34 protein-coding genes, 1 rRNA gene and 1 pseudogene are annotated in these 48,837 nt (G+C 71.9%); 6 read left to right on the top strand and 30 right to left on the bottom strand.

Translation table 11 applies throughout. The features are described 5' to 3' along the window. Positions 1-1,227: 1,227 nt before the first annotated feature. The 4 genes and pseudogenes from LPA41_RS38880 to LPA41_RS38865 form a co-directional block, all read right to left on the bottom strand. A pseudogene (locus LPA41_RS38880) lies at positions 1,228-1,473 on the bottom strand (hypothetical protein); the annotation flags it as partial. Then, positions 1,470-2,501 carry a DNA polymerase III subunit delta gene (gene holA / locus LPA41_RS38875; protein WP_255691598.1) on the bottom strand — a complete coding sequence of 344 codons (1,032 nt, stop codon included), beginning with the start codon at positions 2,499-2,501 and terminating at the stop codon, positions 1,470-1,472. The gene holA and the pseudogene LPA41_RS38880, both read right to left, overlap by 4 nt. 284 nt (positions 2,502-2,785) lie before the next feature. Further along, positions 2,786-5,155, bottom strand: a complete 2,370-nt coding sequence (locus tag LPA41_RS38870) for a ComEC/Rec2 family competence protein (RefSeq protein ID WP_229076503.1) — start codon at positions 5,153-5,155, stop codon at positions 2,786-2,788. Then, on the bottom strand, positions 5,152-6,165 hold the full coding sequence (locus tag LPA41_RS38865) for a ComEA family DNA-binding protein (protein WP_229076502.1): 1,014 nt from the start codon (positions 6,163-6,165) through the stop codon (positions 5,152-5,154). Before LPA41_RS38865 ends, LPA41_RS38870 begins: the two co-directional genes overlap by 4 nt. Before the next feature lie 561 nt (positions 6,166-6,726). Here LPA41_RS38865 and LPA41_RS38860 point away from each other — a divergent pair. Together LPA41_RS38860 and LPA41_RS38855 are read left to right on the top strand one after the other, a co-directional pair. Then, positions 6,727-7,569 carry a methyltransferase gene (locus LPA41_RS38860; protein ID WP_229076501.1) on the top strand — a complete coding sequence of 281 codons (843 nt, stop codon included), beginning with the start codon at positions 6,727-6,729 and terminating at the stop codon, positions 7,567-7,569. 125 nt (positions 7,570-7,694) lie between these two features. Next, on the top strand, positions 7,695-8,654 hold the full coding sequence (locus tag LPA41_RS38855; protein WP_229076500.1) for a hypothetical protein: 960 nt from the start codon (positions 7,695-7,697) through the stop codon (positions 8,652-8,654). Here the strand turns inward: LPA41_RS38855 and LPA41_RS38850 are convergent. From LPA41_RS38850 to pepN, 7 genes are all read right to left on the bottom strand, one after another. After that, on the bottom strand, positions 8,638-9,483 hold the full coding sequence (locus LPA41_RS38850) for a DegV family protein (protein ID WP_229076499.1): 846 nt from the start codon (positions 9,481-9,483) through the stop codon (positions 8,638-8,640). The genes LPA41_RS38855 and LPA41_RS38850 overlap by 17 nt on opposite strands. A gap of 29 nt (positions 9,484-9,512) precedes the next feature. Next, the gene (locus LPA41_RS38845; RefSeq protein WP_229076498.1) at positions 9,513-9,923 is read right to left on the bottom strand and encodes a hypothetical protein; all 411 of its coding nucleotides are present in this window, start codon (positions 9,921-9,923) and stop codon (positions 9,513-9,515) included. Between the two features lie 66 nt (positions 9,924-9,989). Next, positions 9,990-10,625: a histidine phosphatase family protein gene (locus LPA41_RS38840; RefSeq protein WP_229076497.1), complete on the bottom strand. Its 636-nt coding sequence runs from the start codon at positions 10,623-10,625 to the stop codon at positions 9,990-9,992. Next, positions 10,622-11,026 (bottom strand): ribosome silencing factor, encoded by a 405-nt coding sequence (gene rsfS / locus LPA41_RS38835; RefSeq protein ID WP_229076496.1) that lies wholly within the window; start codon positions 11,024-11,026, stop codon positions 10,622-10,624. The genes LPA41_RS38840 and rsfS overlap by 4 nt, the downstream gene beginning before the upstream one ends. Positions 11,027-11,064: 38 nt before the next feature. Then, a complete protein-coding gene (gene nadD / locus LPA41_RS38830; protein ID WP_229076495.1) occupies positions 11,065-11,670 on the bottom strand; it encodes a nicotinate-nucleotide adenylyltransferase in 606 nt (201 codons plus the stop codon). A 30-nt stretch (positions 11,671-11,700) separates the two neighbouring features. Beyond that, entirely contained in the window at positions 11,701-13,203 is a 1,503-nt protein-coding gene (locus LPA41_RS38825) for an ATP-binding protein (RefSeq protein WP_229076494.1), read from the bottom strand. Between the two features lie 59 nt (positions 13,204-13,262). Further along, entirely contained in the window at positions 13,263-15,758 is a 2,496-nt protein-coding gene (pepN, locus tag LPA41_RS38820) for an aminopeptidase N (protein ID WP_229076493.1), read from the bottom strand. A gap of 236 nt (positions 15,759-15,994) precedes the next feature. On the opposite strand from pepN, the gene trpS reads away from it, so the two are divergent. Next, positions 15,995-16,963, top strand: a complete 969-nt coding sequence (gene trpS / locus LPA41_RS38815) for a tryptophan--tRNA ligase (protein WP_229076492.1) — start codon at positions 15,995-15,997, stop codon at positions 16,961-16,963. On the opposite strand, the gene LPA41_RS38810 is transcribed toward trpS, so the two are convergent. The 11 genes from LPA41_RS38810 to LPA41_RS38760 all read right to left on the bottom strand — a co-directional run bounded on the left by LPA41_RS38810 (position 16,952) and on the right by LPA41_RS38760 (position 30,770). Beyond that, complete coding sequence (locus LPA41_RS38810) at positions 16,952-17,392, bottom strand: GNAT family N-acetyltransferase (RefSeq protein ID WP_229076491.1); 441 nt, start codon at positions 17,390-17,392, stop codon at positions 16,952-16,954. The two genes, trpS and LPA41_RS38810, sit on opposite strands and share 12 nt — an antisense overlap. 57 nt (positions 17,393-17,449) lie before the next feature. Beyond that, positions 17,450-18,967, bottom strand: coding sequence for a GTPase ObgE (obgE, locus tag LPA41_RS38805; RefSeq protein WP_229076490.1), 1,518 nt, complete (start codon positions 18,965-18,967; stop codon positions 17,450-17,452). 75 nt (positions 18,968-19,042) lie between these two features. Continuing rightward, positions 19,043-19,300: a 50S ribosomal protein L27 gene (rpmA, locus tag LPA41_RS38800; protein ID WP_229076489.1), complete on the bottom strand. Its 258-nt coding sequence runs from the start codon at positions 19,298-19,300 to the stop codon at positions 19,043-19,045. 8 nt (positions 19,301-19,308) lie between these two features. Beyond that, complete coding sequence (gene rplU / locus LPA41_RS38795; RefSeq protein WP_229076488.1) at positions 19,309-19,623, bottom strand: 50S ribosomal protein L21; 315 nt, start codon at positions 19,621-19,623, stop codon at positions 19,309-19,311. 170 nt (positions 19,624-19,793) lie between these two features. Next, positions 19,794-20,354 carry a hypothetical protein gene (locus LPA41_RS38790; RefSeq protein ID WP_229076487.1) on the bottom strand — a complete coding sequence of 187 codons (561 nt, stop codon included), beginning with the start codon at positions 20,352-20,354 and terminating at the stop codon, positions 19,794-19,796. 142 nt (positions 20,355-20,496) lie between these two features. Then, a complete protein-coding gene (locus LPA41_RS38785; RefSeq protein WP_229076486.1) occupies positions 20,497-24,213 on the bottom strand; it encodes an Rne/Rng family ribonuclease in 3,717 nt (1,238 codons plus the stop codon). Between the two features lie 135 nt (positions 24,214-24,348). Then, positions 24,349-25,083, bottom strand: coding sequence for a TIGR03936 family radical SAM-associated protein (locus LPA41_RS38780; protein WP_308036667.1), 735 nt, complete (start codon positions 25,081-25,083; stop codon positions 24,349-24,351). Positions 25,084-25,135: 52 nt separating this feature from the next. Beyond that, complete coding sequence (locus tag LPA41_RS38775; protein ID WP_229076485.1) at positions 25,136-27,079, bottom strand: TIGR03960 family B12-binding radical SAM protein; 1,944 nt, start codon at positions 27,077-27,079, stop codon at positions 25,136-25,138. 21 nt (positions 27,080-27,100) lie between these two features. Beyond that, entirely contained in the window at positions 27,101-27,445 is a 345-nt protein-coding gene (locus LPA41_RS38770; protein WP_229076484.1) for an STAS domain-containing protein, read from the bottom strand. Then, positions 27,442-29,943, bottom strand: coding sequence for a SpoIIE family protein phosphatase (locus LPA41_RS38765; RefSeq protein ID WP_229076483.1), 2,502 nt, complete (start codon positions 29,941-29,943; stop codon positions 27,442-27,444). Before LPA41_RS38765 ends, LPA41_RS38770 begins: the two co-directional genes overlap by 4 nt. A 29-nt stretch (positions 29,944-29,972) precedes the next feature. Continuing rightward, positions 29,973-30,770 carry an alpha/beta fold hydrolase gene (locus tag LPA41_RS38760; RefSeq protein ID WP_229076482.1) on the bottom strand — a complete coding sequence of 266 codons (798 nt, stop codon included), beginning with the start codon at positions 30,768-30,770 and terminating at the stop codon, positions 29,973-29,975. Between the two features lie 257 nt (positions 30,771-31,027). Here LPA41_RS38760 and LPA41_RS38755 point away from each other — a divergent pair, with 257 nt between their 5' ends. Beyond that, entirely contained in the window at positions 31,028-32,905 is a 1,878-nt protein-coding gene (locus LPA41_RS38755; protein ID WP_229076481.1) for a hypothetical protein, read from the top strand. 164 nt (positions 32,906-33,069) lie between these two features. Here the strand turns inward: LPA41_RS38755 and LPA41_RS38750 are convergent, their stop codons facing one another. From LPA41_RS38750 to ndk, 4 genes are all read right to left on the bottom strand, one after another. Beyond that, complete coding sequence (locus tag LPA41_RS38750) at positions 33,070-33,753, bottom strand: 1-acyl-sn-glycerol-3-phosphate acyltransferase (RefSeq protein WP_229076504.1); 684 nt, start codon at positions 33,751-33,753, stop codon at positions 33,070-33,072. A gap of 165 nt (positions 33,754-33,918) precedes the next feature. Next, the gene (ileS, locus tag LPA41_RS38745; RefSeq protein WP_229076480.1) at positions 33,919-37,062 is read right to left on the bottom strand and encodes an isoleucine--tRNA ligase; all 3,144 of its coding nucleotides are present in this window, start codon (positions 37,060-37,062) and stop codon (positions 33,919-33,921) included. Positions 37,063-37,336: 274 nt separating this feature from the next. After that, a complete protein-coding gene (locus LPA41_RS38740; protein WP_229076479.1) occupies positions 37,337-38,950 on the bottom strand; it encodes a methyl-accepting chemotaxis protein in 1,614 nt (537 codons plus the stop codon). 159 nt (positions 38,951-39,109) lie between these two features. Beyond that, complete coding sequence (gene ndk / locus LPA41_RS38735; RefSeq protein ID WP_229076478.1) at positions 39,110-39,526, bottom strand: nucleoside-diphosphate kinase; 417 nt, start codon at positions 39,524-39,526, stop codon at positions 39,110-39,112. A 146-nt stretch (positions 39,527-39,672) separates the two neighbouring features. On the opposite strand from ndk, the gene LPA41_RS42820 reads away from it, so the two are divergent. Then, on the top strand, positions 39,673-42,915 hold the full coding sequence (locus tag LPA41_RS42820; protein WP_229076477.1) for a VOC family protein: 3,243 nt from the start codon (positions 39,673-39,675) through the stop codon (positions 42,913-42,915). Between the two features lie 48 nt (positions 42,916-42,963). Here the strand turns inward: LPA41_RS42820 and LPA41_RS38725 are convergent, their stop codons facing one another. Genes LPA41_RS38725 through LPA41_RS38715 form a run of 3 tightly spaced genes read right to left on the bottom strand, consistent with a single transcriptional unit; the run spans position 42,964 to position 47,308 of the window. Further along, positions 42,964-43,359, bottom strand: coding sequence for a DUF4233 domain-containing protein (locus LPA41_RS38725; RefSeq protein ID WP_229076476.1), 396 nt, complete (start codon positions 43,357-43,359; stop codon positions 42,964-42,966). Continuing rightward, positions 43,356-44,681 carry a folylpolyglutamate synthase/dihydrofolate synthase family protein gene (locus LPA41_RS38720; protein WP_229076475.1) on the bottom strand — a complete coding sequence of 442 codons (1,326 nt, stop codon included), beginning with the start codon at positions 44,679-44,681 and terminating at the stop codon, positions 43,356-43,358. Before LPA41_RS38720 ends, LPA41_RS38725 begins: the two co-directional genes overlap by 4 nt. Further along, positions 44,678-47,308 carry a valine--tRNA ligase gene (locus LPA41_RS38715; protein ID WP_229076474.1) on the bottom strand — a complete coding sequence of 877 codons (2,631 nt, stop codon included), beginning with the start codon at positions 47,306-47,308 and terminating at the stop codon, positions 44,678-44,680. Before LPA41_RS38715 ends, LPA41_RS38720 begins: the two co-directional genes overlap by 4 nt. Positions 47,309-47,369: 61 nt before the next feature. Between LPA41_RS38715 and LPA41_RS38710 the strand changes: the two genes are divergently transcribed. Next, positions 47,370-48,026 (top strand): hypothetical protein, encoded by a 657-nt coding sequence (locus tag LPA41_RS38710; protein WP_229076473.1) that lies wholly within the window; start codon positions 47,370-47,372, stop codon positions 48,024-48,026. A 694-nt stretch (positions 48,027-48,720) separates the two neighbouring features. Here LPA41_RS38710 and rrf read toward each other — a convergent pair. After that, positions 48,721-48,837, bottom strand: a 5S ribosomal RNA gene (rrf, locus tag LPA41_RS38705).

Raw genomic sequence — 48,837 nt, 5'->3', positions numbered from 1 at the left:
TTGGGGGGGGGGGGGGGGGGGGGCGGGGCTGGGGCTGGGCTGGGGGGGGGGGCTGGGGGGGGCAGGCGGGCGGGCATCGGGCACCGAACTGGCGTGGGAAGTGAGGAGCCCGGACGGCCTTGCGCAGACGTCCGGGCTCACCTCACATCGTGAGTGTTACTCGTAGCGACGTACCGCTGATTGCCTGGCCATCTGCTGACGCACATCGAGCTCGTCCACCCATTGACGCCGCACCGGCGCGTTCGTGGCGGGGATGCCGGGCCGACCGGCGTCGTCGACCGGGTAGCCGTAGCTCGGCTGCACCGGACCATAACCGTGCTGACCCGCCGCATGGCCGCGGCTTCCATGGCTCTCGTTGCCGCCGGCGTAACCGAAACCACCGTGCCCGGCACCGGACAATCCGAAGACCGCGCCGCCCTGCCCCGAGCCGGCGTCGGTGAATTCGCCCGCATCGCTGAAGCCGGACCGTGCCGGAGTGTTGGATCCGCCCTGGCCCGAGTGCGTGAACACCGAGTTCGACACGTAACCGCTCTGGTCGATGCCCGCCGTCGCGAACCCGGCGCCGGCGTTGCCGAACTCGGGCTGCGCCGCGCCGAAGGCCTGACCCGCCGCCGGGAACTCGGACTCCTCCGGCGCGGCGAGCCGGAACTGGGCGCCGGCCCGCTCGAACCCGGACTGCTCGTATCCCGCCTGCTGGTACCCCGACTGCTGGTACCCCGACTGCTGGTACCCCGACTGCTCGTACCCCGGCCGCTGGTAACCCTGTTGCTCAAATCCCGGCTGCTCGTATCCGGTTCGTCCGTCTCCCGGCTGCTCGTACCCGAATCGCTCGTGTCCCGGCTGCTCGTATCCGGATGGCTCGTGTCCCGATTGCTCGTAACTCCGCAGCTCGTAGCCTTGCTGCTCGTAAGCTTGCCGCTCGTAGCCCTGATGCTCGTAGCCCGACCGCTCATAGCCCTGCTGCTCATAGCCCCGCTGCTCGGAGCCCCGCTGCTCGGAGCCCCGCTGCTCATAGCTCCGCTGCTCGGAGCCGGGGAACCCGAACACCGCGCCATCCCGGGCCGAACCGGCGGGGGCGAAACCGAAGCCGGGGCCGGTCATCCGGTGCTCGACCGCCGGGGCGTCGGTGACCGCTTGAATGACGGCGGTCTGCCCTTCCGAGCCGGACATCGCGGCCGGGCGCAGGACCGGGGCGCGGGCCGTGGTCGGCTCGGTGGTGACCGGCTGCTGGGTGAGCGCGCCGGCGATGAGGTCGTTGAACTTGACCATGAAGGCGACGGTGATCGGCAGGACGAGCACGCCCCACCAGCTGACCAGCTCGGCCAGGGCGAGCAGGATGCCGAGGACCACGGCGCCCTCGAGGAAGACGAAGCAGAGCAGGCCGCTCGGGGCGAGGTGCCGCAGGCGTAACGCTCGCGAATACAGCGGCTGGTTCGCAATCTCGGCGCGACGCGATCTCACCGTCCGGGTCATCGGGCACCACCGTTCCGCCGGGCCGCCGCCACCGCGAAGACCGCCTGCTCGAGCGCGTAGCCACGGTCCTCGGCGCCGCCCTTGACCGCCGCGTTGCAGTCGGCCGCGGCGCGCATCGCGTCGATCAGACCGTCCGGTGTCCAGCCGCGGCTGCGCTCCTGCGCCCGCTGGATCTTCCAGGCCGGCATGCCGAGGGTGCTGGCCAGCTGGTAGGGATTGCCGCGGCCGGCCGAAGCCACCCGCGCCACCGTCCGCACGCCGTCGGCCAGGGCGTCCGCGATCGGCACCGGGTCGACACCGACGTGCAGCGCCCAGCGGAGCGCCTCGAGCGCGCCGGGCAGGTCACCGACCATCGCGGCGTCGGCCACCGTGAACCCGCTGACCTCGGCGCGGCCCTTGTAGTAACGCGCCACCACCGCCTCAGTGATCTTGCCGTCGGTGTCGGCGAGCAGCTGCGAGCAGGCGGCCGCGATCTCCCGCAGGTCGTTGCCGACCGAGGCGAGCAGCGCGGACGCGGCCGCCTCGTCGCAGCGGACACCGTTGCGCCGGAACTCGTCACGGACGAAGGCGATCCGCTCGCGATCGCCTTTCAGTTTGGCGGCCGGGATGACCTCGGCGCCCGCGGCACGAAGGCCGTCGGCGAAGGCCTTGCCCTTGGCCCCGCCCACATGCGCGACGATCAGCGTCACGTCCGGGTCGGGGTTCTTCGCGTAGGCCAGCAGCGCGGCAGTCAGATCCTTGCGCGCATCCTGACCGCTTCTGATCACGAGCACGCGCCGCCCGCCGAAGAGCGACGGGCTCAGCATCTCGGCCACCTCGCCCGCGACGAGCGAACCCGCCTCGTATTCCCGGACGTCGGCGCCGGGGTCGGCAGCACGGGCGGCCTCGACCGCGCCGGCGATGGCGCGGGCGGCGAGCAGCTCCTCATCACCGTGGACGAGCAGCAAAGGGGCGGGTGGCGCGGCATTCACGCTCAATATCGTCGCACGCTGCACCGACAATTCCGCGCGGCTCACTCCTTCGCGCATGGACGCCGATCACCGAACGCGAAACCCGACATATCGGTGGACGAAGATGCCCCGCCGCTCGTAGAGTCGGCTGCCCAGGCCGAATCGGCCCCTACCGCTACGGTGGCGTTTCGTCCGTTATTGAGCATTGTCACCCGCAATGTCCACCAAGTCGGGTCCCCGATCCGGGCGTGTCGCCCCAAAAGGGACACACAACCGGCATCCCTGTGAGAGACGCGGGTGGTTCTCCGCGAGCCACCACGCGCCCCCTCACGCGGGCGGTTCGCCGCGAGCCACCACGTCCCTCAAGCGGGCGGTTCGCCGCGAGCCGCGACAGCCAGCCCGTCCGCTGCGGCCACGGCGGCGATGTCACCCGACTCATCGGTACGCAGGATGCGCGCACCGCCTCGAGCCAGCCGGTTCAGCAGCGCGCCGTTCGGATGCCCGTAATCGTTGTCCCGGCCGGCCGACACCAGGGCCACCGCCGGGTCCACGGCGTCCAGCAGTTCCGGCGACTGGAGTGCGCTGCCGTGATGCGCCACCTTCAGCACGTCCGCCCGCAGCCCGGCCGCACCGATCCGGCTCACCAGGTCATCCTGCTGCTCGGTCTCCGCGTCACCGAGCAGCAGCACGCTGCGCCCGCCGACCACGGCCCGCAGGATGAGCGAGTTGTTGTTCGGATCGGAGTTGGTCCCGCGCAGCGGCTCACCCGGCCCCACCACCTCCAGCCGCAGGTCGCCCACGGTCCACACCCAGCCGGGCCGGACGGTACGCACCGCGACCCCGCCGGCTCCGGCCGCGCTCTCCACCGTCGCGCGCCCGGCCACCGGTTCCGGCCAGTCCGGCCCGATCACCGACGCCACCCGCCGGCCGCGGAACACCCCGTCCACCCCGCCGATGTGGTCGGCGTGGAAGTGGCTGACGGCGAACAGCACCACCTCCCGCACACCGAGCCGCCGCAGGCAGCGGTCCACCGCGTCCGGTTCCGGCCCGGCGTCGACCACCACCGCCCGCCCCGCGCCGGCCGGCAGCACGACCGCGTCGCCCTGACCGACGGCGCACGCCACGACCAGCCATTGCGGTGGCGGCCAGCCCGAGGCGAGCAGGCGTACGGGCAGAGCGCCCAGCATCGCCCCCAGCGCGACGATTGTGGCGAGCCGCCGGACCACCGCCCGTCGCGCCGCGAACAGGAACGCCACCGTGAGTGCCGCCAGCAGCAGGCCGCCGGCCGTACCGTCCGGCCAGGGCACCGCACCCGCCGGCACCCGTGCGCCGCTGTGCGCCACCACGACCAGCCACGCGGTGGGCCAGTGCCCGATCCAGGCGAGGAACTCCGCGCCGGCCGGCCAGAACGGCGAGATCACGGCCGCCGCGACACCCAGCAGTGTCGCGGGGGCGATCGCCGGCACGGCTAGCAGGTTGGCCGGCACCGCGATCAGGCTGACCGTCCCGGACAGGGCCGCGACCACCGGGCCGCAGGCCACCTGGGCGGCCGCCGGCACGGCGAGGGCCTCCGCGGCGCCGGCCGGCCAGCCCCGCCGTCGCAGGCCGTCCCGCCAGGACGGGGCGAGCAGGAGCAGCCCCGACGTGGCGAGCACGGAGAGGGCGAACCCGGCGTCGCCGGCGAGTTCCGGGTCGGCGACGAGAAGGACGGCGGCCGCAGCGGCGAGCGCCGGCACCGCGGCTCGATGCCGGCCGCCGGCCAGGGCGAGCAACCCGACGGCGCCCATCGCCCCGGCCCGGACGACGCTCGGCGAGGGCCGGGCGAGGATGACGAAGCCGGCGAGCGCGACGGCGCACACCGCTGCCGAGAGCACCGGACCGGCCCGGGCCCGGCGCACCAGGAAGAGCACGACACCGAGCAGGATCGCGACGTTCGTACCCGAAACCGCCGTCAAATGGGTCATTCCGGTCGCCCGGAAGTCCTCCTCCAGGGCCGGATCGAGCCGGCTCGTGTCGCCGACCACCAGGCCTGGGAGGAGGCCGCCGGAGTCATCCGGCAGCGGTTCGCACGCCCGCTGCAGCCCGGCCCGCAGCACACCGGCGCCGCGCTGCGCCCACGACGGCCGCCCGACCAGCCGCGGCGGCTTGCGCGCCGAGATCACCGCCGCACGCAGATCACCGGGCCGCGGCTCCAGCAGCCGGCCGGTAGTGATCACCCGCTGCCCGGGCAACAGGCCACGCCATCCGGGGTCGGCGCCGAGGACCAGCGCGCGGGCGGCCAGGCGGATCGGTGCGGCTTCGTCAGCCCGCACGGTACGCAACTCGACCGCGACCAGATAGGTGGGCGGCCCCGACCCCCGGGGCAGCAGCCGCGGATCGTCCCGGACCACGAGCTCCACCTCGGCGGACACGCCGTCCCGGACGAGCGCCGCCAGTTCCGGGGCCTCCCGCACGGACAGCCGCGCCGCCGTGGAGACGGCCCCGCACCCCACGCCGAGCACGACCGTCACCGCGATCCACCGCACCCGTCGCATCCACGGCCGAACGGACACCGGGCGGCGCGGCGGTGCGGCCGCGGGGCGCAGCAGGAGCAGAAGACCGCCGGTGATCAGGCCGGCGGCGCCGATCAGGAGGCCGGTACGCGCGGACAGGTACAGCCCCGCGAGGGAGGCGAACCAGATGCCGAGGGTGAAGCCGGCCAGACGCAGGTCGGGCAGCCGGTCCCCGCTCATCCGACCGTCACCAGGTCTTTGAGCTGCTCGTACCGGGCGTCGCCGATGCCGTCGACCTTGCGCAGATCCCCGACCGCCCGGAACCCGCCCTGCTGGTCCCGCGCGTCCAGGATCCGCTGGGCCAGCACCGGGCCGACGCCGGGCAGCTCGTCCAGGTCGCGCAGCTCCGCCGTGTTCAGGTTGAGCAGCGCTCCCGGCGCGGCGGCCGGCGGCGAGGCGCCGGGCACCGTCACTGTGCCGGGCGGCGGCGGGACACCGACCATGATGAGTTCGCCGTCGGCGACCCGCCGGGCCAGGTTGAGCGCCGCCACGTCCACGCCGGGCTGGGCGCCACCGGCCGCGGCGAGCGCGTCGGCCACCCGGGCGCCGAGCGGAAGGCGGACGAGGCCGGGTTTGCGCACTTTGCCACCGACCGCGACGACCACCTCCGAGACGGTTCCGCTCGGCGCGTCGCTCGGGCTGATCGTGCCGACCGCCGGCACGTCGACCGTGGTCTCGATCGGTTCCACCCGGGGCCGGGCCCGCCAGGCCAGGAACGCGGCGACCAGGACGACAAGCACGGCCACCGCAGCCAGCGCCCGCACACCGGGCCGGCCGGGGTCGAAGGCCTGCGCCCAGGACCGCTTCTCCCCGCCGAACGCGCCGGCCCCACCGAGCGACGGCTCATCCCCACCGAACGCACCGACACCACCGAGCGACGGCTCGTCCCCGCGGACAGCGCCGACCCCACCGCCGTCCCCGGCCGCCCCGGCCGCCCCGGCGGCTCCGGCCGCTCCGGCCGACTCACCGCCGCCGTCCGCGCTGTCCGAAGGCGACGCGGCAGCCCCATCGGAAGGCCGCGCAGCGGAGGACCCGGAAGGCCGCGCAGCGGAGCGCCCAGCAGGCCGCGTGAGGGAACGCGGAGACGGACCGCTGGAAGGCTGCGGCACGTCGCGCATGTCCTGCCAGACATAGGTGTCTATGTCGCGTTCGACCACCGCCCCGGCGCCGGCCGCGTAAGCACCGGACAAATACGGCACATCAGTCGATGGACCCGGCGGGGCGGCGGTCCGGGCGAACGCCTCGTCCCACGGATAGCCCCGAGCGTCCTCCCACGCCGAACCCGCCACAGAACCAGGGGGTGCAACGGCCACAGAACCAGGCGGCGCAACCACCTCGGCACCGGGCCGGGCGACCGGCTCAGGGTCGGGCAAAGGGCCTGGGCCGGATCCGCCCGCCCAGGCCGTCCCCCGCGGAAAGCTTCGTGAGCCGTCGCCTGGCCCGTCGCCCGCCTCCGGCTCGCCACCGGCGGACGACGCCCCGAAAGGGGGAACGGACCGTGGAAGGTCTTCCTCCGCCCAACTCGGGATGATGTCCGACCAGCTCAGCGGCCCGGTTTCGGCTGCTGGCCGTGGTGCCGGACCCGGTCGCAGCACGGCCCGGAGCCGCGCCGTGACGACGTCACCGCTATCCTTCGCCTCTCGCACAGCCGGAAACTTAGGAACTTCACGAGCCGCCCGCCCGCACCCCTGTGGACAACCTGGCGTTGTGGACAACTCCCGGGGGCCGACGGAACCTGCTAAGGACTGCCTGTGACACCGGATCCGGATATCGTTCGTGAGCTGCGCGCCGCCGGTTGCGTGTTCGCCGAGGAGGAGGCGGCCGTGCTGACCGATGCCGCCGCCGGTCCGCCGGACCTTGACGCGCTTGTCGCCCGCCGGGTCGCCGGTGAGCCGCTGGAGCAGGTGGTGGGGCATGCCGACTTCTGCGGGGTACGGGTCCGGCTGCGTCCCGGCGTCTTCGTCCCCCGGGTCCGCAGCGAACTCCTGGTGCGCACCGCCGCCGCCGAGGCCCGGGACGGCAGCCTGGTGGTGGACCTCTGCTGCGGCTCGGGAGCGCTCGGCCTCGCGGTCCGGCACCGCGTCCCCGGCATCACCCTGCACGCCGCCGACCTGGACCCGGCCGCCGTCGCCTGCGCCAAGGAGAACCTGACCGCCGAAAGCCGGAAAGCCGGCGACGGAGATGAAGGCAACGGAGATGAGGACGTGACCGGCCGAGGCCGCGCAGGCGACGTCCACCAGGGCGACCTCTACGACGCCTTGCCGGCCCACCTCCGCGGCCACATCGACGTCCTCCTGGCGAACGTGCCCTACGTGGCCACCGCGCACCTCCCGTTCCTGCCGCCCGAGGCCCGCGACCACGAGCCCCGCGCCGCCCTGGACGGCGGCGACGACGGCCTGCATGTCTTCCGCGCGGTGGCGGCCGGGGCGCCGGAGTGGCTGGCACCGGCCGGGCTGCTGCTGACGGAGATCACCGAGGCGCAGGCGGCGACCGCGCTGGCGATCGCCGGTGGGAACGGATTGACGGCCACGGTCGTCACCGACGATGATCTCGACGCCTGCGCGATCATCGCCCGGCCGGCGCCGGGGCGATAGGCATTCGGGAGACGGATGTGGGCGTGCTACGAAGGATCGTCCGCGCTCGGCTGGCACGCCGGGTGATCCGTTGCCTGCGCCGCGTCGGTGTCCGAGATGCGCATTATCTACCACGTGTCTTCGGGGTGCGGTTCACCGTGCCCGGCGACGACCGGCCGACGATGCTGCAACTCCGGCCGTTGCTGGCCCGGCGGATCCGGCGGCGGCAGCTGCGAGAGTTCGTGGCGGGCCTGGTGCGTACCCCCGGCCTGCCGACCACCTGGGCGCAGGCCGCACCGCTGCTGCGCCCGGTCCTGCGGGGCGCCGCGCCGGGCGCGCCGCTGCGCCGGACGGCGATGCCGTTCCTCTCCGAGTTCGTCGTGGTCGATCAGCCGGACACGATGACGTACGTGACACCGGCCCAGCTGTCCGTCTGGGGGGTGTCCGCGGACCGGGTGTTCGCGACCGCCCGTGGCAACCTCTCCGGCGCGGTCCTCGCCGGGGTGGCGTCCGGCCCGGTGGTGGTGCGGTTCGTCGACGACGGTGACGCGTACTGGACGTCGCACTTGCTGCTGCCCGGCTGGCTGGACCGGCTGGCCGAACAGGTCGGCGGCGTGCCGGTGGCGTTCGCGCCGGAACGCGGCACGCTGCTGGTCACCGCGGACGGCAGCGAGCACCTGCCCGGGCTCTTCATGCAGGCGGAGGAGATCTACGCGAGGTCGGCGCGGGCGCTGAGCCCGATGGCGTACGTCAGCGACGACCAGGGCTGCACGATCCCCTATCCGGCGCCGGCCGGCCATCCGCTGCACCACCTGGTGGGCCGGGCGGAACGGCTGCTCGCGGTCCGGGAGTACAGCCGGCAGGCCGCCGAGTCGCCGGAGCCGCTGGCGCCGCTGGTGTTGCGGGCCGACGGGCGGGCCGGTTGGCGTACCCGTGCCGTCTGGGCGGTCGACGCGCGCGCCCTGCTCCCGGAGGCGGACGAGGTGCAGCTCGGCGAGCGGGTGGTGCCGTGGGATGCGGTGGCGCCACACCTGAAGGCCGCCGAGGACCTGGACCCGGTCCGCTGGCGCGGGAAGGGCTGGCCGCCGCTCACCGGCGGTGGATGACGACTCCGGCGAGCCCGGGACCGGTGTGCGCGGCGACCACCGCGCCGACCTCGGTGAGGTAGCAGTCCCGCAGGCGGTCACCGAGCCGCATGCTTATCGCGTCGACGAGCGCGGCGGCCCGGTCGGGTGTGCCGAGGTGGTGCACCGCGATGTCGGCCTCCCCGTCGCCGGCGGCCTCGACGGCCAGGTCGACGAGGCGGCTCAGGGCCCGGCCGGCGGTGCGGACCTTGTCGCGGACCACGATGGCACCGTCCGCGACGTGCAGGATCGGCTTGACCGACAGCGCGGTGCCGAGCAGGGCGGAGGCGGTGCCGATCCGGCCGCCGCGGCGCAGGAACTCCAGCGTGTCGACGTAGAAGAACGTGCTGACCCGGGCGGCGTTGTCGGCGGCGGCAGCCCGTACCGTCTCCAGGTCGTGGTCCTTGGCCGCCGCCGCGGCCGCCGCCAGGGCGGGGAAGCCCAGCCCCATCGCGGCTGTCCCGCTGTCCACCACCCGCACCCGGGGGCCGACCTCGGCGGCGGCCAGCATCGCCGCCTCGTAGGTGCCGGACAGTTTCGCGGAGAGGTGCACCGAGACCACGCCGTCGGCGCCGTCGTCGAGCAGCCGGCGGTACTCCGTGACGAACTGCGAGGGCGCCGGCCGGGACGTGCTGACCGCGGCCCGGCGGGTGCCCAGGGCGCGGGCCACCTCGGCGGGCGAAATCTCCTGGCCTTCCAGACCGTCCCAGCCGTTGATGACGACGGTGAGCGGCACGATTGTCAGTTCATACGTGCCGCTCAGCTCGGCCGGCAGGTACGCGGTGGAGTCGGTGACGACCGCGATGGTCATGCAGGCAAGGTACTTGATGAAGCCTCGGGTCAGCTGCCGGCCACGGAGGAGACCCGGAACGGCTCGCCCTGCTGGCAGGTCGACATGACGTCACCGGCCGGCGTGCCGACCACGGTGACCTGGTCACCGGCCTTGATCGACTGCTTGGTGGCGGCGTCATCGAAGATCAGCAGGTGGCCGTCGAGAAGCATGCAGCCGGGCTCGACGCCCGCGGTGATCGTGCCGGTCAGGGTGGTGGTGCCCTTGCCGGCGGACGGCTTGCCGGCACCGGGCTCCGAGGGAGCCGGCGCCGAGGTGGTGGCCGACTCGGGAACGGCGGCAGCCGAGGACGGGGCCGGCGCGGGGGCGCCGGGTTCGGTGCTGGTGCCGGTGTTGTTCGCGCAGCCGGCGGAAAGCGCCAGGAACAGCGCGGCGGGGACGACGCTTCGACGAATCAACATGATTGTCAGACGCTACCGGACCCGCCCGGGTTCCCCCCGGACCGACACCGGACCCGCCGGAGGTCCTCAGACCGCGGGCGGGACCGGCCGGTTGCCGAAGACGCCGACGTTGTAGGCCGACATCTGCCACGCCCGGTCGCCGTCCTGGGTCAGCTCCACCCAGTGACAGTTCTGCAGCGCCCGCAGGGTGCGGACCTGCTCGATCGGCCAGCCGAGCAGGTGACCGAGGCCCTGCCGGGCGGCCGCGCCGTGTGTCGCCGCCACGACGATGCCGCCGGGCGCCGACCGGGCCGCGTCCTGCAGACCGTCGGCGACCCGCTTGCCCAGGTCGTCGAGGGTCTCCACGTCGCCGCCGACGACGTCCTGACCGGCTTTCCACCGGGCGAACTCGTCCGGCCGCTGCTCCGCCACCTCGGCGGTGGTGAGGCCCTGCCAGGCGCCGAAGAACCGCTCCCGGAGCCGCTCGTCGTGACTGACGGTCTGCCCGGTGAGCGCGGCCAGGGCGCCCGCGGTGTCCGCGGCGCGGCGCAGGTCGCTGGCCACGATCGCGTCCGGCCGCAGCGCGGCGAGCAGCTGAGCCGCCTCCGCCGCCTGCCGGCGGCCGAGATCGTTGAGCGGCACGTCGGTCTGGCCCTGGACGCGACCGGCGGCGTTCCAGTCGGTGTTGCCGTGCCGCCAGACGATCAGACGGGTGGTGGTCACGGTGCTTCGGGAGCGGCCGCTCCGGCGTCGACCATGTCACGGTCGACGAACGGAATGGTCGGGCAGTCCTTCCAGAGCCGGTCCAGGGCGTAGAACTCGCGCTCCTCGGTGTGCTGCACGTGCACCACGATGTCGACGTAGTCCAGCAGCACCCAGCGGCCCTGGCGCTCGCCCTCGCGACGCACCGGCTTCGCCTTCTCCGGCAGGTTGACGAGCGCTTCCTCGATGGCGTCCACGACCGCGACCACCTGGCGCTCGTTCGACGCCGAGGCGATGACGAACGCGTCGGTGATGTAGAGCTGGTCGCCGACGTCGATGACGGAGATGTCCTGCGCCTTCTTGTCCGCGGCGGCCTGAGCGGCTGCCATCGCGAGTTCAAGAGCGCGTTCGGTGACGGGCAAAAGAGTCCCCTCAGTAGAGTTCCAGGACTTCAAGCGTCTCACACGGGACTGACATTCCCCGAGTCCCGATAGAGGCTCCGCTTGTTGATGTATTGCACGACACCGTCCGGCACCAAGTACCAGACCGGCAGGTCGGCGGCCACCCGCCTGCGGCAGTCGCTCGACGAGATCGCCAGGGCCGGCACCTCGACCAGGGTCACGCTGTCCTCCGGCAGGCCGGCACCGGAGAGCTCGAAGCCGGGCCGGGTCACCCCGATGAAGTGCGCCAGCTCCAGCATGGTCGTGGCGTCCTTCCACGACATGATCCGGGAGAGCGCGTCGGCGCCGGTGATGAAGTAGAGCTCGGCGGACTGCCCGTACACCGCACGCATGTCGCGCAGCGTGTCGACGGTGTAGGTCGGCCCGTCCCGGTCCATGTCGGCGCGGCTGACGTGGAAGCGCGGGTTGGAGGCGGTGGCGATGACCGTCATCAGATAGCGGTCCTCGGCCGGTGAGACGCGGCCCTTCTCGTACGGCTGGCCGGTCGGCACGAACATCACCTCGTCGAGGTCGAAGCGGGCCTGCACCTCGCTCGCCGCAACCAGGTGACCGTGATGGATGGGGTCGAACGTCCCACCCATGATCCCCACACGCCGTCCGGACATCACCGAAGAATATCTTGGCAGCGGGCGGGTTCAGCCGTCGAGGCGCTTCCGGACCGCGGTCAGCAGGTCCGTCGCGGTGAACGGCTTCTCCAGCAGGGCGACACCCTCCTCCAGGGTGCCCTGCGACGCGAGCACCGGCTGGGCATAACCGGACATGAAAAGCACCCGGGTGTCGGGCCACCGCGCCGTCAGCCGCTCGGCCAGCTCGTTGCCGAGCATCCCGGGCATCACCACGTCGCTCACCAGCAGGTCGATCTCGCCGTCGTGCCGGGCGGCCAGGTCCAGCGCCTGCGTGCCGCCCGCGGCGCAGAGGACCCGGTACCCGGCGCCGCTGAGGATCCGCCCGGCCACGTCGCGCAGCGCGTCCTCGTCCTCCACGACCAGCAGGGTCTCGCCGTGCCCGTCGATCACCGGCAGCTCACCGGCCGCCTCCTCGGGAACCACCCCGGCGCCGGCCGGCAGCAGCACGGTGACAGTGGTGCCCAGCCCGACCTCGCTGCTGATGGCGACCTCGCCGCCGGCCTGGGTGACGATGCCGTAGACCGTGGCGAGGCCCAGGCCGGACCCTTCGGCGCTGCCCTTGGTGGTGTAGAAGGGCTCGAAGGCCCGGTCCAGCACGTCGGCGGCCATCCCCCGGCCGGAGTCGGTGAACCGGAGCCGGATCCGGTCGTCCAGCCGACCGGTGTCGATCACCAGGTTGCCGCCGGCCGGCATCGCGTCGCGCGCGTTCAGGGCCAGGTGGACGAGCAGTTGCTCGATCTGGGCCGGATCGCAGTGCACCGCCGGCAGGCCCGGCTCCGGCCGCAGGATCAGGTGGACCTGCTCGCCGAGGGTGCGGCACAGCAGTTCCCGGCTCCCGGTGAGCAGGGCGTTCAGGTCGACCGGCTGCGGGCGGACCACCTCGCGACGGGCGAAGGCGAGCAGCTGATGGGTGAGGTCGGTGCCGCGTCGTCCGGCGCGGACCACCTGCTTGGCGTCCGCGGCGATCATCGAGACGTCCGGGTCGGCCGACTCGGCCTCCTCGATCACGAAACTCGCGTAGTTCAGGATCACGCCGAGCATGTTGTTGAAGTCGTGCGCGATGCCGCCGGCCAGCTGGCCCAGGCTCTCCAGCCGCCGGCTGCGGTGCGTCTGGGCCTCGGCCCGCAACCGGGCCTGCTCCTCCTCGGCGCGCACCCGCTCGGTGATGTCCCGGACCACGGCCACCGCGAACCGGCCCTGCGGCGTCACGACCACCGTGGTGGACGACTCCACCGGGAACTCGCTGCCGTCCCGGCGGCGGGCGGTGGTCACGATGGTGCCGATCCGGCCGGGCCCGGACTCCGCGATCAGCCGTTCCCGCTCACCGTAGAGCTCACGGGACCGGTCGGTGAACAGCACCGTCACGGACTGGCCCTCGAGTTCCGCGCGCGGCCAGCCGTACATCTGCCCGGCCCGGTCGTTGGCCAGCACGATCCGCGCACCGTCCAGGACCAGAATGGCGTCCGGTGCGGCCTGCAGCAGACCGCTCGCCAGCTGTTCGGACCACTCCACGCGTCACCCCCGTGACCACAGGTTACGAGGTCACAGGGGTGATGGACGGGAGAATCCGGTCAACCGCGCGCGGCCAGCGCGCGGCGCATGTCGTCGTCCGCGTCCTGCACCACTCGGCGCAGGATCGGGTTCAGGCCGGTGCGGGCGAGCAACGCGGCGGCGAGCTGCCGGGTCCGGGCGGAGACGGCCACGTCGGGGTACGCCGCCATCGCCGCCTTCTCCGCGCTCATGCCACTGCGCACCCGCATCATCTCCGGCATGTCGGCGAAGTAGCGTTCCGCGTACCCGGTCAGCAGGTCGAGCTGCTCGGGCTGCCAGAAACCGGCCGCGGTGAGCTCGGCGAGCCGGTTGGAGAGCGAGCCGTCAGCGACCACCGCGGTCCAGGCGGCCTCCTTGGCGGCCGGGTCGGGCAGCGCGGCCCGGCAGCGGGCGGCCCACTGCTGGCCGCTGGCGCTGTTGTCGGCCTCGAGTTCCGCGTCGATCGTGCCGGTGCTGGACGCGCCGAGCACGGCGAGCCGGTACTGGACGAGCCAGCGCAGGTCGGCATCGACGGTGAGCCCGGCGGGGACGTTCTCGCCGGCCAGCCAGCCGCGCAGGCGGGCCACGTCGACGGTCGAGCCGATCAGGCCGCGCACCGCCGCGAGCTGGCCGGAGCTGCCGGGCGGCGACGCCGCGAGCAGCCGGTCGGCGGCCTGGGCGAGCAGCTCCAGCGCGGCCGGGCGGGTCTGCGGGGTGGCGTACCGGTCGACCAGGCCCCGGGCGGCCCGCAGGACGTCCTCGACGATGACCACCTCGGTCTCCGTCGGCAGCGCGGCGAGCACCAGGGTGACCAGTTCGGCGACCGGGCGCTCACCGTCCACCACGGCGTCCAGGGTGGCGGCCCAGATCACCGCGCGGGCCAGAGAGTCGTCCAGCAGCGGCAGCAGGGCGGGCACCGCGGCCGCCGAGCCGGCGTCCAGGCGGATCTTCGCGTAGGTCAGGTCACCGTCGTTGAGCAGCAGCAGGTCGGCGGCGGGCGCGCCGGTCAGCTCGGCGATCACGGTACGCCCGGACGCGTCCAGCTCCGCCTCGATGTGCCGCCGCCGGACCACGGTGCCGTCCGCGGCCCGGTCGAACAGGCCGATGCCGATCCGGTGCGGCCGCAGCGTCGGGAACCCGTCCGGCGCGGTCTGCACCACTGCCACCTCGGCGTAGTTCGCGCCGTCCCGCCGCACCTCGGCCCGGAGCGTGTTGACCTGTGCCCGGCGCAGCCACACCTCGGCCCAGCCGGACAGGTCGCGACCACTGGCCTTGGACAGCGCCCCGAGCAGGTCGGCGAGGGTGGCGTTGCCGTACGCGTGCGCCTCGAAGTGCGCGTTCAAGCCGGACAGGAACGCCTCGTCACCGAGCCAGGCGACGAGTTGCTTGAGCACTGCCGCGCCCTTGGCGTACGAGATGCCGTCGAAGTTGAGCAGCGCCGCGTCGGTGTCGGTCACCTCGGCCGGCGCCACCGGGTGGGTGGACGGCCGCTGGTCGGCGCGCAACCCCCACGCCTTGCGGTGGATCGCGAACGTGGTCCAGGTGCCGCGGTACCGGGTGGCCTCGGCCGCGACCCGGGTGCCCAGGTACTCCGCGAACGACTCGTTCAGCCAGAGGTCGTCCCACCAGGCCATGGTCACCAGGTCACCGAACCACTGGTGGGCCATCTCGTGGGCGATCACATTGGCCCGGTGCTCGCGCTCGCTCTCGGTCACCACCGAGCGGGGGATCATCTCGTCGCGGAAGACGACCAGGCCGGGGTACTCCATGGCGCCGAAGTTGAACTCCGGGGCGAACGCCTGCTGGTAGTGCCCGAAGGGGTAGCGGATGTCGAACATCTCGTGGAACCGGTCCAGGCACCGCTTGGTGACCTCGAAGATGTCGGCGGCCTCGGCGTCCAGGTGCTCGGCGAGCGCGGCCCGGGCGTAGAGCGCGAGCGGGATCCCGTCGTGCTCGTCGGTGCGCACGTGGTACCGGCCGGCGATCATCGACGCCAGGTAGGTGGAGATCCGCCTGGTCGGCGCGAACTCCCAGCGGCCGCCGTCCCGGGAGACGAGCGTGCCGTTCGTCGCGACCGTCCAGTCCGCCGGCGCGGTGACGCTCACCTGCCAGGACGCCTTCAGGTCCGGCTGGTCGAAACAGGGCAGCACCCGGCCGCCGTTGTTGATGAACAGGTGCTGGTAGAGGTAGACGTTGCCGTCCGCCGGGTCGGTGTACCGGTGCAGGCCCTCGCCGTCGATCGAGTACCGCATCGCGGCGTCGGCGACGAGCTCGTTCTCCTCGGCCAGACCGGTCAGCCACAGGCGGCCGTCGCGGACGGTGCCCGGGTCGACGGCGACGCCGTTCAGGGTGAGCGAGGTGATCTCGGCGGGCTCGAACTCGAGGAACGTCGCGGCACCGGCCCGGGCGCGGAAACGGACAACCGCCCGGGATCGGAACGTGTCGCCGCCCTCGGTGACGTCCAGGTCGACGGAGTAGGTCTCGACGTCGACGACGGACGCCCGCTCGGCGGCCTCGGCACGGGTCAGGGTCGGCATGTCAACATCATGCCTGTCAACCGGTGACGCCCGGACAGGGGCACTCGACCACTGTGACCACCGGCGCTAACCTGGTCACATGCGCGTTCTGAACCACAACTGGTGGCTGCCCTGACCGGGCGGCACACCGACACGCGCGATCCACTCCCGCGGCCGCCCCTCCGGGCGGCCGCGACGCGTTTCACCACGGTCTTCCGGGCGGGTGCGGTCACCCGTACACCCGCAAGGAGATCGACATGGCACCCACCCGCCGCCTGACCGGCTTCAAGCCCACCGGGCACCTTCATCTGGGCAATCTGCTGGGCGCTCTGCGCCCGCTGATCGCAGCGCAGGACCGCAGCGAGTCGATCGCGCTCATCGCGGACCTGCACGCGCTGACGATGGATCATGAACCAGCGAGGGTACGGGCCCTCGCCCTCGAACAGGCCACCGTGATGCTGGCCGCCGGAGTGGATCCGGAACGCACCCCGATCGTCCTGCAGTCGCACGTGACCGAGCACACCGAGCTGCACTACCTGCTGGAGTGCGCGACCGGTTTCGGCGAGGCGTCTCGCATGATCCAGTTCAAGGAGAAGTCGGCCGCCGACGGGCCGATCCGGCTCAGTCTGCTGACCTATCCGGTGCTGATGGCCGCCGACATCCTGCTCTACGACACCGACGAAGTGCCGGTCGGCGAGGACCAGAACCAGCACCTGGAGCTGACCCGGACGATCGCGCAGCGGTTCAACGGGCGCTACGGCGAGACGTTCCGGCTGCCCGGCGGCGTGCGGCCGGGCAGCGCCGCGCGGGTGATGGACCTCGCCGACCCGGGAACCAAGATGGGCAAGAGCAACGCGTCGGGAGCCGGGCGGATCGGTCTGCTGGACCCACCCGAGACGGTACGCCGCACCGTCGCGCGGGCGGTCACCGACGAGTTCGCGCAGGTCCGCCGTCATCCGGACCAGCCGGGCGTGACGAACCTGATCGACATCCTGGCCGGGTGCAGCGGACGGGAGCCGGCCGATCCGGTCTCCTACGGCGCCCTGAAACGCGAGGTCGCCGACGCGATCGAGGCGCTGCTCGAGCCGATCCGGGCGCGGTACGCCGAGCTGGCGGACGACCCGGCCCACGTCCGCGAGATCTTGGCGCGGGGCGCGGCCCGGGTGCGTCCGATCGCCGCGGCAACAGTACGCCGTACGCGTGCCGCCATCGGCCTACTGGACTAGCGCCGGGAGCGTCTTCTCGAAGCAGACCGTGCGCGGGTCGCCGGCCGAGGGCACCCGCGCATAGCCGGACGATCGGTAGAGGGCGATCACCGCCGCCAGCTGGGCGCCGGTCTCCAGCCGGATCACCAGCCGGCCGGCGGCCAGCGCCTCCTCCTCGATCGCCACGATCATCTGGCGGGCGAGGCCTCGGCCGCGGTGCGCGGGGCGCACGTACATCCGGGTGATCTCGGCGGCGCCGGCGCCGGTGGCCTGCCAGCCGCCGCAGGCCACCGCCCGGCCGTTGACCACACCCACCAGGTACGCGACGTCGTCGTGCGGCTCGAATATCCGGTCACCGCCGCCGATACCGGCCTCCGCCAGTTCACGCTGCTGAGCGGTGATCAGGGCGGCCAGTTCCGGGTCGAGCGCGGGACGATTCTCGATCAGCACGGGCGTGACTCTAGGTGACGAGCCTTTCCAGCGGGTTGCCGAGAACTGGCCTATGCCCTATTCGTCGGTGTCGCCCTCGTCGTCGAGGTCATCGTCGTCGTCGCTGACCAGCACGGGGACGTTCGAGTTCTTGACGCTGGTGACCGTGCCGTCCGCCGCCATGTGCTGGATCTCGTCCTCGGAACGGACCCGGCGAGCCTTGCGGGCGGCGAGACGCTGCGCCGCGCTGGGCCGGGTGTCGAGCTCCTCGAGACGGGAGTCGGTGCCGCGCGGGCCAGTGATGTACTCCCCCGCGTTCGGCTGCCAGTCGAACTCCCGGTCGCCGATCCGGACCGGGTCGCCGGCCTGCGCGCCCTTCTTGCCCAGCATCGCCTCGACACCGAGCCGGTCCATGCGGTCGGAGAGGAAGCCCACGGCCTCGTCGTTGTCGAAGTTCGTCTGCCGGACCCACCGCTCGACCTGGGTACCGCGGACCACGAACACGCCGTCCTCGTCCTGCTCGACGGTGAAGCCGGCGTCGTCGACCGCGCGGGGACGCAGCACGATCCGGGTCGGCTCCTCGATCGGCTTGGCCGCCCGGTTCTCCGCGACGAGCGCGGCCAGGGCGTAGCCGAACTCCCTGAGACCTTCGCGGGTGACCGCGCTGATCTCGAAGACCCGGTAGCCCCGGGCCTCGAGATCGGGGCGGACCATCTCGGCGAGGTCCCGGCCGTCCGGGATGTCGATCTTGTTGAGGACCACGAGACGCGGCCGGTCCTCCAGGCCGCCGTACGCGGCCAGCTCGGCCTCGATCGCGTCCAGGTCGGCGAGCGGGTCCCGCTCGATCTCCGGCGCCGCCGCGTCGAGCACGTGCACCAGCACCGAGGTGCGCTCGATGTGCCGCAGGAACTGCATGCCGAGGCCCTTGCCGGTGGCCGCGCCCGGGATCAGGCCGGGCACGTCGGCGATGGTGAACGTCTCGTCACCGGCCTGGACCACGCCCAGGTTGGGCACCAGGGTCGTGAACGGGTAGTCCGCGATCTTCGGCTTGGCCGCGGACATCACCGCGATCAGCGACGACTTGCCGGCGGACGGGAAACCGACCAGGCCGACGTCGGCGACGCTCTTGAGCTCCAGCACCACGTCGAGCTGGTCGCCCGGCTCACCCAGCTCGGCGAAGCCCGGCACCTTGCGCCGGGTGTTCGCCAGCGACGCGTTGCCCCGGCCGCCGCGGCCGCCGCGGGCCACCTCGAACTCGGTGCCGTTGCCGACCAGGTCGGCCAGCACCTCGCCGTCGAGGGTCTGCACGACAGTGCCGTTCGGCACCTTGAGGATCAGGTCCCGGCCGGTCGCGCCGTCCCGGTTCGAGCCGGCGCCACCGGCGCCGTTGTTGGCCTTGACGTGCGGGTGGAAGTGGAAGTCGAGCAGCGTGTGCTGCTGCGGGTCGACCACCAGCTTGATGCTGCCGCCGTGCCCGCCGTTGCCGCCGTCCGGTCCGCCCAGCGGCTTGAACTTCTCCCGGTGCACGGAGACACACCCGTGCCCGCCGTCACCCGCCTGCAGGTGCAGCACTACCCGGTCGACGAACGTGGTCACTTCGCACTCCTAGCGACGTATAAAAACAACAACGGGCCGCGGACCCGAGGGTCCACGGCCCGCTGTAAAGAAAAACTACTCCGCGACCGGCACGATGCTGACGGTCTTGCGGCCACGCTTCGTGCCGAAGAGCACGTTGCCGTGGGCCAGAGCGAAGAGCGTGTCGTCGCCACCACGGCCGACGAGGTCGCCCGGGTGGAACTTCGTCCCGCGCTGACGGATCAGGATCTCGCCGGCGCTGACCAGCTGACCACCGAACCGCTTCACGCCGAGGCGCTGTGCGGCGGAGTCACGGCCGTTACGCGAGCTGGATGCACCCTTTTTGTGAGCCATGGCTGCGCCTACTTCCCGCTGGAGATGCCGGTCACCTTGACGCGCGTCAGCGGCTGGCGGTGCCCCTGGCGCTTGTGGTAACCGGTCTTGTTCTTGAACTTGTGGATCCGAATCTTCGGTCCCTTGGTGTGCTCGGCAATCTCGCCGGACACCGTCACGCTGGCAAGCTTGGCCGCATCGGTCACCAGGTTGTCACCGTCGACGAGAAGCACCGCGGCCAGGGTCAGGGCGTCGCCGGGCTGACCCGTGAGCTTCTCGACCTCGATCACGTCGCCCTCGGCAACCTTGTACTGCTTGCCGCCGGTCTTGACGATCGCGTACATCGGACGCGGACTCCCTGAGACTTGCGCAACCGGAAACGGCTGCTGGCGGATGTTGCTTGGCTCCGGCAGGCGCTGCGAGGCGCGCACGGAACAGGTGCCCGGAAAGGCACCGTCGGCAAGACTACTTCATCGCAGGCCCGAGACCCAAACCGGGCCGGACCTGCCGGGCGTCAGCCCCGCCCGCAGGCCTTGTCCAGCGTGGCGTGCAGGGCCGCCAGCTTCTTGTCGTCGAGTTTCTCCAGGTCGCCCTTGAGCGCGGTCACCTGGTCGCCCATCGCGGCGAGGGCGTCCTTGAGCTTCGCGTCGGCCGCCAGTTTCGCCATGTCGTGCAGGGCGAACGAGAAGTTCTGCACGTCCCGGGCGGCCTTCTGCTCAGCGTTCGTCTTGGCCTGGCCGCCCTGGCCGGCCGCCTCGGTCAGCAGGCGGTAGTCCTCGGCGAACGTCTGCCCGAACGCGGTGCTGGTCCGGGATGCCTGCTCGCAGATCGCCTCGGAGTCGGCGGAGAGCGCGGCGTCGCCCTTCGCGGGGGTGCCGCCCTTGCCGGTGGACTCACCGGCGGCGGGCGCGGACGCCGCAGCCGAGGCCGCGGACGCCCCGGCCGGAGCGGTGGCCACCGGGGCAGCGGCCGTCGCACCGGAGTCGCCGGCGTCACCCGAGTCGCCGCCGGAGCAGCCGGCGAGGGCCAGGAGCAGGGCGGACAGGCCTGCCGCCGCGTGGATGTGGATGCGCATGGATTCGGTCTCCTCGGGGGGCAGGGATCGATCCCGCCGAGGGTATCCGCAGTTAAGTTTCTTTACAACTAACTCCGGCCGGCCCGGTGCCGCTGCCTGGTGTCGCCAGGCAGCGGTGCCGAACCGGCCGGATATGACCTCGTCAGGGCCGGGTACGCCGTCGCGTGCTGCTCCGGCGGGACCGGCGCCGGCCGGTCGTGCCCGCCCCGACGGAGTCCTCGTCCTCGTCGTCCTCGGCCGCGTCCGGGTCGTCCGAGCCGGCCAGCCGCAGCGGCTCCTCAGCCTCCGCGTACTCCACGCCGTTCGCCCCCGCCGCGTCACTCGCCGCGGGCGCGGCGCTCGGCTCCGGGGAGTCGTAGCGGGACAGGTCGTAGCCGCTGATGTCGTACTCACTGCCGTCGTTCGACGTGAGTGCCGGCTTCACCGGCCGCGAGATGATCCCGGACCCGGCGACCGGCGGCGTCGACACCGGCCGAGTCACGGCTTGCTGAGCAGCGACCGGCTGAGCAGCGACCGGCGGGGTCACCACCGGCGGTGCCTCGGCGACCTGCGCGACCGGGCCGGCCTGTGCCTGCACGACCGGGTCGGCCTGTGCCTGCTCGCCCTCGGTCCGGCCGGTAGCGGTGTCCGCGCCCGGCCCCGGAGCCGCGGGCTCCGCCACGACCGCGCCCTCGACCGGCTCGGGCCGCACGGCCTCGGACCGGGTCTCGGGCTGAACGACCTCCGGCTGCGCCGTCTCGGCCGCGGTGCCGTTGTCGCCACCGCGGCGGCGGCGCTTGCCGCTCGCTGCCGGCTGCTGCGTCTGCTGCTGCTGCGGCGGCGCCTCGGTCCGCACCGCGGCCGCCACCGCCTTCACCTGGCTGCCACCGCCACCGCCGCCGTTGGAACGCTTCTCCGGCACCGGCTCGGGGTGCACGATCACGCCGCGGCCCTTGCAGTGGTCACAGGTCTCGCTGAAGACCTCGAGCAGACCCGATCCGATCCGCTTCCGGGTCATCTGGACCAGGCCGAGCGAGGTGATCTCGGTGACCTGGTGCTTGGTCCGGTCCCGGCCCAGGCACTCGGTGAGCCGCCGCAGCACCAGCTCGCGGTTGCTCTCCAGCACCATGTCGATGAAGTCGATCACCACGATGCCGCCGAGGTCGCGCAGCCGCAGCTGACGCACGATCTCCTCGGCCGCCTCCAGGTTGTTGCGGGTGACCGTCTCCTCGAGGTTGCCGCCGGCGCCGGTGTACTTACCGGTGTTGACGTCGACAACCGTCATCGCCTCGGTCCGGTCGATCACCAGGTGACCGCCGGACGGCAGGAAGACCTTGCGGTCCAGCGCCTTCATGATCTGCTCGTCGATCCGCCACTCGGCGAAGGCGTCCGCCACACCGGTGTGCCGGCGCAGCCGCTCCACCAGGTCCGGCGAGACCGAGTCGAGGTAGTTCTCCACCTCGGCGTACGCCTGCTCGCCCTGCACGATGAGCTCGCGGAAGTCCTCGTTGAACAGGTCGCGGACCACCCGGATGACCAGGTCCGGCTCCTCGGAGAGCGCCCGCGGCGCGTTGCCCTCGGCAGCCCGGGCCTGGATGTCCTCCCACTGCGCCTGGAGCCGCTTCACGTCCCGCGCCAGCTCGTCCTCGCTGGCGCCCTCGGCCGCGGTCCGGACGATCACGCCCGCGCCGTCCGGGACCAGCTTCTTCAGGATGTCGCGGAGCCGCTTGCGCTCGTTGTCCGGCAGCTTGCGGCTGATCCCGGACGCGTTGCCGTTCGGCACGTAGACCAGGTGCCGGCCGGAGAGCGCGATGTGGCTGGTCAGCCGGGCGCCCTTGTGGCCGATCGGGTCCTTGGTGACCTGCACCAGCACCGAGTCGCCGGAGCGCAGCGCCTGCTCGATCGAGCGGGCGCGACCCTCCAGGCCGGTGGCGTCCCAGTTGACCTCGCCGGCGTAGAGCACCGCGTTGCGGCCGCGGCCGACGTCGACGAAGGCCGCCTCCATGCTGGGCAGCACGTTCTGCACCTTGCCGAGGTACACATTGCCGACCATGGTGCCGGACGTGGCCCGGGCGACGTAGTGCTCGACCAGGATGCCGTCCTCAAGGACCGCGATCTGGGTGCGGTCGGCCTTCTGCCGGACCACCATGACCCGGTCGACCGCCTCGCGGCGGGCCAGGAACTCCGACTCGCTCAGGATCGGCGGGCGGGTCCGGCGCTGTTCCCGGCCGTCCCGGCGGCGCTGGCGCTTGGCCTCGAGCCGGGTCGAACCGGAGACGCCCTGCACCTCGTCGGTGCGGCGCGGCTCACGGACCCGGACCACGGTGTGCACGCCGTCCTCGATGCCGCCGACCTCGGCGTCACCACCGGAGCCCTTGCGGCGGCGGCGACGGCGGCGGCGGGTGACCCCGTCACCGTCGGTCTCATCGCCCTCGTCGCCCTCGTCGGACGACGCCTCGGCACTCTCCTCGGCGTCCTCGCCGTCCTCGTCCTCGGCGTCGCCCTCGTCCGACTCGTCCGACGGACCCTTGCCGCGGCCACGGCCACGACGGCCCCGGCGACGGCGGCGGCGACCCGACTCCTCGTCGTCCTCGGAGTCGTCGTCGGCGCCGTCCTCGGCGTCGTCGGCGGACTCGTCGGTCTCCTCGGCCACCGGCTCCTCGACGGGAGCGGCCACCTCGGCGGTCTCGTCCCCGGCGCCACGGCGGCGGCGGCGGGACCGGCGGTTCGTCTCGGCCGGAACCTCGAGTTCCTCGGCCGGCTCAGCGGCGGGCGCCTCGGCGACGACCTCGGCCGGCGGTTCGGCGGCGGCACCACGACGGCGGCGACCCGCCGGAGCGGTCTGCTCCTCGGCCACCGGCTCGGCAACGGGCTCGGCGGCGCCACGGCGACGACGGCCGACCGGCGCGGCAGGCTGGGCCTCGGCGGGGTCCGGCGGCATGAAGAGTACGGCGGGCGGCAGCGCGGCCCGGCGGGCCGGCGACGGTCCGGCCGGCAGTTCCTCGACGAAGTCGTCGTCGAGCGGCAACACGCCGACAACCGGTGCGCCGGCCGAACGAGCGGCCGAGGCAGCCTCGATGGCGGCGTCGGCGAGCAGCTCTTCCTCGGTCTCCTCCACGTCGGTCTCGGCCGCGGGCGGCTCGATCACCGGGGCGGGAGCCGGCTGGCTCTTGGTGCGGCGGGCCCGGGTGGCCTTCTTGACCGGAGCCGGGGCCTCAGCGGCAACGGCGTCCGGCGCGACAGCAGGTGCCGCGGTGGCCGACGTCGCGGCCGGCTCGGCGGCGGCGTCCGGGGTCGCAGTGGTGGTCGGGGTGGCAGCGGTGGTCGGGGTGGCAGCGGCCGCCGGGGCGGCAACGGCTTCCGTCGCGGGAGTTTCGGCAGCAGGAGCAGCAGCCTTGCGGCGGCTGCGAGTGGCCTTCTTCACCGGAGCTGGAGCCGGAGCGTCGGCAGCCGCCTCAGCCGGAACGTCGGCGGTCCCGGCGGCCGGGATCCCCGCGACCTGACCTGCCGGCCCCCCGGCAGCAGACGCGGACGCCTCACCGGCAGCTGAAGCGGGCGCCTCACCGGCAGGTGCGGACGCGGCGGCGGCCGGCGCGGCAGCCTTGCGGCGGCTGCGGGTGGCCTTCTTCGCCGGCGGTGGATCGGTCGCCGCGATCTCCGCGGCGGCGCCGGGCTCGGCGCCGGCGGACTCGCCGGAAGCGACAGGGGTGGTGCTCTCCGGACCCTCGGCCTCCGGCGGAGGCGCTGCCGCCTTGCGACGCGGTGCGCGCGTCCGGCGTGCGGGGGTCGTGGCTGCGGCGGTATCACCGGTCGGAGGAACTGCTCCGTCCCGTTCACCGCCCGGTTCTCCCAGGTTCGCTGGGGGCTCGTTATCGAGCATGGGGCGCTCTCCAGTTCTCGGCGACCCCGGGCGCGGGTAAGCGCTGCCACGCAGGGTCACTGCAAAAGTGTTCCGGGCCCGGCCGCACGGTCGGGCTGCCGAAGTCTGCCAACGAACACCGACCGGAGACCCCGGTCAGCGTCCTCCGATGCCGGCGCCCTCGCGATCCGTGTCCAACGGATCGACGATAACCCCCTGCGCGGTGAGTGTGCCCTGGGCCAGCCGGGTTACCCGAGGGGGCACCGGCGGCTCCAGGCCGGCCACCACGCGCAGGCCGGAAAGGACGTCATCGGGCCGCACGGCGGGTGTCACCTGCCGTACGACAAGGTCGATTATCGCACACGGTACTCCTGTGGCCCCGGAAGGTAGGTCTGCCTCCTGCGTCACCGTGCAGGAAGTGACCGCCGCGCGCGCGTCGAACGAGCGCCGGCCCTGCTTGGTCATGCGCTCGACCAGCACTTCTTCGGCCGCGAGGAAAGCCGCGACGGCGTCCACCGCGGTCTTCTCCTCGACCTGGGGCAGCTCGATCCGCCACTGGGACGCGTCGATCCGGTCGGCCAGGCTGCCCTCGACAGCGATCACTGCCTCGAGGATGTCGAGGCCCGGGGAGAGCGCCGCGTCGAGTGCGACACGCAACTCCTCCGGGTCGACCGGGGCCTGCAGGCCGATCTCCAGGTATTCCGCCTCGCTGCCGACACCGGTGGGCGCGGCACTCGCGTACGAGATCTTGGGGTGTGGGGTGAAGCCCTGCGAATAGGCGATGGGCACCGCGGCACGCCGCAGGGCGCGTTCGAAGGCGCGGGCGAAGTCCCGGTGCGAGGTGAAACGCAGCGGTCCGCGCTTCGCATAGCGAAGGCGGAGCCGCTGCACCACCGGGGCCTGACCGCCCACCGGTTGGTTCTTCGGGGGAATAGTCCTTCTCCTAAGCGGGGACCCGCAGGTTGTTAACCGGGGTCAAGGGAAGCAGCTTCTTGCCGGTGGGACCGATCTGGATCTCGGTGTCCATCGACGGGCAGACACCGCAGTCGAAGCACGGGGTCCAGCGGCAGTCGTCCTGCTCGTACTCGGACATGGAGTCCTGCCAGTCCTGCCAGAGCCAGTCCTTGTCGAGACCGGAGTCCAGGTGGTCCCAGGGCAGGACCTCGAGCTCGTCGCGCTCGCGGGTGGTGAACCAGTCCAGGTCGACGCCGAGACCGGGGAGCACCTCGTCGGCCGCCTCGATCCAGCGGGCGTAGGAGAAGTGCTCGGACCAGCCGTCGAACCGGCCGCCCTTCTCCCAGACCCGGCGGATGACCTGGCCGACCCGGCGGTCGCCGCGGGAGAGCAGGCCCTCGATCAGCGAGGGCTCGCCGTCGTGGTAGCGGAAACCGATGGCCCGGCCCAGCGACCGGTCACTGTTGATGGCCTGCTTGAGCAGCTTGAGCCGGCCGTCGATGACCTCCGGCCGGTCCATGCTCGCCCATTGGAACGGGGTGTGCGGTTTCGGCACGAAACCGCCGATCGACACGGTGCAGCGGATGTCCTTGGTGCCGGCGGCCTCCCGACCGGCCCGGATCACCTCGTGCGCCATGTCGGCGATCTCGAGGACGTCCTCGTCGGTCTCGCTGGGCAGGCCGCACATGAAGTAGAGCTTGACCTGCCGCCAGCCGTTCGAGTACGCCGTCACGACCGTACGGATCAGATCCTCCTTGGTCACCATCTTGTTGATGACCTTGCGGATCCGCTCCGAGCCGCCCTCCGGCGCGAAGGTGAGGCCGGTGCGCCGGCCGTTGCGGGACAACTCCTGTGCCAGGTCGATGTTGAAGGCGTCGACCCGGGTCGAGGGCAGGGACAGCGAGACGTTGGTGTCCGCGTACTGCTCGGCGAGACCGGAGCACATGTCACCGATCTCGGAGTGGTCGGCGCTGGAGAGCGAGAGCAGGCCGACCTCGTTGAAGCCGGAGAACTCCAGGCCCTCCTTGACCATCTGGCCGACCGTGGTGATCGAGCGCTCCCGCACCGGGCGGGTGATCATGCCGGCCTGGCAGAACCGGCAACCCCGGGTGCAGCCGCGGAAGATCTCCACCGCATACCGCTCGTGGACCGTCTCGGCGAGCGGGACCAGGGGCTTCTTCGGGTACGGCCACGCGTCCAGGTCCATCGTGGTGCGCTTGGCGACCCGGAACGGGACGTCCGGCCGGTTCGGCACGACACGCTGGATCCGGCCGTCCGGCAGGTAGTCGACGTCGTAGAAGCGCGGCACGTAGATGCTCTCGGTCCGCGCCAGGCGCAGCAGCAGCTCGTCGCGACCGCCCGGGCGGCCCTCCGCCTTCCACTCCCGGATGATCCCGGTGATCTCGAGAACCGCCTCCTCGCCGTCACCGAGCACCGCGGCGTCGATGAAGTCGGCGATCGGCTCCGGGTTGAACGCGGCGTGGCCGCCGGCCAGCACCACCGGGTCGTCCTCGGTGCGGTCGGCGCTGAGCAGCGGGATGCCGGCCAGGTCGAGCGCGCTGAGCAGGTTGGTGTAGCCGAGCTCGGTGGCGAACGAGACGCCGAACATGTCGAACGCCCGGACCGGCCGGTGCGCGTCGACGGTGAACTGCGGGACGCCGTTCTCCTTCATCAGCGCCTCGAGGTCCGGCCAGACCGCGTACGTCCGCTCGGCGAGCACGTCGGGCTGCTCGTTGAGCACCTCGTAAAGGATCTGGACACCCTGGTTGGGCAGACCCACCTCGTATGCGTCCGGGTACATCAGCGCCCACCGGACGACGGTGGAGTCCCAGTCCTTGACGACGGCGCCGAGCTCGCCGCCCACGTACTGGATCGGTTTGCTGACCCTGGGCAGCAACTGCTCGAGCTGCGGGAAGACGGAACTGACGCTCATGGGTGTCCAGGGTACGCGAGACTAGCGGTCCAGTTCCGCCGCGGCCCGGTCCAGATCGGTGGCGAGCAGATCCGTCCGGAACGAACAGAGCTGAAGGGTCATCCGGGCGGCCCCACGCTCACCGACGACCAGTTTGATCGGCTTCCCCCGGTCGTCCAGATCACCCACGATGAAATCGAGCAGCCGCACACCGGCGCTGTCCAGGAAAGAGACGGCGGTGAGGTCGATCAGCACGGCGCTCGCCCCGGTCGTCCGCGCCACGATGGCCCGGCCGATGTCGTTGGCGTTCGCCAGATCGATCTCGCCCTTCAGATGGACCAGCTCGGCGACGCCGTGCCGGGAGAAACTCACCCACTGATCGGTCATGGCTGCCGTCTTTCTCCCCGGTTGCGCCGCATGGTCACCGTCGTCCCCTCGCCACGGTCGAAGAACACCTCGTCCATCGATTCCTCGATCAGCTGCAACCCGCGGCCACGGGTGAAGTCGGCGCCGGGGCCGCGCCAGCTGCCCCGGTCGGTGACCCGGACCTCGACCGCGTCCGCGCTGACCGTCGCGGAGACGTCCACCACACCGAACGGGTCGTCCCGGTAGCCGTGCTCGATCGCGTTCGCCACCGCCTCGGAGCAGGCCAGCAGCACCGCGTTCACGCAGTCCGTGTCGACCGCGTGGCCGACCAGCCAGCCGCGCAGGTCGGCCCGGAGCAGCGAGATCTGCAGCGGGTCGGCGCCGATCGACCGTTCCAGCCGTTCCTCGGCGCCCAGGGTGAGGCAGAGCAGGCAGACGTCGTCGCCGTGGTCCCGGCCGACCATGGTGTCGGCGAGACCCGCGGTGAGGCCCTTGAGCGGGGCGTCCCGGCGGCGCGCGTACTCCCGGGCCAGGATCTCGAAACCCCTGTCGATCGGGCGGCCCCGGCGCTCCACCAGGCCGTCGGTGTAGAGCAGCAGCCGGCTGCCGGCGGCCAGGCGCACCTTGTGCTGGGTGCGGCGGCGGTCGCCGGCCCGCGAGCCGATCGGTGCCGACCGGGCCTGGAGGAGATATTGCGGCGAACCCGCGGGCTCGTGCAGCAGCGGCGGCAGGTGACCGGCGCAGGCGTACGACAACTCGCTGGTCAGTAGGTCGATCTCGCCGTAGACCACGGTCGCCATGCGGGCCGAGTCGACCCGCTCACAGAACCGGTCCAGCTGTTCCAGCAGCCGGGCCGGGCCGTGCTCGGCCGAGGCGAGTGCGCGGATCGCGCTGCGCAGCTGCCCCATCGTGGTGGCCGCGTCGATGCCCCGCCCGACCACGTCGCCGACCACCACGGCCAGCTTGCTCGGGGTGATCAGGAACGCGTCGAACCAGTCGCCGCCGACCTCCAGGTCCTGCGCGGCGGCCTGGTAGTAGGTCTCCATCACGAACCGCGGGTCGCCACCCGGCACGTCCGCCGCCAGCAGGCTGCGCTGCAGTGTCCGGGCGATGGCCCGTTCCTGCTCGTAGAGCCGGGCGTTCTCCAGCGCGAGACCGGCCCGGTCGGCCAGGTCGGCCAGGAAGAGCCGCTCTCCCGCGGCGAACCTGCGGTCCGGCGTCATCCGCAGCGCGAGCGTGCCGAGCACCCGGCCGCGGGCGGTCAGCGGCAGCACGGTGCAGGCGAGGCCGTCGTCGTCGGCCGCGTAGATCGGCTGGGCGTCGCGGGTGGCCACCGCGACCCGTTCGGCGAGCAGGTCCGGGTCGGGCGGCTGGGTGCCGGCGTGCTCCAGCAGGCCGGCCGGGCCGACCTGCAGGCGGACCTCCGCCCAGTCGGCGAACTCCATCACCCGTTCCACCAGCCGGCGGGCCCGCTGGAGCAGGCGGTGCTCCTCCTCCAGCGACCGGGTCATCCGGGCCAGGAAGCCGGCCCGTTCCTCGCGGCGCCGGGCGTCGTCGTAGAGCCGGGCCCGGTCCAGCGCCTGGCCGGCCTGCTGACCGAGCAAACGGATCACGCGCAGCTCGCCGTCGCTGAGCGAGCGCTCCTCGCGGAAGCTGAACGCCAGCACACCGAGCACGGTGAGGGCCTGCTCGTCGCCGGAGCCGGTCGTGAGCGGCAGCAGCACCACGGTGTTGCGCCCGGAGCGCCGCATCGACTCGGCCAGGTCCGGGAAGTGTTCCTCGGCCTCGGCCACGGTGCCGATCACGTGCAGGTCACCGCGCCGGGCGACCTCGGCCACCGCCCGGTCCGAGGAGCACGGCATGTCCTCCCAGTTGCCGGTGGTCGGGTCGGTGGAGGCGACCGCGATCAGCTGGTCGCGCTCCACGTCCACCAGGTAGATGCTGGTGCTGGCAGCCTCGAAGGCCGGCTCGGGCGCGCGGACGACCGCCTCGGCCACCTCGGCCTCGGTCGGCGCGGCAGCCAGGTCGGCCACTATCCTCTGCAACACCCGGACACGCTGCTCGGAGGCCTCCGCCACCCGGCGGGCGGCGAGCAGCTCACGCTCATAGCTGCGCCGCTCGGCCGCGTTGAAGACCATGGTGCGGATGATCCGCGGCGTGCCGCCGGCACCGCGTTCCAGGACCGAGTTGACGAGTACGGGCAGCCGCTGCCCGTCCGCACCCACCACCTCGAGCGCGATCTCGTGCACCTCGCTCTGCATCGACAGCAACGGTGCGTAGTGGGTCTCGTGGTAGATCTTGTCACCCGCCGTGAGCAGGTCACGGAACCGCCGGTGACCGATCAGGGCGGCACGTGTGTACCCGGTCCAGGCCAGGAAGGTCTCGTTGACCCGGACGATGGTGCCGTCCGGGAGCGTCGTGAGGTACCCGCACGGCGCATGCTCGTAGAGGTCCTCAGGATCGTCGTCCCAGGGCAGCCGCAACTCGTTCGTCACGTCCGGCCCACCAGTCTCGCTCACGCCACAGCTCCGCCGATCATGCCCGCTGTCTACAACCAGGACTTGATCGCGTCAACCGTTTCCTGTGGAGCACTGAGGTTGGGACAGTGACCCGTGGCGTTGAGCGACACGAAGGTGCTGTTCGGAGTGTGCTTGTGGACGTACTCCCCGACCACGGTGGGCGCGATGACGTCGTCCGAGCACTGCAGGATCAGCGAGGGCACCCGTGACCGGGACAGATCAGCCCGGTTGTCGGAGAGGAAAGTGACCCGGGCGAACTTCTTGGCGATGTCCGGATCGGTGCGGCAGAAGCTGTTGGTGAGCTCCTCGCCCAACTCCGGGCGGTCCGGGTTGCCCATGATGACCGGGGCCATCGCGCTGGACCAGCCGAGGTAGTTGCTGTCCAGGGACTCCAGCATCTCCTCGATGTCGGGCCGGTCGAAACCGCCGACGTAGCCCTCGTCCTCCTCGTTGATGTACCGCGGCGACGGCCCGATCATGACAAGGCCGGCGAAGCGCTCGGGTTCCCGGTTCGCCGCCAGCAAGCCGATCATGGCGCTCACCGAGTGGCCGACGAAGACGACGTCGCGCAGGTCGTGCTCCCGGATGATCGCCAGGATGTCGTCGGCGTAGCCCTCGAGGGTGGCGTACCGGTCGTCGCGGTAGGCCGACAGGTCCGACTTGCCGCTGCCGACGTGGTCGAACAGCACGATGCGATGAGTGTCCGCGAAGTGCGGTGTCACATACCGCCACATGTTCTGGTCGCAGCCGTATCCGTGAGCGAACAGCATGGGCCGGCCGGACTCGGCCCCGGTGAACGTGACGGCGTTCTTCTGCGTGGTGCTCATGCGCAACAAACCCTCCGGGCGGGCGGGTGGTCCATGTGCGGAGTCGCGGTAGGGGTGACTCCGGGCACTTTCCGGTCCGGCGGGCCGGGCCGATGCCGATTCCGGGTAACCATACGACTCCGGAGCGTCTTGCACATCGCCCCCGTTGTCCGCCATTCGCGTCCGCCGTCCCGAACCGGCGTCACCGTCCCGCTGGCGCACCATGCCTAACCTGGGAGAAGACGCCCGAACCCCGGCGCGCGGGAGGAGATCGAAATATGGCCGACGAACAGGCGGTTGATCCGACCCTGGTCGCCGGAAGGCCCGCGGGAACCGGGACGGCTGACGAGACGACTGCGGCCCGCCCGGCGCCGGCGGCAGCGACCCACCCGGATCATGTGACAGCGACCCATCCGGATCATGTGACAGCGGCCCGCCCGGCTTCGGCGGGACGGACGGCAGAAGCGACAGCGGACGCCACTGCGGAGGCGTCGGCGGAGGCGGCAGCGGCAGCCGCGTCGGACGCGCCGGCCCGGGCCGGCGACGCCGACCACCCGAAGACGCTGAGCATGCCGCCGGCCCGCTGGAGCGGCGCGGCCGCGATCCCGGAGGCCGGGCCGCGGCAGTCGATGTGGGCGCGCTGGCGCGACCGGGTGATCGGGCCGCGCGGACACCAGGACGACGAGTGGCCGACCGTGCCGGCGGTGGACCCCTGGGCAGACCAGGACACGCAGGTCTGGGCCGGTGCGTACCCGGCCGCGCCGGTCTCCCCGGCCCACCTGCCGCCGACGCGCCTGGACGCACCCGTACCGGCGATGCCCGGCGCCGGCGATCCCGAACCGCCCACGCAGCCGATCACGGCCGCACCATACGCAGCGACCACGCCGCAGGCCGCAAGCCCGCCGCAAGCAGCAATGACGCCGCAGGCAGCCACCGCGGCGCAGGCAGCAACCACGGCGCAAGCCGCAACCACGGCGCAAGCCGCAACCGCGCCGCAGACCACTGCCGCGGCGCAGGCCGCGGCCGGCACCGAGCGGACCACGACGAACGAGGCTGCGACGAACGAGGCCGCGGCGGCCGGCCCGCCGACCCGGATGGATCCGGTCGCGGCGCCGCCGCCGGACCGGGTGGCCGCGGTGAACGCGCGGCTGGACGCGGCGGCGGCCGCCGCCGACGTGGTGGAGAAGAAGGCTGCCGAGGCGGCCCGGGCCGCGGCCGCCAAGGCGGAGGCGGCGCGGGTCGCGGTCGCCAGGATGCTGGCCGAGCGCAAGGCCGCCGCGGAGGCCGAGAACCGGGCCAAGGCGGAGGCCGAGACCAAGGCCAAGGCGGACGCCGAGGCACAGGCCAAGGCCCGGCGCGCCTTTCCGGCGCCCGGCACCTACCCGCCGCCGGCCGGTGGCACCGGTCTTCCGCCGCTCGCTCCGCGCAAGCCGCGCGGCTGGGGGTTCTCCCGCAAGACCGCGGCGGCGCCGGCGACCGCCACCCGGTTCCCGATCCAGCAGCGCACCAAGGCGCCGGTCCAGCCGCGCACACCCCGGCCCCCGGTCAACCCGGCGCCGCCGCCGTGGCTGGCCCGGCCCGCCCGGCGCCCGAGCCGGCTGCGTCGCTGGATGCGCCGCTTCACCGCGTTCAGCGTGGTCAGCCTGGTGCTCTGCTGCGGCGCGCCGCTGGCCTACTGGCAGTTGCCGGCGGCCCGGCAGTTCCCGGTCTCGGCGGTCCTGCCGGACTCCTTCGCGGACCTGAGCCTGCGGGACAACGCGTCGGCCCAGCGGGCCGTCGACCGCCTCGCCGAGCAGCTGGAGCAGAGCGGATCGTCCGGTGACGCCTTCGCCGGGGTCTACGCCGACGGCAACGGCAAGCGGGTCACCGTCTACGGCGTCACGGGTTTCCGGCTGCTGCCGGGCCGGGACGTCACCACGCAGCTGGACCGGCTCTCCGGCGAACTGAAGCTGACCGACGTGACCGATTACGACAGTGGTGAGTTCGGCGTGCACGAGCGCTGCGGCGTCGGCCGCCTGGACGGCTCGGCGGTCGTCGCCTGCACCTGGGCCGACCACGGCAGCCTCGCCACGGTGCTGCTCACCCGCCGGTCGCTCGAGGAGAGCGCCGACCTGGTGGCCCAGCTCCGTGACCAGGTGCTGGCCCCGCCCTTCTGAGACGGGACGGGCCGACCGCGCCAGGCGGTCCTGCCGCTCCCACAAGAACGGCAAAACACGGCTTCCAGGCGGGGCCGGCTTCCAAGCGGGCCGGCCCCAGGCGGGGCGGGCCTCCAAACGGGGCGGGCCTCCAAACGGGGCCGGCCTCCAAACGGGGCCGGCCTCTAGGCGGGGTCGGCCTTCTCCTCGCGCTTCGGGGCGTAGCGAGGCACGTACTCCTGGCCGGTCAGTTTCTGGATCTCGGCCATCACCTGGTCGGTGAGCTCCCGCAGCGCGGTCCGGTCGTCGGCCCGGCCGATTGTCTCGATCGGCTTGCCGAACTTCACGACGACGGTGTCGCGCATCAGCTTGGGGTAGAGCCGGCCGATCGGCTGCACCTTGTCGGTGCCGATCATGCCGACCGGGATGATCGGCACTCCGGCGGCGACCGCGAGCCGCGCCACGCCGGTGCGGCCGCGGTAGAGCTTGCCGTCCGGCGAGCGGGTGCCCTCCGGGTAGACCGCGACCAGGTCGCCGCTCTTGAGCGCGGGGATCGCTGCGTCGAACGCGGTGAGCGCGGCACGGCCACCGGCCCGCTCCACCCGGATCGCGCCGAGGCCCGCCATCAGCCTGCGATTGAGGAAACCCTTGACGCCGGTGCCGGTGAAGTAGTCCGATTTGGCCCAGAACGCCAGGTGACGCGGCACCACCGCGCCGAGGAAGAGCTCGTCCGCGACGGAGAGGTGGTTGCCGGCGAAGATCGCCCCACCGGTGTGCGGAATGTGCTCGAGACCTTCGACGGTCGGCCGCCAGCCGGTCATCAACGGTGTTCCGACGATGACCTTGCCGATCGAGTAGAGCAGCGGCAACTCGTCCTCCGGGAGCACACGGGGGTGCGTAAGTAGGGATGGGGTGTTGTGAGGTTATCGGACCGGAGCGCCGATGCACCTAACGATCTTGGACCGAAGCCCGGACATTCGCCCTCACCAAGCGAACATCCGGGCTAATCGGCCGTTTCCTACCGGCGTGACGAATCACACCGCTGTGACGGTCACCGCCACCTGCTCGCCCTCGCCGACCTCACCGGCGAACCCGGCACCACCGGCGGGCCGGAACTCCAGCGACGTCGCCAGGGTCTCCCCGGACACGAACTCGCGGTGCGCCTCGACCGCCGCCCGGACGTCGTCCGAAGCCGACAGGGTCAGCGCGATCCGGTCGCTGACGTCCAGGTCCGCGTCCCGGCGGGCCTGCTGGACCACCCGGATCACGTCCCGGGCCACGCCCTCGGCCGCCAGTTCCGGCGTGACCACGGCGTCCAGCACGACGACGCCACCACCGGCCGGCAGCGGCGCGGAGTTCTCCACGTCGGCGGCGACCAGCTTCAGCTCGTACTCCCCCGGCGCCAGGGTGACGCCGGCCGCGACCGGCGCGCCGTCGACGAGCTGCCAGTCGCCGCTCTTCACCGCCTTGATCACCTGCTGCACCTGCTTACCGACCCGGGGGCCGAGCGCCCGCGGCACCACGGTCAGCACCTGCTGGCAGTACGCCGCCACGTCGTCGGTGAAGACGACGTCCTTGACGTTCACCTCGTCCTTGAGCAGGTCGCCGAGGCCGGCGAGCTTCGCGCCCTCCGGCGTCGCCACGGTCGCCGTCGCGAGCGGCAGCCGGACCCGCAGGCCCTTCGCCTTGCGCAGCGAGAGCGCGGCCGAGGCGACGTCCCGGATCGCGTCCATCGACGCGACCAGCTCGTGGTCGGCCGGGAACGCGTCCGCCTCGGGCCAGTCGGTCAGGTGCACCGAGCGGCCGCCGGTGAGGCCACGCCAGATCTCCTCGGTGGTTAGCGGCGCGAGCGGCGCCACCACCCGGCACAGGGTCTCCAGCACGGTCGCCAGGGTGTCGAACGCGTCCCGGTCACCCTCCCAGAACCGGTCCCGGGAACGCCGGACGTACCAGTTGGTCAGGGCGTCGAGGTAGGACCGTACGCTTGCCGCCGCACCGGAGATGTCGTAGTCGTCCATCTGCCGCTGCACCTCGGTGACCAGCTCGCCGGTCTTGGCCAGCACGTACCGGTCGAGCAGGTGCGTGGAGTCCGTCCGGAACCCGGCCTCGTGCCCCGCCGCGTTCGCGTAGAGGCTGAAGAAGTACCAGACGTTCCAGAGCGGCAGCAGCACCTGACGCACCGAGTCGCGGATCGCCACCTCGGTGACCGGCATGTCGCCGCCCCGCAGCACCGGCGACGACATCAGCATCCAGCGCATCGCGTCCGAGCCGTGGGTGTCGAACACCCGGTAGACGTCGGGGTAGTTGCGCAGCGACTTCGACATCTTCCGGCCGTCCTCGCCCAGCAGGATGCCGTGGCTCAGGCAGTTCCGGAACGCCGGCCGGTCGAAGAGCGCGGTGGCCAGCACGTGCATGGTGTAGAACCAGCCGCGCGTCTGGCCGATGTACTCGACGATGAAGTCACCCGGGTAGTGGTGCTCGAACCAGTCCTTGTTCTCGAACGGGTAGTGCACCTGGGCGAACGGCATCGAACCCGACTCGAACCAGCAGTCCAGCACCTCCGGCACCCGGCGCATCGTCGACTGCCCGGTCGGGTCGTCCGGGTTGGGGCGGGTCAGCTCGTCGACGTACGGCCGGTGCAGGTCGGTGACCTTGACGCCGAAGTCGCGCTCCAGCTCCTCATACGAACCGTAGACGTCGACCCGCGGGTAGTTCGGGTCGTCCGACTTCCACACCGGGATCGGCGACCCCCAGAACCGGTTCCGGGAGATCGACCAGTCGCGGGCGTTCGCCAGCCACTTGCCGAACGAGCCGTCCTTGATGTGCGACGGCGTCCAGCTGATCTGCTGGTTCAGCTCGACCATCCGGTCACGGAACGTGCTCACCGCCACGAACCACGAGGAGACCGCCTTGTAGACGAGCGGGGTGTCGCAGCGCCAGCAGTGCGGGTACGAGTGGGTGTACCCGTCGTGGCGCAGCACGACGCCGCGCTCCTTCAGCGTGGCGATCACCGGCTTGTTGGCGTCGAAGACCTGCAGACCCTGGAAGTCCGGGACCAGCGCGGTGAAGCGGGTGTGCTCGTCGACGGTCACCACGGTCGGGATGCCCGCCGCGTTGCAGGTGTTCTGGTCGTCCTCACCGAAGGCGGGCGCCATGTGCACCACGCCGGTGCCGTCCTCGGTGGTCACGAACTCGGCGCCGAGGACCTGGAAAGCGTTCTCCCCACCCTGCTCGACGAGGAAGTCGAAGAGCGGGGTGTACCGGCGGCCCACGAGGTCCCGGCCCAGCACCGTGCCGACCTGATCAAAACCTTCGAGCTCTTTGGCGTACGCCGACACGCGCGCAGCACCGACGATGAGCTTCTGCCCGTCCTTCTCCAGGACCGCGTACTCGATGTCCGGGCCGACCGCGAGCGCCAGGTTCGACGGCAGCGTCCACGGCGTGGTGGTCCACACCGCGATGTCCGCACCCTCCAGGAGCGCCTCCGGCCCTGAACCGGCATCGAGCCGGAACTTCACGGTGAGCGCGGGGTCGGTCCGGTCCCGGTAGACGTCGTCCATCCGGGTCTCGGTGTTCGACAACGGCGTCTCGCACCGGAAGCAGTACGCCAGGACCCGGAAGCCCTCGTAGACCAGGCCCTTGTCATGCAGCGTCTTGAACGCCCACATGACCGACTCCATGTACGCCGGGTCGAGCGTCTTGTAGTCGTTCTCGAAGTCCACCCAGCGGGCCTGGCGGGTGACGTACCGCTCCCAGTCCTTGGTGTAGGCGAGCACCGACGTCCGGCAGGCGTCGTTGAACTTGTCGATGCCCAGGTCGACGATCTGCGCCTTGGTGGTGATGCCGAGCTGCTTCTCCGCCTCCACCTCGGCGGGCAGGCCGTGGGTGTCCCAGCCGAACCGGCGCTCGACACGCCGGCCGCGCATCGTCTGGTAGCGCGGGACCAGGTCCTTCACGTACCCGGTGAAAAGGTGCCCGTAGTGCGGCAGGCCGTTCGCGAACGGCGGGCCGTCGTAGAAGACGTACTCGTTGGCGCCGTCCGCACCGGCCGGGCGCTGCTCCACCGAGGCCTCGAAGGTCTTGTCGGCGGCCCAGTGCTCGAGCACGGCCCGCTCGACCGCGGGCAGGTCCGGAGACGCCGGCACACCCGTGGCGTCGCTGTGCTTCGGATAAGACATGGTTCCCCTCAAGCAGTTCACGGTCATCGTGACTGCGAGGACGAGCCGTCAGGCCCGCGGTACCACCTCGCTTGACGGTTTCCCGCCCGCTCATTCGCCGGCTTGCGCACGTGCCGGTAGGACGCCCGGTTCTACTGGGGGCGAACACCTCTGCCGATGGAGGCACACACCCCGTTCTTCCGGAGGCTCCCCGGTGATGGCCGGTTCGTCGCCTGCGTGAGCACAACGATACCGGCCACCCCGGGATTCCCTCATCCGCATTACCCCGCCGGGGTCAGTACCGGAACGACGACACCAGGGTCCGCAGGTCATCGGCCATCTCACCGAGCTGTTTCGCCGAGTCCCGGGTGGCCGTGGCGTCCCGGGTGGTGGCCGTGGCGATGTCCGCGACGCTCGCCACGTTGCGGGCGATCTGGCCGGAACCCTGCGCCACCTCGGCGACGCTCCGGTTGATCTCGCCGGTGGTGGCGGACTGCTCCTCCACCGCTGCCGCGATGTTGCCCTGCAGCTCGGAGATCTCCCGCACCACGTCGGTGATCCGCCCGATCGCGGCGGTCGCCTCCCCGGTGGTCTGCTGGATCGCGGCGATCTTGTTGATGATGTCGGCGGACGCCCGCGCGGTTTCCTGCGCGAGGTCCTTGACCTCACCGGCGACCACGGCGAACCCCTTGCCGGCCTCGCCGGCGCGGGCCGACTCGATGGTGGCGTTCAGCGCCAGCAGGTTGGTCTGCTCGGCGATCCCGGTGATCGTCTTGACGATCGCGCCGATCTCCGCGCTGGCACTGACCAGCTCGGCCACCGACGCCGAGGTCTGCTGCGCGGTGTGCACCGCGTCCGCGGCCACCCCGGCCGCCGACGTGGTGCTGCGCGAGATCTCACCGATCGCGGCCACCATCTCCTGCGCCGCGCCCGCCATCGTCCGCACGTTGCCGGAGACGTCGCCGGCCGCACCCGCGACCAGGGTGGCCTGGTTGCTGGTGTCCACCGCCTGCCCGTCCATCCGGTGCGCCACGTCGGTGAGCCGCTGCGCGGCGTCGGCCAGCGACGTGGCCCGCTCGCCGACCCCGGCGAGGGCGCCACCGACCGCCTCGGCGGCGTCGTTGAACGCGACGGCCATCTCGGTCAGCTCGTCGCGGCCGTCCACCGGGAGCCGCGTCGTGACGTCCCGCTCGGCGAGCACCCGCAGCGCCGTCAGCAGCCGGCGCGCCGGGCGCTCGATGCTGGCGGTCAGCACCAACCCGAGCAGCACGGTCAGTACCAGCGCCAGCAGACAGCCGGCCAGCAGCACCGTACGCAGGCGGGCACCGGCCGCCTCGAGCTCCCGCTGCGCCTCGTCGGACCGCGCGGTCACCGACCCGACCAGGCGGTCGGTGTTGTCGACGATCGCGAGGAAGACGTCGTACGCCTCGTTGTTGATCAGTGACGCGGCCCGGGCGATCGCGCCCTTCTCGTTCGTCCGCAGAATCGCGACGACCTGCGTGTCGTACTCCCGGAAGCGCTCGAAATTCTCCTCGACCTCGGCGAAGTAGGCCCGCTCGGTGCCGGTGAGGTCCGCCCCGGCCACCGCCGCCAGCTCGGCGTCCAAGGCGTCGAGCGCCTCGACGGTGCCCTTGCGGTTCTCCGACGCCGGATCGATGGCCGCTGCCGTGCCGTGCAACGACGCGTCCCAGCCGTAGGCCAGCTGCCAGCCACTGACGTCCGCGTTCCGGTATTTCAACTGCATGACGGCTCGGGTCAGCACCTGCAACTTCGCGACCCGGTCCGCGTCCTCGGACTGCTCGCGGGACTCGGCCACACCGACCGCGGTCATCGTCGCGACCAGCACACAGAAAACTCCGAACGCCGACAGCAGCCGCGTACGCAGCCGCAATCGCCGTACAAAACTCATGTCAGCCTCGCTTCCTTTCGCACTCCTTTCGGCCTCGGGCCGTCGCGCGTGAAGCGTCTGACTGATTAATCACTCACGCTCACTCCCCGGGATGACAAAGAGCGCCGCTCCCTGGATCACGTCCAGGGGGCGGCGCTCTGCAGGCGGTGCGCTGCTGATCTACAGCTTCGGGAACCAGAGGGCCAGCTCGCGCTCGGCGCTCTCCGGGGAATCGGAGGCGTGCACCAGGTTCTCCCGGTTGGAGAGGGCCAGGTCACCACGGATGGTGCCGGCAGCCGCCTTGCGGCCGTCCGTCGCACCGATCATGGCCCGGACCACTTCGATCACCGAGTCGCCGGACAGGACCAGGGCGGCCAGCGGGCCACTCGTCATGAAGTCCTTCAGCGGTGGGTAGAAAGCCTTGTCGACATGCTCGGCATAGTGCGCGTCCGCCAGGGAGGCATCCATCGTGCGCAACTCCAGCGCCTCGAGGACCAGGCCTTTACGCTCGAAGCGGGACAGGATTTCGCCGAGCAGGCCGCGGCGCACCGCGTCGGGCTTGATGAGCACGAGCGAACGCTCGGTGGTGCTGGACACGCATTTCCTCCGTAAAGGGCCGGGCGACACGCGGGAGTTCAGCCTATCGGTACCGCGAATCCGGCGAGCGGCGATGTCCGTACCACCGCACTTTCGCGGAAGCCGGGCCGCGCAATAACCTGACGGGAACAACCGGGAGGTCCACAGTGGCGAACCAGACCGGCCGGCCCATCGCACCGGCCCGCAAGCTGGTGGCGGCGGTCATGGGCACGCTGGCGGTCTTCGTGATCGTGTACGGGCTAGGCATGTCGAGTTGGCCGGTCGCCCTGTTCGGCCTGGCCGTCCTGGTGCTCGCCGTCGTCCTGGCCATGTTCACCGTGCCCCGGCGCGGCGGCCGCGCCACGGTCGCCGGCAACGCCGAGGTCAAGGTGATCCCGCCGCCCCCACCCGCCGCGGCGTACGGTCGTGCCGACCTCGAAGTGATCGTCGTGGCGCCCGGCCTGGGCACCTTCGACACGGTGCTGCGCGAATCCCGCATCCCGGTCGCCAAATGGCCCGCCGTCGGCGCCACCGTGCCGATCACCGTGGACGTCGACGACACCCGCCGGGTCCGCGTCAACTGGAACGACGCCCCGCTGCGCGACGACAGCGCCGACCCGCCGCCACCCCCGCCGGTCGCCGACCCCGACGACCGCGACGACGACCTGTTCGGCGACATCGGCCCGGCACCGTGGGAGGGCCGCGACCACGACTGGCAGTTCGAGAGCGACGACCCGCCGCCCCCGCCGCAGCCCGCCCACCGGGCCGGCTTCGCCGGCGCCACCACCACACCCGTAGTGGTACGCGAAACCCCCACCGGCAAAATCCTCGAAGGCCAGGTGGTCGGCAACGACGACGACCCGCCCCCACCCCTGCCCCGCCGCGCCGCCGGCGCCGCTTTCACCACACCGGGCGACGACGACCCCTACCCGGCCACCCCCACCTCACCGGCCCCCTTCGCCGCCGGCGCAGAGCCCGCCCCCGGCCCGGCCGACGCCGGCTCACCCTCCGGCTCGTCCGACCCGGGCACGTCCGACCGCGACCCCTCCGATCCGGGCCCCTACGAGCGCGATGCGTCCGAGCGCGACCCGTCCGACCGCGACCTTTTCTCCGGACCGGCCGACGAGGGCCCTGCCTTCCGCCCGGCCGATCGCGACCGGTCCTTCGATCCCGCCGACCGCGACCCTGCTTTCCCCCCGGCCAACCGCGACCGGTCCTTCGATCCCGCGGACCGCGACCGGTCCTTCGACCCTGCCGACCCGGATCCGGGAGCTTCCGGCGGCCGTGCCGGCTCTCCGGATCCCGACCCGGTGCATGCGACCGCTGCCGCTCCGACCGGCTTTGGCCCTGACGATTCAGGCGGCTCTGGCTTCGTCAGCTCGGGCTCGCGCTCGGGTTCGGCCGGCTCGGGCTCTGCCCGCTCGGGTTCGGCCGGCTCAGGTTCGACGGGTTCCGGCGCGACGACCACCGCTTCCCGCCCGCCCGGCGCACGGCCCAGCCCTCGCCCCCGGGGCGGCGGCGCCACCACAGCCACCGTCGAACGCGACGACCCGCTGCCGCCGAACGAACCCTTCCCCGGCACCGAGCCGACCGCAGCAGCCGGGATGCCACCCACCCAGCGGACCTCCACCGAATCCACCACCCGCCCCACCCGGGAACCCAGCGCCGACCCACTGATCGACCTCCCCCTGGACGAACCCGCGCCCTCTCCCACCAGCGACGACGCCACCCAGGCCTGGCCACGCACCGGATCCACCACCGGTTCGGCCCCTGCGGCCTGGCCCACCACCGGCGCAGCCTCCGCCCCCGCAGATGCCGAGCCCACCACCGGCGCAGCCTTCACCCCCGCAGACGCCGAGCCCACCAGCGCATCCTCCGCTCGGGCGGGCACCGACCCGGGCTCTACCGCCGCAGCCTGGCCTGTCACCGCTCCGGCTCCGAGGTCTGAGCCGGCGGCTTGGCCGGTGACCGGTGCCGCCTCAGGCCCGGAGCCGCACCGCTCGCAGGATTCGACAGATGATGACGAAACGTCACAGAAGCGGTCGGATTCCGCAGAGGCCGCACCCGAACTCGCGGATCCTGCCAAGACCTCACCGCAGGCGACAGATGACGCGCAGGCCGGGACTTCTGGCGAGGCGCAGGCCGGTGGGGTTGCGGACGCCCCGCGTACGTCGTCGGGGCGCACCCGTTTCTTCGAGCAACCCGGGCAGGCGGCCGGCGCCCCGCACAGTTCCTTCGGCGCCGTGAAGGCCGCCGCGGCGGCTGTCGGTGCCGCTGTCGGTGCGGCAGCCGCGGGGGCTTTCGCCGCCACCCGGGGCAACCGGTCCGAGAAGGCTCCGGACGACTCCGCACAGCCGGCGCCGCGTCCGGAACCCACCCCGGCGGCCACCGCCTCCACACCCTCTCCGGTAGCGCCGCCGCCGGTCGCCCCGGAGCCCGACAAGCCGTTCCCGAGCGCGCCGCCGCCGGAGGCCATGACCGGCCCGGCCGCGCCGCCGCCGGACTTCGACGACATCGACATCCCGCTCGAGGACAACCCGGAACCGGCCCCGGAAACCACCGCGCAAGCCGCTCCGGCCGTGGACAGCGGCGTGGTGGCGCCACCGGCCCACGCCGAGGAGACCGAACCGGCCTACGCCACGGACACCATCTCCGCCTACGCCGGAGGGACTACGTCGCCTGACGCGGCGGATGCCATGCCCGGCGCGGGCACCGCTTCGGCCAGCCCCTGGGACACTCCCCCTGCGCAAGCGGGGGCCGGCGGCGGAGATCGAGCAACAGCCGGAGAACAGTTCCTGGCCGCGGAGCACGCGGCGGCGGAAGAGCAATCCATGGCCGCGGAGCAAGCGGCGACCGGACCGCTGTCCGTGGCCGCGGAGCAGACGGCCGCCGGAGACCAAGCCGCAGCCGCAGGTCAAGCCGCAGGTCCGGGCGTGGCGCCCAGCAACCCGTGGGGGGATTTCGGCGGCAGCCCGGAACCGGACGAGCATGCCGGGGACCTGTTCACCGCCTACCCCAGCGCCCGCCCCGGACCTGCCGGTGCGATCCACGGAGTCGGGATCACGGTGCTTGTCACGGACCTCGCTCAGTCGATCGCGTTCTACCGGGACACCCTCGGGTTCTACGAGATCGACAGTGGCGACGGGAGTGCGGTGCTCGCGTCCGGTGACACCCGGCTCGTGCTGCGTACCGTGCACAATCTTCCGGCCGAGGCCGGGCGGTTGATACACCTCAACCTTGAGGTCGGTGACGTGGAGGCGGTGTACGAGGAGTTGCGCGCCAAGGGCGTGAAGTTCGTGCACACGCCGCGCGCCGTGAACCGGGGCGGCAAGCTGGAGCTCTGGTCGGCGACGTTCCGGGACCCGGACAACCACAACATCGCCATCACGCAGTGGCGGGCCATCCGCTGACCCGAGGATGCCGGCCGGCACGATGGCCGGCCGGCTCCGCGGGTGCTGTCAGCCGAGGATGGTGCGGCGTACGTGCAGGGCGTACCACCAGGCCAGCCCGAAGATGACGCCGACCGCCGCGACCGTCCAGTGCAGCAGGCCGCCGGCCAGCAGCAGCACCTGCAGTGCGGTGCCGGCGTGCCACGCCCAGCCGCGTTTCATGCTGCCCGCCAGGGCGATCGCCAGGACCGCCGCGACGGCGACGGCCGCGATGGCACCGCCCTTGCGGTCGCCGCCGATGACACTCAGCGGTGCGATCGCCAGCAGCAGCACGAGGGCTTCCATGCCGAGGGTGGCCGCGCCGAGTCCCCGTACCGCTGCCTGCGGGTTCTTCAACCCGGACGGCCGCGCCGCGGCGGCCTGCTCGCCCTTCACCGGCATCGCGCCCTCCTCCGGCTCGCTCATCGCTTCAGCAGTTTCCGGGCGTCCGCGACCGTGACCACCGACCCGGTGACCAGCACGCCAACGCCGCTGAGTTCGCCGGAGGTGTCCTCCTCGGCGAGCACCACGGCCTCTTCGATGGCGTCCGGCATGTTCTCCGCGACCCGGACCCGGTCCTCGCCGAAGATGTCGGTCGCCAGCTGGGCCAGCTCGGCGACGGGCATGGAACGCGGCGAGCTGTTCTGGGTGACCACGATCCGGGCCACCACCGGTTCGAGCAGGTCGAGCAGGCCGCTGACGTCCTTGTCGCCGAGGACGGCGACAACCGCGACGAGGTGGCGGAAAGTGAATTCCTCCTCCAGCGCGGTGACGGTGGCGGCCATGCCGTGCGGGTTGTGGGCGCCGTCGAGCAGGATGGTGGGCGCGCTGCGTACGCGTTCCAGCCGTCCCGGCGAGTCCACCTGCGCGAAGCCTTCCCGCACCAGGTCGGCCTCCAGCTGCTTGCCGGGGCCGGCGCCGAGGAACGCCTCGACCGCGGCGAGGGCGAGGGCCGCGTTCTGTGCCTGGTGGGCACCGAAGAGCGGCAGGAAGATCTCGTCGTAGACGCCGCCGAGTCCTTGCAGGGTGAGCACCTGCCCACCGACCGCCTGCGCCCGCTCGATCACCCCGAACTCGCTGCCTTCCCGGGCCAGCGTGGCGTCCATGTCGGCGCAGCGTTCCAGGATGGGCCGCATGGCGTCCTCGTCCTGCAACGCGGTGATCACCGTGGCGCCCCGGTGGATGATGCCGACCTTGTGCCAGGCGATGTCCTCGATCGTGTCGCCCAGCCACTCGGTGTGGTCCAGCCCGATCGGGGTGAGCACGCAGACGCCGGCCTCGATGACGTTGGTGGCGTCCTCCTCACCGCCGAGCCCCACCTCGACCACGGCGATGTCGACCGGGGCGTCGGCGAAGGTGGCGTACGCCATCGCGGTCGTCATGTCGAAGTAGGTCAGCGGCTCCGCGTTGCGCGCGTCGAGCAGGTCGGCGAGCGGAGCGACCTCGTTGTACGTGGTGACCAGCCGCTCCTCGGAGATCGACTCCCCGTCCAGGCTGATCCGTTCGCGGACGGTCTCCAGGTGCGGGCTGGTGTAGCGGCCGGTGTGCAGACCGTGCGCCCGCAGCAGCGCGTCGATCATCCGGGCGGTGCTGGTCTTGCCGTTGGTGCCGGTCAGGTGGATCGCCGGGTACGCCCGTTGCGGGCTGCCCAGCACGTCCATCAGGTCCCGGATCTTCTGCATGTCGAAGACCATGCGGGTGAAGCCGCGCTCGTTGAGTGCGGCCTCGACCTCGGTGTACTCGCTCATGCTGACGGCAACGCTTCCAGAGCCGCGGCAATTCGCACCAGGTCCGCCTCGGCTGTCGCCAGGCGCTCCTTGATCTTGGTGACGACCTGTTCGGGTGCCTTGCCGATGAACGAGGCGTTGCCGAGCTTGGCCCGGCACTGGGTCGCCTCCTTCTCGGCGGCGGCCCGGTCCTTCTCCAGGCGGGCCCGTTCGGCCGCCACGTCGATCGTGCCCCGGGTGTCCAGGTCGACCGTGATCGCACCGGTCACGGCGAGCGTCGCCGTCGCCGTGAAGTCCGGGCCGGGCCGGTCCAGCCGGGCCAGCGAACGGATCAGCGGCTCGTGCGTGTCGATCCCGACGTTGCCGAGGCCGGTCAGCGCGGCGGAGACCCGCTGGCTCGGCTTGAGGCCCTGGTCGGACCGGAACCGGCGCACCTCGGTGACCACCTTCTGCAGGGCGGCCAGTTCCTCCTCGGCGGCGTCGTCGATCAGCTCCTCGGCAACCGCCGGCCAGGCGGCCCGCATCACCGTCTCACCGCCGGTGAGCGCGATCCACAACTCCTCGGTGACGAACGGGATGACCGGGTGCAGCAGACGCAGCAGCTGGTCGAGGACGTACCCGAGGACGCGCTGGGTGGTGCTGCTGCCGGCCGCCAGCACCGGCTTGCTGAGCTCGAGGTACCAGTCGCAGACGTCGTCCCAGGCGAAGTGGTAGAGCGTGTCGCAGACCTTGGCGTACTCGTAGGTCTTGAAGTAGCCGTCGACCTCGGCGATGGTGTGCTGCAGGCGCGACAGGATCCACCGGTCGATGGCCGACAGCTCCGAGGTGTCGGGCAGCTCGCCGGACACCGTCGCGCCGTTCATCAGCGCGAACCGGGTCGCGTTCCACAGCTTGTTGCAGAAGTTCCGCGAGCCCTGGCACCACTCCTCGCTGACCGGCACGTCGGAGCCGGGGTTGGCGCCGCGGGCCAGGGTGAAGCGGGTGGCGTCGGCGCCGTACCGGTCGATCCAGTCCAGCGGGTCGACGACGTTGCCGAACGACTTCGACATCTTCTTGCCGAACTGGTCGCGGACCATGCCGTGCAGGTTGACCACGTCGAACGGCTGCTTCCCGTCCATCGCGTACAACCCGAACATCATCATCCGGGCAACCCAGAAGAACAGGATGTCGTACCCGGTGACCAGCACACTTGTCGGGTAGAACTTCTCCAGCTCGGCGGTCTGCTCCGGCCAGCCCAGCGTCGAGAACGGCCACAGACCCGAGGAGAACCAGGTGTCGAGCACGTCCTCGTCCTGGCGCCAGCCCTCGCCGGACGGCGGCTGCTCGTCCGGTCCGACGCAGACGACCTCGCCGGCCGGCCCATACCACACCGGGATCCGGTGACCCCACCACAGCTGCCGGGAGATGCACCAGTCGTGCATGTTGTCGACCCAGGCGAAATACCGCTTCGACAGCTCCGCCGGCTCGATCTTCACGCGACCGTCGCGCACCGCGTCCCCGGCGGCCTGGGCGAGCGGGCCGGTCTTGACGAACCACTGCAGCGACAGGCGCGGCTCCACCGTGGTCTTGCACCGCGAGCAGTGGCCGACCGAGTGCACATAGGGTCGCTTCTCAGCGACGATCCGGCCCTGCTCCCGCAGGGCGTCGACGATGGCCGGGCGGGCTTCGAACCGGTCCAGGCCTTCGAACGGGCCGGGTACGGTGATGACGGCGCGCTCGTCCATCACGGTGAGGCTGGGCAGCCCGTGCCGCTGGCCGATCTCGAAGTCGTTGGGGTCGTGCGCCGGGGTCACCTTCACCGCGCCCGTGCCGAACGACGGGTCCACGTGCTCGTCCGCCACGATCGGGATGCGCCGGCCGGTGAGCGGCAGCTCCACCTCGGTCCCGATGAGGTGCTGGTAACGCTCGTCGTCCGGGTGCACGGCCACCGCGGTGTCACCGAGCATCGTCTCGGCCCGCGTGGTGGCGACCACGATCGCGTTCGGGCCGTCGCCGTACCGGATCGAGACGAGTTCGCCCTCGTCGTCGCTGTGCTCCACCTCGATGTCGCTGAGCGCGGTCAGGCAGCGCGGGCACCAGTTGATGATCCGGTTGGCCCGGTAGATCAGCTCGTCGTCGTAGAGCCGCTTGAAGATCGTCTGAACGGCACGGGACAGGCCCTCGTCCATGGTGAACCGTTCCCGGCTCCAGTCCACGGAGTCACCGAGGCGCCGCATCTGCCCGAGGATGGCGCCACCGGACTCGGCCTTCCACTCCCAGACCTTCTCGACGAACTTCTCCCGGCCCAGGTCGTGCCGGGACAGCTGCTGGGAGGCCAGCTTGCGCTCCACGACGTTCTGCGTGGCGATGCCGGCGTGGTCCATCCCGGGCAACCACAGCACCTCGTACCCCTGCATGCGCTTGAGGCGCACCAGGGTGTCCTGGATGGTGTGGTCGAGGGCGTGGCCGACGTGCAGCGAACCTGTCACGTTCGGCGGGGGGATGACGATCGTGAACGGCGGCTTGTCACTCTTGGCGTCCGCCGTGAAGTAGCCCTCCGATACCCAACGCTCGTACCGCCGCTGCTCTACCTCGCCCGGCTGGTACTGGGCGGAGAGGCCACCGGTGGGCCGGCTGTCGGGAGTACGGGTTTCGGTCGCATCGGTCACCCGACAAGTCTACGGAGCCGCAATGCGCACCTCCGCGCACGGGGGAGGATAGGCTCGCGGGATGTCTTCCCGCCCCGAGTCGCCCGACCCCGTCGAGATCGCCGCGGGGCCGTTCCGGCTCGTCGAGACGACCGACCAGGAGCGCGAACAGACCACCGGCTCCCGCCGCAAGATCCGCACCGTCCTGCTGATCGCGCTGCTCACCATCACCCTCGCCGGCGCCGCCACCCTGGGTTACGTCGCCTGGCAGGTGAACACGCAGCGCCACACGACGCTCTCCATCCCGGCCTCGATCGGCAACCTGAAACTGGACGACAGCGAAGAAGCCACCAGCACCGCCGACTACCTGCAGAGCGCCATCTCCGCCGAGATCACCATGGACAAGGCCGTCGGCGGCGTCTACTCCGGCGACGACAAGAAGAGCGTCCTGTTCTTCGGCGGCACCGCCCTCTTCTGGACCCCGGACTCAGAACTGGAGAACGCCTTCACCCTCCTGGGCGACGAGGAGGGCAGCGTCACCGGCATCCACGAGGTCGACGCCGGCTCCCTGGGCGGCACCATGAAGTGCGGCTCCACCACCGCCGACGGCACCCCCCTCTCGGTCTGCGGCTGGGCCGACCACGGAAGCCTCGCCGTAGCGATGTTCCTCGACCGCCCCGAAACCGAGGCGGCCCCCCTGCTGCGCGAAATCCGAACAGCAACCCAAACCCGCCCCTGACCCACCCCCGCCGGGCCGGACGCGGTGCTGAGTGCCTGACCTGGTCTCGCCCACCCTGGCTGACTCGCCTGGGCTGGGCTTGCCTGACCTGGCCTCGCCCGCCCTGGCCGACTCGCCTGGGCTGGCTTGGCCCGGGCTGGGCTGGGCTTGGCCGACCGGGCTGGGCTGGCCGACCTGGCCTGGGCTGGCCGACCTGGGCTGGCTTGGCACCTCGACCCAGCGCCGAAACGCAATGCCCCTCCCGCCAAGGAAACACCGGTCTCCCCGCGGGGCAGACGCCGCACGTGCCCCAAGCCATCGGTATAGCGATCCGGATCTGCCAAACCGACAGCTGGCCGCAGCCCGCCGCTACCGGCAGCGGCAAACGGTGTAGCGCAACCAACCCGACCTCATCGATAGCGAGGGGGTGCTACCCACCATCCTGCGAACAGGATGTTGATCTGCTAGCGCTACGAAATCGCTGTGATCATGCCCCTGAAACCGCGATTTCGCATCGCTAGCAGATCAACACCGCCCCGAGCCGCCCCCGCGGCCAACAGCGGCCACCTATCCATAAACCGCAACAGGGCCGAGGGCGCGCAACACCTCGCCGCACTCCTCAACTCCAACCCGCGCCGTGACCACCAACAACAAAAAGCCGCCGGGGAACGCGAAAAGGCCCACCCCCGAAGGGGTGGGCCTTTTCATACGTTGAGTCCGGCGGCGTCCTACTCTCCCACACCCTCCCGAGTGCAGTACCATCGGCGCTGGAGGGCTTAGCTACCGGGTTCGGAATGTAACCGGGCGTTTCCCCTCCGCTATGACCACCGAA

It is taken from the genome of Actinoplanes sp. DH11, assembly GCF_020873875.1.
In the GTDB taxonomy this organism is placed as follows: domain Bacteria; phylum Actinomycetota; class Actinomycetes; order Mycobacteriales; family Micromonosporaceae; genus Actinoplanes.
Note: the sequence above shows the minus strand (reverse complement) of the source record. Positions and strands in the feature narration are given on the sequence as shown.

What these genes read in the sequence shown, in the direction of transcription:
- holA (WP_255691598.1), bottom strand. Translation starts at nt 2,501, where the DNA reads ATGCGCGAAGGAGTGAGCCGCGCGGAATTGTCGGTGCAGCGTGCGACG.
- LPA41_RS38870 (WP_229076503.1), bottom strand. Translation starts at nt 5,155, where the DNA reads ATGAGCGGGGACCGGCTGCCCGACCTGCGTCTGGCCGGCTTCACCCTC.
- LPA41_RS38850 (WP_229076499.1), bottom strand. Translation starts at nt 9,483, where the DNA reads ATGACCATCGCGGTCGTCACCGACTCCACCGCGTACCTGCCGGCCGAG.
- LPA41_RS38845 (WP_229076498.1), bottom strand. Translation starts at nt 9,923, where the DNA reads ATGTTGATTCGTCGAAGCGTCGTCCCCGCCGCGCTGTTCCTGGCGCTT.
- nadD (WP_229076495.1), bottom strand. Translation starts at nt 11,670, where the DNA reads ATGTCCGGACGGCGTGTGGGGATCATGGGTGGGACGTTCGACCCCATC.
- pepN (WP_229076493.1), bottom strand. Translation starts at nt 15,758, where the DNA reads ATGCCGACCCTGACCCGTGCCGAGGCCGCCGAGCGGGCGTCCGTCGTC.
- trpS (WP_229076492.1), top strand. Translation starts at nt 15,995, where the DNA reads ATGGCACCCACCCGCCGCCTGACCGGCTTCAAGCCCACCGGGCACCTT.
- rpmA (WP_229076489.1), bottom strand. Translation starts at nt 19,300, where the DNA reads ATGGCTCACAAAAAGGGTGCATCCAGCTCGCGTAACGGCCGTGACTCC.
- rplU (WP_229076488.1), bottom strand. Translation starts at nt 19,623, where the DNA reads ATGTACGCGATCGTCAAGACCGGCGGCAAGCAGTACAAGGTTGCCGAG.
- LPA41_RS38790 (WP_229076487.1), bottom strand. Translation starts at nt 20,354, where the DNA reads ATGCGCATCCACATCCACGCGGCGGCAGGCCTGTCCGCCCTGCTCCTG.
- LPA41_RS38785 (WP_229076486.1), bottom strand. Translation starts at nt 24,213, where the DNA reads ATGCTCGATAACGAGCCCCCAGCGAACCTGGGAGAACCGGGCGGTGAA.
- LPA41_RS38775 (WP_229076485.1), bottom strand. Translation starts at nt 27,079, where the DNA reads ATGAGCGTCAGTTCCGTCTTCCCGCAGCTCGAGCAGTTGCTGCCCAGG.
- LPA41_RS38770 (WP_229076484.1), bottom strand. Translation starts at nt 27,445, where the DNA reads ATGACCGATCAGTGGGTGAGTTTCTCCCGGCACGGCGTCGCCGAGCTG.
- LPA41_RS38760 (WP_229076482.1), bottom strand. Translation starts at nt 30,770, where the DNA reads ATGAGCACCACGCAGAAGAACGCCGTCACGTTCACCGGGGCCGAGTCC.
- LPA41_RS38755 (WP_229076481.1), top strand. Translation starts at nt 31,028, where the DNA reads ATGGCCGACGAACAGGCGGTTGATCCGACCCTGGTCGCCGGAAGGCCC.
- ileS (WP_229076480.1), bottom strand. Translation starts at nt 37,062, where the DNA reads ATGTCTTATCCGAAGCACAGCGACGCCACGGGTGTGCCGGCGTCTCCG.
- LPA41_RS38740 (WP_229076479.1), bottom strand. Translation starts at nt 38,950, where the DNA reads ATGAGTTTTGTACGGCGATTGCGGCTGCGTACGCGGCTGCTGTCGGCG.
- LPA41_RS38725 (WP_229076476.1), bottom strand. Translation starts at nt 43,359, where the DNA reads ATGAGCGAGCCGGAGGAGGGCGCGATGCCGGTGAAGGGCGAGCAGGCC.
- LPA41_RS38720 (WP_229076475.1), bottom strand. Translation starts at nt 44,681, where the DNA reads ATGAGCGAGTACACCGAGGTCGAGGCCGCACTCAACGAGCGCGGCTTC.
- LPA41_RS38710 (WP_229076473.1), top strand. Translation starts at nt 47,370, where the DNA reads ATGTCTTCCCGCCCCGAGTCGCCCGACCCCGTCGAGATCGCCGCGGGG.